Below are 42,717 nucleotides of genomic sequence, written 5' to 3'. Positions count from 1 at the left end.
CCGGCCGGCGGCGGGCGTTACGGTCCCTCGCGGGCCGCCCACCCCCGCCCCTCCCTTGTCCAGGGAGGGGAGAAGAAAGTCACATCGCGCGCATCGCGCTGGCGACGATGCGGCCGTCGAGCATGTCGATGCGCCGCCTCGCCATGTCGGCATGCGCCGGCGAGTGGGTGACCATCACGATCGTCGCGCCGTCGTCGTTGAGCGCGCCCAGAATGTTCATCACCTGCTCGCCATTGGCGGTGTCGAGATTACCGGTCGGTTCGTCCGCCAGGATCAGTTTCGGATCGCCGACGATCGCGCGGGCGATGGCCGCGCGCTGCTGCTGCCCGCCCGACAGCTGGTGCGGGAAATGACGGGCGCGGTGGGCGATGCCGACCTTGTCCATGGCGGCGGCCACCCGCCCCTTCCGGTCGCCCGCATCGCTGCGATAGGCGAGGCCGAGCGCCACATTCTCCTCGATCGTCAGCTCGTCGATCAGGTTGAAGCTCTGAAACACGAAGCCGAGCGTCGATCCCCGGAACTTGGCGAGGTCCTTTTCATCGAGCGCGGCAAGATCGCGCTCACCGAACAGGTACTTGCCGCCGGTCGGGCGATCGACCGTGCCCAGCGTGTTGAGCAAGGTCGACTTGCCGCAGCCCGACGGGCCCATGATCGCGACGAACTCGCCGGCTTCGACATGGAGGTTGATGTCGGCCAGCGCGGTCGTCTCGACCTCGTCGGAGATGTAGCGACGCTGGATATTTTCGAGACGGATCATCGGTCCCCCCTTAGTGTATGTTGATGGTGTCGCCCTTCAGGGTCGACAGATTACTGGTGACGATGCGGTCGCCGGGGTTCAGCCCCGACAGGATCTCGACCACTTCCGGATTGCGGCGACCGATGTTGACGGCGCGGCGCGTGGCATGGGCACCATCGGTGTCGAGGACGAAGGCGAAGGCGCCATTCTCCACCGCCAGCCACCCGCCGACCGGGGCGACGACTGCCTTGGACGCAGCGCCCAGCGTGATGCGGATGTCGATGGTCTGGCCGCGGTTGAGGTTGGCCGGGGTCTGATCGAACGTCAGCTCGACCCGGAACCGCCCGTCCTTCACCGCCGGCAGGACTTTCGACACGGTCAGCGTCGCGCCATCGGCCCGCGCCTTCTGCCCCACCGCGACGCGGCCGAGATAGAATTCGTCGACATCGGCCTCCAGCTTCCACGACCCTTCGCTATCGACCTGCCCCGCCGGGTCGCCGGGCTTGAGCGTCTGGCCGGGTTGCAGCGTGAAGTTGGTCAGCCGCCCGGCGGCGGGTGCGCGGATGGTCAGCGCCGAGAGGCCGCCGCGCACCGCCGCGAGATTGCCGGCGAGCCGCGCCTGTGTATCGGCAAGCCGCGCCCCCTGCGTCGCGGTGATCCGCGCCTCGGTGCTGCTGCCGGCGCGCAGTTGCGCGAGGCGGCGGGCCTGATAGTCGGCCTCGGCGCGATAGCCGGCGACGCCCGCTTCGGACACGATGCCCTTGTCGAACAGCTGCTGGCGAATGGCGAGGTCGCGGCGCGCCTTAATGAGGTCATATTCGGCCTGCACGACCTGCGCCGAGCGGTCGAGCCGGCTGCGCTCGATCCCCAGCCCCTCGCCCGCCACCGCGCCCAGCTGGCTGGCGATCGCCGCCTCGCGTGTCAGCACTTCCAGGCGCAGTTCGGGATTGGCGAGCGTCGCCAGCGGCTGTCCGGCGGCGATCATCGCCCCGTCCTGCACCAGCAGTGTTTCGACCTGCCCGCCCGACAGCACCCCGACCAGCGTCGTCAGCCGCGGGGCGACGACGCCGCGCACCGGCAGGTAATCGTCGAACGCGGCGCGGGTCACCTCGCCGGTCTCGATCCGGTCGGCATCGATATCGGTCGATCCGGCGGCGGGCAGGAACCGCCACAGCGCCACCGCCGCCAGCATCACCGCGACCGCGATCCATAGCGGACGCCGTCGCCACCAGCGGGCGCGGGGGCGCTCGACGCGACGGTCCATCGCCGCGCCGGGGGCCGTCCCCTGCCCCGTTTCCACCCTGCTTGCGCCGTCTGTCGGTTCGGTCATCATGGACACAGTGTCACCGATCCGGGCGGAAAATCCTAAGTGTCTATACCAGAACGATATTCACCCGATGGACGGACAGGCGACCGTCCATGTCCGGACGCACTGTCCGAAAATGGACAGGCGCTAGGCACGTCAAGCGGGCTGGACGTGCTGCTGATCGACGACAATGCCAGCGTCGCCGAATCGATCGCGCTGGCGGTGCGCCTCGGCGGCCACCGCATCGACAGCGCGGCGACGCCGGAGGAGGCACTCTCCCGGCTCGCCGCCGCCCGCTACGACGTGGTCCTGCTCGACATGAACTATGCCGCCGGGCGCACCGACGGCGCGGAGGGGCTGAAGCTGCTGGCGCGCATCCTGTCCGACGATCCGGCGGCAGCTGTCGTCGTCATCACCGCGCATAGCGGCGTACGCATCGCGGTGGAGGCGATGCGCGCGGGCGCCCGCGATTTCATCATGAAGCCGTGGCGCAATGCCGACCTGCTCGCCCGCATCGCCACCGCCGCACGCGCGCAGGTGCCGGTCGCGGCAACACCGCAGCCGACGACGGCCGAACCGGCGCGGCTGTTGGGCGACAGCGCGACGATGGCGACTTTGCGCGATCTGATCCGCCGCATCGGCCCGACCCGGGCCGGGGTGGTGGTGACCGGTCCCGCCGGATCGGGGCGCGGCCTGACCGCCGCCGCACTTCACGCTGCCTCCGCCGATGCCGGGGTGGCGATGCCGGTCATCGACCTGCGCGACGATACGGCATGGAATCAGATTGTCGACACGTCGACGATCCTACTGCGTCACCCCGACCGTCTGGGCGAGGTCGCGCAGGCGCGGCTGCTGGCGCGGCTGCCCGCCGACACCCGCTGCATCGCCATTGCCGACAGCGCGAGCGGCATCCTGCCGGCACTCGCCCGTCGCATCGCTACGGTCGAGATCGCCGTGCCGCCAATCACCACACGCGGCGACGACGCGCTGCTGCTCGCGCGCCATTTCCTGCGGATGGCGGCGGCGCGGCATGGTCGGCCGGTCCCCGCCTTCACCCCCGCTGCCGAGGCGCGGATCGTGCGCGGACCCTGGCCCGATGAGGTACGCGGGCTGGCAGTGGCGATCGAGCGCGCGGTGCTGCTCGGCGACGGTACGATCGACACCGCACTGCTCGCGCCCGAGCCGGTGGCGGTCGTCGCGGCGGACGCGCCGGTGCGCTTCGACCTCGACGAAAACGAACGCGCGGTGATCGAGGCGGCACTGCGCGAACATCGCCACAATGTCAGCCATGCCGCGGCGGCGCTCGGATTGAGCCGCGGCGCGCTGTACCGGCGGATGGCGCGCCATGGGTTGTAGGCCCTGCCCTTCTACCTTCTGCCGTACCCCCGCACAGGCGGCGGTCCAGAGCGACGCGGAATCACGGTTGTGCCTCATCACCCGGGGCCCCCGCCTGCGCGGGGGTACGAACCGCTTGCACGCCCACCCCAGTATCCGGGCAAAGGTCGGCGACCGCCGGCGCATCGCGAAATACCGCCCATGCTGACCCCCGAACGCCGCCGCACGCTCGCAGCACTCGGATCGGGCATCACCCTGACGCTGGGCGGGGCCGGGCTGGTACTGGCGTGGCAGGCGGGCGTTTGGGGATCGCTGCTCGGCACGCTCGGCATCGTCGCCTGGGCATTGGCGCTCGGCTGCTGGATCGCGCTGCGCCGCGTCGCCACCCTCCCCGCCCCGCAAGCTGCGACCGGCGAAATGCTGCCGATCGCGGCGCTGCTTGATCAGGTGCCCGTCCCCCTGCTGCGCATCGACGCGGCGCAGGTCCGCGCGATCAACCGCGCCGCGCGCGCGCTGTTCGTCGCCGACGACCGGCTGACCGCGCCACCACCCGCCCTCACTGATCCCGTCGCGCGGCATCTGCGCCATGCCGGGCGGCGGTGGCGGATCGATGCGGTGACGCTCGGCCCCGACACCCGCCTCGCCGCGCTGATCGACATCGCGGCGGAGGAACATGCCGCACAGGAACGCGCCAGCGACGAGATGATCGACATTCTCGGCCATGAACTGCTCAACGGCCTGTCGCCGATTGTGTCGCTGGCCGACAGCGCGATGACCGCCGCCGCCCGCGGCGACGCGATGCTCGGCGATATTCTTTCTACCCTCGCCCGCCGCGTCGAGGGGTTGGAGGGCTTCACCCGCGCCTATCGCGAGCTTGCACGCCTGCCCGATCCAGTGCCCGGCCCGGTCGCGCTGAGCGAATTGGCCGACGATCTCGCGCGGCTGTTCCGCGGGCCGTTCGGCGAAACGGTGACGCTGACCGTCGCTGCCGAGGGCATGGCGCAGATCGACCATGACCAGATGGTGCAGGCGCTCTGGGCGCTGCTCCAGAACGGCGCCGAAGCCGCACTCGCGGCGGACGCGCCGGCATGGGTCGCGCTGACGCTGCGCGCCGACCATGGTTTCGTGGCGCAGGTGCAGGACAGCGGCTTCGGCATCGCCGCCGCCGATCGCGCACGCATCTTCCGCCCGTTCCACACCGACAAGGCGGGCGGCTCGGGCATCGGCCTGACGCTCGCCCGCCGCATCGCCCGCGCCCATGGCGGCGAACTGACGCTCAACGACACGCACGCGACATGCTTCCGCCTGACGCTACCCGACATGTCGACAGGTCGAGGTGTCGAATGAGCGACAGGTCGAACGGCTATGAGTTGATCGCCGACCGCTTCCTTGCCGTCCGCTCGGACATCGGCGTCGAGGTCGTGCGGGACTGGGCCCGTACCCTGCCTGTCGGTGGGGCGATCCTTGACATCGGCTGCGGCAGTGGCTGGCCGGTCGCGACGACGCTGGCCGAAGCGGGCCACCGCCTCGTCGGGATCGATCCCTCCCCGACCCTGCTTGCCGCCTTCCGCCGCGCCCTACCCGATGCCGAGACCGCCTGCGAAGCCGCCGAGGACAGTCGCTTCTTCGGCCGCCGCTTCGACGGCGCGGTCGCGGTCGGGCTGTTGTTCCTGCTGCCCGAGGCGGCACAGGCGACGCTGATCGCGCGCGTCGGACGGGCGCTGCACGCGGGCGGCGGCTTCCTGTTCACCGCCCCGCGGATCGCTGCGACGTGGCGCGACATGCTGACCGGGCGGGTGTCGCGGTCGCTGGGCAAGGGCGCCTATCGCGCGCTGCTGGCCGGTGCCGGCTTCCATCCCCCTCGGATTATTGCCGATAGCGGCGGAAATGACTGGTTTACGGCAGTTGCCGGGTCGACGGACCGGGCCTAAGGTCGGACGAATTGGTAACGAGGATCGTGATTGTCCGTGGACGGCCGGCAACCAGCGCAGCACCGTCGCGATCGTCCCGCCACGCACCGGCGCATCTGGTCGCGTGGGCCGTCACGCGGTGACCGTCGATGAGCGCGCTGCCCCCCGGTGATATCGATGCGATGCGTGGCAAGCCGCTGCGCCGCACCCTCATCGCGAAACCGGTCGCCGTGCCGGACGCTCCGCCGGTCGACACCACCCGGCGGCTCGCCACCTGTCGCTGCGGCTCGGTCCGTGCCATCTGCACCGGCGCACCGCTGCGCGTGCTGGCCAACCATTCCCCCGACAGCCAACGCCGCAGCGGCAGCGCGTTCGCGGTCGACGCCCGCTTCGCCCAAGACCGCGTGTCGCTGGACGGGCCGACCAGTCGCTGGTCGGCGCTGGAGGGCGACGGCACCCGGACGACCTATCGCTTCTGCGCGACCTGCGGATCGACGCTCGCCTATACTAACGATGCTCGGCCGGGCGAGATCGCGATCCCGGTCGGCGCCTTTGCCGATCCGGCATTTCCGCCGCCCACGGTGTCGGACTGGGAACAGACCCGCCAGCCCTGGGCCGAGATCACCGGCGACACGGTCGAGCATCGCGACTGACGCCGCTATCGACCTGTCGACAGGTCGACGTCAGTGGCCGTAGCGCTTGATCCCGCGCTGGCGCAAGCGGCGGCGCTGGCGGCGACGATAGGCGATAATCGCCCAGGGTATGACGATCAGCGCGACGATACCGATGATCGCATAGGCAAGGAGTTCGCGGGTCAGGTCCATAAGGTTTCTTGCCGTCTCAAACCGACGCTGTCCATGATCGGGATCAGCGATACGGCCACAAATTGGTTCCGGTCGATGCAGCCCTGCGGCGGTGACGCCGACCGACAGGTCGACAGGTCGACATCAATCGCCGATCGGGCTCTCGCCATATTTGCGCAGCACGTCGTTGAACGCTTCGGCCATCAACGCCTGCAGGCTGCGATCCTGTCGCCGCGCCAGCATGTGCATCGCCAGCGACATGTCGGGGGTGAAGAAGCCGGCGATCTGCTTGCGGCCCTGCCGGCTCGCCGGCCCCTTGGCATCGGCGGGGGCGGGTGCCGCCACGGGTGCCGGCGCGGCCGGGACCGGGGCGGGGGCACGGTCGCGCAGATTGGCGAAGGATGGTTTGCGGCTCATCGGCTGCCTTTCCGGAAACGGGGGGCCGGCATGTCGAGCTGTCGACATGTCCACTTGTAGAGTTCGCGAACCTCCTCGGCCGCCTTGCCGGCGGGTTCGCTCTCCATGACGGTGCGCCCCTCGGCACTGGCATGGCGATAGGCGGCACGATCGGGCAACAGCACGGGGCAGGGCGGCGTGCCGAAACTGTCGACCAACTCGCCCGCCTCCTGATACACGCGGGGTGCATTGGGCGGGCCGGCGGTGAACACGACGAACGCCGGGCGGCGCAGCAGCTGCACCAGCTTGGCGGTGGTCTGGATCGCCGACAGGTCGAACGCGCTCGGCCGGCACGGGATCAGCACCAGGTCCGCCACCTCGACCGCGGCGCGCGCCGCGCTGTCGGCATGGGGCGGGGTATCGATCACGATCACCTCCGCCCCTTGCGTACGTGCGGCGGCGATCTTGGCGGACAGGCGGGGCGGGGGGCTGTCGATGACTTCGGGCGGCGCCTCGCCGCGCCACGACGCCCATTGGCTCGCGGTCGCCTGCGGATCGGTATCGACGACCAGCGCGACCCGGCCCGACGCCTGCGCCGCGGCGGCAAGGTGCAACGCCAGCGTCGTCTTCCCCGCGCCGCCCTTCTGGCTGATGATGGCTATCGTCGGCATGTCGGCGCTTCTACGTGTCGACATGCCGACAGGTCAAGCTGTCGGCACGTCGAAACAGGCTGTCCGGGCACCTGTCGTCGACAGGTTGCTGCCACGGGAACCGTGGCGTGCAGGCAAGGCTTGGCGGGGTCGCGATTGGCGGATTTCCGCCAAAGGTCACAAAGGTCACACTTGCCACGTATTTGCGCATTGCGTGGAGCGGCAGTGTCAAAGAGCGGCGGTCGGACAGGGACGGTCGGCGATGCTGGCAGGCATAAGGAGTGTGGGAAAGGTTGGAATGGCCTGTTTTGGTGGTTAGCTTCCGTCCGTCATTTGCGTTCGAAACGGGTGATGCGGGTTCCTGCGAACAAAATCCTCGACCTCTCGCAGACGTTCAGGAAATGGCTCCGCGTTTTGCCAGCGAGTGTGATTGATGAAGCGGAAGCCGGCAAACCAAAGCGCGCGGACTTTGGCCCACTGCTCGCGGTCATCCTTTGCCGGGACTCGGAAGGCACGCCCCATCCAACGAAGATCACCCCCGCATTGTGGGCACTTGACTGTGGTCTCCTGTGGTCGCTTCCATGATTTGCGGCAGTCGAAGCAAGCATGCGGCCAGAGGCATTCGGGACCTCGATGCAACGGTATGGAGACAACTGTAGGCGCCTTGCGCTCGCCAAGTGCACGGCGAAGTTCCATCCGTTCTGACTTGGCGGGGCCGCTGCGCATCATCGATGTATGCGATAGCCGTTCGATGTCCACAACTGGTGATTGCGGACGTTGACAGCTGAATGAAAGAGCCTGACAAAGTGACTGCGAAAAATAGTGCTATGCTGGCGCGGCGGGCGAGGAATACGCATGAGCACGCTTAGCATTTGGTATGCACCGGAAGATGCCGAACATGGCCAACTCATAGCACAGGCGCAAAGTGGAAAGTTCGCCGGTCGCAGTAGCGCGTGGTTCAATCGTTCCGAACTGATGGAGTTCGCAAACCGCTTAGCGACCTATCCCCTACCGTGGGGAATGGTGGTAACCTTGCAGGGAGGCTATTGGAGCGAAGCTGCCGATGACGGGCTAACCCAGATCCACTTGCGCCTCGCTTTTCAGCCGCATGACCGCACGGGGCGCATACGCGTCAGTATCATTCTTGCCGACCCCTATGAGGATACGCAGGCAGATGAACTGGCAAATTCGGCAAACCTCTATTTTCTCACGACCTACAATTGCGTCAGCGCCTTTCGACAGGAGCTGCTGGCGCTGATCAGAGGCGAAAGCGGCGTTGCTCAACTCCAAGGTGGCGAGGAGTAACGAACATCCGCAACTGGGCGGAACGGGACATCCCGACCTGTCATCAATCAGACATGTCGACACCTCGACACATGGCCCTTTCCGTCCTCGCCGAGAAATCCCGCTATCTCTCCCGTTGGGATGCACGCGCAGATCGCGACCGGTCATCGGCACCACCGCCGACCGCAACGCTCACCGCAACAGATTCGCCTTCGCCAGTTCGATCACCTCATCGCCGCGCCCGCTCATGATCGCGCGCAGCGTGTAGAGGCTGAACCCCTTGACCTGTTCCGCCTGTATCTTGGGCGGCATGGCGAGTTCGAGCGTCTCGGTCACCACATCGACCAGCGCCGGGCCGTCATGGGCGAAGGCGGCACGCAGCACGCTCTCCAGCTCGTCCGACCGCGTCACCCGCGCGCCGAAAAAGCCCATCTGCGCCGCGACCGCGCCGAAATCGGGGTTCTTCAGCGCGACATTGGTGTCGATATAACCCGCCGCCTTCTGCTCCATCTCAACGAAGCCCAGTGTCGAATTGTTGAAGACGATGATCTTGATCGGCAGGTTCATCTGCACCGCGGTCAGCATGTCGCCCATCAGCATGGTGAGGCCACCATCACCCGACAGCGACACGATCTGCCGCCCCGGATAGGCCGCCTGCACGCCCAGCGCCTGCGGCATCGCATTCGCCATCGACCCGTGGTTGAACGACCCGATCAGCCGCCGCCGCCCGTTCATCGTCAGGTAGCGCGCCGCCCATACCGCCGGCGTGCCGACGTCGGCGGTGAACACCGCATCCTCGGTCGCGAGCCGGTCGACGACCTTCGCCACGAACTGCGGATGCAGCGGCTTGTCGCCGTCCCGCGCCGTCGCAAGGTCGTCCAGCCCCTCGCGCGCCTTGGCATAATGCGCCCGCGCCTTCGTCAGGAAGGCGTCGGAGCGATCGGGCGCGATCTGCGGGGTCAGCAGCGCCGCCGCCTCGCGCACGTCCCCGACGATGCCAATGTCGATCTGCGCCCGCCGCCCGAGCGCCGAAGGGTCGCGGTCGATCTGCGCGATCTTCGCCTTTTCGGGATAGAAGTTGCGATACGGAAAGTCGGTGCCGAGCATCAGCAGCGTGTCGCACTCCATCATCGCGTGATAGCCCGACGAAAAGCCGATCAGCCCGGTCATGCCGACGTCGTACGGGTTATCCCACTCGATCCATTCCTTGCCACGATAGGCATGGACGATCGGGGCTTTCAGCGCCGCCGCCAGCGCCACGACCTCGCCATGCGCACCGGCGACACCCGCGCCGCAGAGCAAGGTCACCGCCTGCGATCCGTTGAGCAGCTCGGCGAGCCGCGCCATTTCCTGCACCTGCGGCACGACGCGCGGGGGCAGGGGGGTCGCGAAGTCGGCGCGTGCATTCTCCGGCGCCTCCTTCAACGCCACATCGCCGGGGATCACCAGCACCGCCACGCCCTGTTGCCCGATCGCGGTACGTAAGCCGCGGTGGAGCAGTTCGGGCATCTGTTCAGGCGTCTGCACCATTTCGCAGAAATGGCTGCATTCGCGGAACAGCTCGGTCGGGTGCGTCTCCTGAAAGTAGTTCAGCCCGATCTCGCTCGACGGGATATGCGCGGCGATCGCCAGCACCGGCACACGGTTGCGCTGGCAATCGAACAGCCCGTTGATCAGGTGGAGGTTGCCCGGCCCACAGCTGCCCGCGCACACCGCCAGCCTGCCCGTCGCCGCCGCCTCGGCCCCGGCCGAAAACGCCGCGACCTCCTCGTGCCGGACATGCATCCATTCGATCTGACCCGACCGGCGCAGGCTGTCGTTGATCGCGTTCAGGCTGTCACCCGTCACGCCCCATATCCGCTCGACACCCGCCGCGATCAGCGTGTCGGTGATGAGATCGGCGATCTTCATGGCATTTCCCTCGAATGACGTGTCGAGGGGGAAACCAGCGGCGGGCGGTTTGGCTTCGTGCGCGTGGTTGCGCGAATGGCAAGCCGGGTTGCGAGATCGGCCTTACCTCAGCGCACGAGCCGCTTGACCTTCCGACCGATGCGCCGCGTCAGGGACGGCGGCTTGGGCAATATGGGTGGACGGCTGAAGAACGACTTGCGGAGACTGTCCGGAAGGTTCGCTGCCACATCCATCGGCAACAGGTGCTTATCCAGTCCGAACCGGGCGATCATATCGGCGAGCGGGACATTCTTGTCCCGGTGGCTGGCCAGATGACAGACGAAATATTCGTCATGCGCGGCCTTGAAGTGATAGGCGCGCGAATTGAACGCGCTGTGATCGTGGATGAGCATCGCGCCCTTCAGATCCGCTTTCGTCTCGAACAAATAGGTCAGCCGCTCCTGATCGCCGCCCGCGACGAAATGACCGTATTTCTCGCGATCCCACCATGCCTCCACCGTCGGCATCGGCAACCGGATCGCCTCCTCGAACACGGACAATGCCCGTGCGCGATTGCGGATCAGGAACACGCCCGAATTGATATAGGACCATATGCCTTTCAGGTTGACCGGGCTGCGACAGATCACGACGTCGACATTGTCGTCGTCTGGAATGAAGTCCGTGATCGGCTTGTCCAGCTGCATGAAATAGGCGTCGTCATCGACCCACAGGATCCAGTCGCACCGTGTCCGCCGCATCGTCCGGGTAATGACTTCCAGCTTCTGGTCATAGGGGGTGGTCAACGCCAGCGGCGTGATATCGAACAGATAATCGTAACCGTGACGGGTCGCATATACCTGATGATTCACCGGTCCGCTGATTTTCGGATGCGAATGCGACGATAGAACCAATATTTTCACATTGTCGGGTGCGACGAATTTTCCGTCTTGCGGAACGCTATCCATATCTTGCCCACCCGGTTCGTCACTCGCCAATGAATATGCTGATTACGTTACACTATGGCGAATGGCATGATCGGCCGCATATATCGGCTCTTGCGCCGACATATCGGGTATTTGCCATGCAGCAACCACCGTATTTCCGTCTTCATCGCATCCGGGACGATGACAGAATGCAGAAACCGGAATATTATCGTTTATATATAGCAGTTTAACTGACGCTGCACTCAACACTGTTCAGCTGGTAAAGATATCGAACTGCCTCTTTGTAATATAGACGTATTCTTTCCTGTTCGGCGCTTTATTCCGATCATAACGGCTCTACTGCACGGTCGTGTCGACGATTGCCGCCTCGGCCACCCGCCCGCGACGGCGTTCGAGCATCTGGCGTTCGGACACGGAATTGCCGATCGCCGATCGCGTATCGATCCGGTCCTCGACATAACCGAGGGCGACCATGCTGCCGAGCACGACGGCGCCAAACGCACCCGCCACCAGATACCCGTTACGCTTCGTCATGGGGTCCATCCCGATACAGAGGGAAATATCCCGCTGAAAACAGGCGCTGGCCGTTTTGGCTCCCTGCCAGGTCGGATCGACATTCGGCGATTCCAACGGATGTTCGTCATTCCCGCGCAGGCGGAAATCCATAGCCGCTACGGTTTCGGGTGAATTGACGACGTCAGCGCATATGGACTCCCGCCTGCGCGGGAGTGACGATAGGGCATTGGCCGGTCACCGCCGCACGCGGCGGACTGAATGTCGATCCGGCCTAGGCCGCTGGGACGGACGCGAACGCCCCGGCCGCTCAGGCGATCTCCGCCACCGCCGTCCCCGCCTGTCGCTCGAACAGCCGCCGATATTGCCCATCCCCCACCGCCAGCAGCGCATCGTGCGCGCCGTCCTCGACGATCCGCCCGCCGGCGAACACGAGGATGCGGTCGAGCGCGCGGACGGTCGACAGGCGGTGGGCGATGACGATCGCGGTGCGGCCGATCATCAACCGTTCCATCGCCTGCTGGATCGCCGCCTCGCTTTCGGAATCGAGGCTGGAGGTCGCTTCGTCGAGGATCAGGATCGGCGCATCCGCCAGGAACGCGCGCGCGATCGCCACCCGCTGGCGCTCGCCGCCCGACAGCTTGACGCCGCGTTCGCCGACCAGCGTGCGATAACCCTTGGGCAAGGCCATGATGAAGTCATGGGCATTGGCGAGCCGCGCCGCCTGTTCGATCTGCGCCTGCGTCGCGCCCGGGCGGCCATAGCCGATATTTTCGGCCAGCGTGCGGTGGAACAGCACCGGCTCCTGCGGCACGATCGCGACCTGTCGGCGGAGCGACGCCTGCGTCGCGTGCGCCACATCCTGTCCGTCGATCGTCACCTGCCCGGCATCGACGTCGTACAGCCGCTGGATCAGCTTCACGAAGCTGGTCTTGCCCGACCCCGACGGCCCGACCAGCCCGACCCGCTGCCCGGCCGGGATCGTCACCGACAGCGCTTCGTACAGCGGTCGGTCCTGCCCGGCATAGCGGAACGTCACGTCGTCGAACACGATCTCGCCGCCGACGATTTCGATCGGCCGCGCATCGGCACGGTCGGCGACGCCCAGCGGTTCGTCATGGAGCGCGACCAGCTCTTCCATCTCGTTCACCGCGCGCTGCAACTGGTGCACATATTGGCCGATGTCACGCAGATAGCCGTTGAGCACCAGATAGCTGGTAACGACATAGGCCATGTCGCCCGCGCTCGCCCGACCCTGCGCCCATAACCATAATGCCGCGCCGGTCGCGGCGATCCGGATCAGCCACAGCAGCGCCAGCTGCCCCGACCCGGCCCAAGTAAAGGCCAGCCAGGTGCGCAGCGTCCGCCGCCGCCATTTGGCGACGGTCTTTGCCAGCAACGCTTCCTCGCGCGTCTCGCCGCCAAAAGCCTTGACCACCGCATTGGTGCCAATCGCATCGGCCAGCACTCCGCCCATCCGGGTATCCCACTGGTTCGACAGGCGGGCGATCGGCGCCAGTACCCGCGTCGCCAGCAACACGGTCAGCGTGATATACCCGACCGCGCCGACCCCCATCACCAGCCCCAGCAGCGGCCAGTGCAGCGCCAGCAGCACGACCGTGCCGACCAGCACCGTCAGCGAAGGGAGCAGCGACAGCAGCAGCACGTCGTTCAGCGTATCGAGCGCCCACATGCCGCGCGTGATCCGCCGCACCGTCGACCCCGAAAAGGCATTGGCGTGCCAGTCGGTCGACAGCCGCTGGACGCGCGCGAACGCCTCCTGCGTCACGTCGCGCATCATGCCCAGCGTCAGCGGGGTGATCGTCCACCACCCCAGATGGCGCAGCACGACCATCGTGCCACCCAGCGCGGTGATGGCGGCGAACGCGCCCCATGCCGCCGCCGACGCACCGCTGCCGACCGCGTCGATCATCCGCCCGGCATAGAGCGGCACGAACACCTCGGTCAGCGTCGCCAGCAGCATCGCCGCGCCGCACGCCACCGCCAGCCACGGCGTGCGCGCCCAGTGGCGAAAGGTAAAGGCGAGCACCGCGCGCAGCACGGAGGCGCGCGGAAACAGATCCTCGGTATCGTCGTCGGTCATGGCAGTTTCCGCGGCGGGCGCGCGGTCCTTGTAATCAGCAGGGGCAGGTCGGTCGGGGACCGCGGGCGTCAGTGGTGGAGAAGGCCACCGACCCGAAGATCGCCGGGGGCAGGCATGGTGCGATTGGTCATCTTGCCCTCCCTGTCGTGCGTGCTGGACGGGCGACCCATAGCCGATCGGACGTGGAATGGACAGGTCCGGCGGCGGGCGTCGCCCGATCAAGGTGACGAAGGTTACACGTATCGACCCGCCGCCATGTCCGGACCGTTTTCGATGGAAACAATTTTATGCCGTAAAATCATTATCGTATTACGTATCTGCGTACTATTGGCGCAATGGTCGCCGTGGGCGTCGCGATCTGCGTTGGATACGCCCGGACGTTCGGCCATTATCCCGGCACGAAAGCCCTTTTCAGGAGGTATCGTTGGCGGTGGATATCGAAAAGATCCTTGTCGATCGACCGGAAGGACTGTGGAATCGCGACGCGGCCCAGCGCCATTTTTCCGATCTCGGGCGGCGATTGACGCAAAGTCGGCGGATTCACGGAAAAGGACGCGTGCTGGTCGACCTGTCGGGGACACTCGTTCAGCCGCAGGAGGCGTTTTCCTATGTCCAGTCCGATCTGGCCAACATCCTCGCGCCCGCCGACCGGATCGCCTTTGCCGGCGGGGGCATGCTGCTGCGGATGCAGAAGAAGCGCCTGACGCTGCCCGCCGAGACCGGCGTTTTCGAAAAGGTCGAGGATGCCCGGTCATGGCTGGAGCAGGGGTGACGGGGCGTCACCGGACCATCTACCTTACCCGCCGGAAATGAAATGTGCGGACAAAGGGTTCGCCCTTGTCATCGACGGCGGCGGCGGATTCGGTCATTTCGCGGCCGTCGGGGGCGATGGTATAGACCCGGACCGATGCCGGCATCCGGTTGCGCGCGAGGTTCATCACCAGCACGTTCGGCGCGGGCAGCAGGAAGGCGGCGCTGTCGGCCTCGCTCGTCTCGCCCTCGCTGCGCGCGGCGCGGCCGTCGGGGCGATAGGCGGTGGTCATGTGGCGGACGCTGTCGTCCTGCGCGGTGATGTCGACGGTCAGCCGCGACCGCCCCCCGCCGATATCCTCGAACACATAGACGACGCGCCTGGGCGGGGTGCCATAGGTGGCGGGCATCCGCGTCAGATCGAGTTCCCAGCGGCCGAGGAACGGCGATCGGTCAGCAACGGGGGCGGGGGCAGGCCGGGCGACGGCGCTGCCAGGGCCGGCGGCAAGCAGCGCGAGGGGCAACAGGATCGTTCGGCGGTGATACGACATGCGGCGTCTCCTTCGGGTAACGACAGGGCGCGACCGTCCATCCCCGCACGGACGGCGCAGGGTGGTGGACGAGCGGCCTTCGAAAAATTCAGGCGGTTCGCTCGACCTCACGCGACAGGTCGGCGTGCCAGCTCGACACGATCAGCAGGATCGCCAGCTCGACCCCGACGACCGTGCCCATGATCAGCGACTGGCGGACATTCAGGAACAGCGCGCCCATGAACACGATCAGCGTGGTCGACGCCGCCAGCGTCCGCGCCGACCAGCGCAGCGCCCGCGTCCAGTCGCGCTCCAGCATCACCCAGGCGAGCCGGACATGGCCGATGCCGATCGCCAGTTGCAGCAGCGCCAGCACCGGCCCCGCCGACTGGTAGAAGGGCCAGAGCCATTTGGTCGCCATGCCGTCGAGCAGCGCGCCGGCAAGGCCGTGGTTGCCGGGATAGAGATAGGACAGGCCGAAGCCGACGCACGCGATCTGGAGCGCGGCCATCGGCAGCAGGATGCCGATCGCGACCGCATAGCTGGTGAGCAGGAATCGGCCATGGCTGCTGGTCAGCGCCGCCCGCCATGCCGCGATCAGACAGCCAAAGGCGAAGGACAGCGCCTTTCCCTCCGCCGCCGCGGCCAGAGTTTCACCGGCCATCGCCCGCGCCCAGCCTTCGCGCTGTTCGCCCATCGTCGCCGCCGCCAGCGCCAGCATCGCGCGGGCCAGGAAGGTCGTCATGCCATCGCCTCCGTGCCCGATGGCGCGTCATCCGTATCGGCCAGCTCCATCGCCAGCGCGAAACCGCTCGCGGTCAGGCGATAGACATGGCGCGGCGGGCGTCCGGGCTGGGCCGGCGCGCACCACTGCGCCTCGACCAGATGCTGGTCGGTCATGCGCATCAGCAACGGATAGAGCGTGCCCGACGACAGGCCGGTTTCCTTCAGCAGGTCATAGCCATGCCGCCCTTCGCCGCGCTGCTGCGCCAGCGCCGCCAGCACGCGCCGCATCTGTTTCGAGGGTTGCCGGTTCCGTACCATGGACGAAGAACAACATATGTAGATTTAAGAGTCAACCGGCCGGGATCGGCGGGTCCGGCGTGCCGTCACCCCTTGCCCCACATCGCCGATCGCCGCTATGGGCGCCTCATTCGCAAGGACCCGGTGCAATTCCGGGTGGCTATTCCGGCCGCCGATCCGCCGGACAACATCGCACATGACCTGAACGCCTGCGCCCGACGGTGGCGCCATGTGGCTTGATGTGGATTTTCCATGACTTTCGATTCCATTTCCTATCGCCGCCAATGGTTTGGCGGAGCGGCGCAGATCCGCCGCGACATTCTCGCCGGCATCGTCGTCGCGCTGGCGCTGATCCCCGAGGCGATCGGCTTTTCGATCATCGCCGGGGTCGACCCGCGCATCGGCCTCTATGCTTCGGTCGCGATCGCGATCACCATCGCCTGTATCGGCGGGCGGCCGGGCATGATCTCGGCGGCGACCGCGGCGGTCGCGGTGCTGGTCGGGCCGCTGGTCCGCGATCACGGCGTCGAATATCTCTTCGCCGCCACCATCCTGATGGGGCTGATCCAGATCGCCGCCGGGCTGCTGCGGCTCGACCGGGTGATGCAGTTCGTGTCGCGGTCGGTCATCACCGGCTTCGTCAACGCGCTCGCCATCCTGATCTTCCTGGCGCAGCTGCCGCAGCTGATCGGCGTGACGTGGCACAGCTATGCGCTGATCGCGGGGGGCCTTGCCATCATCTACCTGTTGCCGCGGGTGACGCGGGCGGTGCCGTCGCCGTTGGTCGCCATTCTGGTCCTGAGCGTCATCAGCATCGCGCTGAACCTGCCGGTCAACACCGTCGGCGATATGGGGAAGCTGCCGGAAGGGTTGCCGAGCTTCGCATGGCCGCAGGTGCCGCTGACGCTCGACACGCTGCGGATCATCCTGCCCTATGCCCTCACCATGGCGGCGGTCGGCCTACTTGAATCGCTGCTGACCGCGCAGATCGTCGACGACATGACCGATAGCGACAGCGACAAGCGGCAGGAATGTGCGGGCCAGGGCGGCGCCAACATCGTCGCCGCGCTGTTCGGCGGGATGGGCGGCTGCGCGATGATCGGGCAGTCGGTCATCAACGTGACCTCAGGGGGGCGCGGGCGGCTGTCGACCTTCGTCGCCGGGGTGTTCCTGTTGTTTCTGCTCGCCGTTCTGGGGCCATGGGTCGGGCGGGTGCCGATGCCGGCGCTGGTCGCGGTCATGATCATGGTGTCGATCGGCACGTTCAGCTGGAACTCGCTCGCCAATCTGCGCCGTCACCCGCCGACCTCGTCGATCGTGATGCTGGTCACGGTCGCGGTCGTCGTCGCGACGCGCGACCTGTCGCTGGGGGTGCTCGCCGGGGTGTTGCTGTCGGGGGTGTTCTTTGCCGGGAAGGTGCAGCGGATGTTCGCGGTCGAGCGGATCGTCGGGGATGGTGGCGTCACCTACCGCGTTACGGGTCAGATCTTCTTCGCCTCGGTCGATCGCTTCCGCCGCGCCTTCGCCGTGGAGGGGGCGGTGCCGGTGACGATCGATGTCGCCGCGGCGCATTTCTGGGACATTTCGGGCGTCGACGCGCTCGACAAGATCATCGCCCGGCTGCGTCGCGATGGGGCCGAGGTGACGGTGGCCGGCTATAACCGCGCCAGCGCTGATCTGGTCGACCGCTTTGCGCTGCACGACAAGACCGGGGTCGAGCTGGGCATCGTGCCGCATTGATCCGAAAGCCGTCGCCCCAGCGAAGGCTGACCAAGGATCGATACGGCCGAGTAGAACCGTTCGTGCTGAGTAGGGGCTGAGCTTGTCGAAGACCCGTATCGAAGCACCCTTGGCGGTCCTTCGATACGCCATTTCGACAAGCTCAATGGCTACTCAGGACGAACGGTTTCGCCTTATGCCGCCATAGTTCGCGCCCCGCCCCCCATCACATCGCCTGCTGCTCCCGGTTCAGGCTGCGCCCGGGCTGGGTCGCGGCCGGTGCCGGTGCCCCCGCAGGGGTGGTACGGACATCGGCCGGCACCTCGACGAAGGGCAGGTTCAGCGTCGCGCTGGTCATCCGCCGGATCTGGTTGGTGAAGGCCGGATCGTCGTTGAGCGTGCGGCCATAGGACGGGATCATCGCCTCGATCTTCGGCGTCCAGATGCTGGCAAGCCGTTGCGGGAACGCCTTTTTCAGCACCTCGAGCATGATCGCCGGCGAAGTCGAGGCACCCGGCGACGCGCCGAGCAGCGCGGCGATCGTCCCCTGCTTGTCGGTCACGATCTCGGTCCCGAACTGCAGTACCGGACCCTTTTTCGGGTCGCGCTTGATGACCTGCACCCGCTGTCCGGCGGTGATGAGCTTCCAGTCGCCCTGCTTGGCGTTCGGGAAATATTTGACCAGCTCGGCCTGGCGATCCTTGTCGGTCAGCATCGCCTGTTTGACCAGATATTCGACCAGTTCGGCATTTTCGGCGCCGACCGCCATCATCGGTCCGACATTGTCCTTGTAGACGCTGTTGAACAGGTCGCGCCACGATCCGTTCTTCAGGAACTTGGTGCTTTGCAGCGCGAAGGGGCCGAACAGGATCACCGATTTCCCGTCGAGCTTGCGCGCGTCGAGGTGCGGCACCGACATCGGCGGCGATCCGGCCTCCGCCTTGCCATAGACCTTGACGTCGTGGCGCGCGGTCAGCGCCGGCGTTTCGAAGGCGAGGAACTGGCCGCCGACGGGGAAGCCGCCATAATCCTTCGCCTCCGGGATGCCCGACATCTGCAACAGCTTCAGCGACGCGCCGCCCGCGCCGATGAACACGAAGCGCGCGCGGACGGTGCGGTCCTTGTTCGTCGCCAGATCGCGCACCGTCACGTTCCAGATGCCGTCGGCGCCGCGATGGAGGCCGCGAACCTCATGGCGCAGTTCGAGGTCGAAATTGGGGTTTTTGGTCAGTGCCGCGGCCAGTTGGCGGGTGATGACGCCCCAGTTCACGTCGGTGCCGATCGGCATATAGGTGGCGGCGACCTTCTGGTTCGGGTCGCGGCCTTCCATCACCAGCGGCGCCCAGGCGCGGATCTTCGCCGGGTCCTGGGTATATTCCATGCCGTAGAAGAGCGGGTTCTTGACCAGCGCCGCCTGCCGCTTGCGCAGATAGTCGATATTGGCGTCGCCCCAGACGAAGCTCATATGCGGCGTCGGGTTGATGAAGCCGTTCGGCCCGCCCAGACGCCCGGTCTTCACCTCATGCGCCCAGAATTGGCGGGCGACCTCGAACTGTTCGGCGATCTGGACCGCCTTGGTCGTGTCGATGCTGCCATCGGGGTTTTCAGGGGTGTAGTTCAGTTCGGCAAAGCCCGAATGGCCGGTGCCGGCATTATTCCACCCGTTCGAGCTCTCCTCGGCGACATTGCCGAGCCGTTCGAACATCGCCACCCGCCAATTCGGCTCCAGTTCCTGGAGATAGGTGGCGAGCGTCACGCTCATCACCCCGCCGCCGATCACCACCATGTCGAGCGGGCGGTCGTTGTCAGGCGCAGGGCCGGCGGGCGAGGCCATCGGCCGGAACAGGAAGGCGATTGCGGCGAGCAGCAGCACGGCAATGATGCCGAGCGCGATCTTGGTCTTGCGCCACCGGCGCGGGCGCGGCGGGGAGGCAGTGGGAGCTTGCATGGAACGGATCCGTTGGAAGATGAGCGCGCGGGAACGCCGTGTTCGGTTCGAACCGCGCCGGAAAATCCTCTTGTTATACGCGTTATACGAACGGGCGATCCGGCGCAAATCCGCCGGTTCCAGGCAATATTATGTAATATTGGGCCACCCACGGCTCCGCCTGCTCTCGCTGGAGAGCATCGCGCCGGCATGGCCGGTGCGTCCTTTGGTTTCGATACTCGGTGGTGGTCGATTGGGATTTTGACATTGCTGTGTTGCTAGGCCGTCAGGCTGGGACGCCGTTGGCCGGCGAGGCCGACGACATTTGTCGTCTGATCAAATGACTTTGGGAGCGGTTGCGGATCACAATGAGACTCGCATGCGGCGCGATCGATCGCCGCGCCGAGCGAGGCGAGCACCCGGCCAAGCGCACCACCCAGCGTGACCTCGGCGAGTTCCCTACAGCTAAGCGTCGCGCGCATCGCCGCCAGCTCGGCCGCCGCCTGCGCCTGATGCGCCGCCATGTCGTCGGGTAGCGGTGCGGGGCGGAAGCGGCGCGGCAGGAAGCGCAGCAGGGCGCCGGGCAGCAGCGCGCGATAGATGTTCGACGTCTGGCGATAACGCGGCCCCGCGCCCTGATTGCGGCAAAAGCGCCGCTGACGGGCGAGGAACCCCGCCGCCTCCAGCGCCGCCAGCGCGCGCGCCACCGTCGCCCGGCCGAGCGCGGTCGCCCGGGCCAGATGGTCATAGGTCGGGAACACCCGTCCGCCGTTCAGCCGGGCGAGGGTACATATCTCCTCGAACACCCGCACTGCACCGGCGGTCAGGCCGCACAGCACCGTCTCGGCTGCGGTCAGCGCACGCCCCTCGGCCCGTGCCGCACGGCGCCGGGCGCGGCCGGCATCGAGCGCGGCGCGCGCCATGCGCAGCAGCCGGTCGGTCTCGCCCTTGGCCGGCACCGCGAAGAAACTGTCCTCGACCGTCCCCGCCTCGACGCTGCCACGCCGCACCGGTGCGCCAGTGCGGTGCACGCCACCACTGCGTGGTCGTGTGCCATGGCCCGGATCGGCCATGCGCGCGATCGCTTGCGCCAGGATGAGCGCCATCATCGTCCCCTTTGTCCGGGGCCGTGACAAACATGCAAAAAAGGGGCGTGGCGCGAAACGCGCGTCCTTGAACCGACAAGCGATCGAAGGTATTGGAGAAGGCCTGCTAGAGCCGGTTCGACGTTTGGCGACGTCGCTCCAAAACCTGGGACGCCCGGCCTTCGTGCCGGGCTTTCCTTTATGTGGTCACGGCCAATTCCCTTGTCTTCCGGCCCGGTGCCGGTTTCCGCGACCTTTGCAGATCAAATCCAACATCGGAAGCGTTCCCGGTTCGTGCTTTCGAGTAGGAAAGCGGGAATTACGTTCGATTCGGCGCAAATCGCCCGACACGATTCGTGCTTTCGGATAGCAATATGGCGGTACGTTCGTGCTTTCGGGTAGGAAATACCCGGCCGCATTCGTGCTTTCGGATAGGAATTAGGCGGCGTTGGCGTCCGCCGATTCGGTTTCGCCCGAATCACCCGCTTCGTCACTGCCGAGCGCGCGGGGACGGCGGGTCAGCACCACCTGCACCGGGGTCGCGCGCCGCCCGCGCCGGGGCGCCTCACCCTCGGGCGCTTCCTGCTCAATCAGCTCCAACCGATAGTCGGGGATACTGTCTGCTGCTGCTATCTGCTTCAAAGCATTACGGAAATTGGCGAGCGGGTTTTGATAGCCGATCTGCAGGCGAAAGGTCGCGAGGTCGGTTTCCAACCGCTCCTCGCCGCTCGATCGCGCCACTTCATAGATACGCCGCTCGATCGGCCCTAGCTGGAAATAGGCGGCGGCATAGTCGAGCACATGCCGGTCGAGCAGGATCGCGCGGAACAGCCAGTCGCATAGCCGCACCTTGACCGCCTTCAGCCGCCGCTCGCCGCCCCGCGTGCGCGAATAATGCAGCTTGGCTTCGGACAGCCACGAGAAGAAGCCTTCCTCGCCTTCGCCGCCCGCCTCGATATTGGTCTTGATCTGCGTACCCTGCAGTCGCTCCAGCGCTTCCGACAGTCGTCCGTACGACCGCGCCGAGTGATTGGCCCCGGTCACCGTGAACAGATCATGCGCGGTAAAGACGAAGTCCTGCGTCACCGTCTCGCCGATCTCGATCTTCGCCAGCATCAGGCTGGCGATATACAGCACGATCTCCTTGTCATAGATCGTCGCGACGCCGCTGGCTGACGGCCGTACTTCGATCGATATGGCATTTGCCTGATAAGTCAGCGGTTTCATCCACGCATTCTTGGCCAGCGCAAAGAACGGAAACGCCATCAACGACCGCTCGCCGCGGATTTCGGCGGTCAGCGGACTGTCGAGCCGGAACAGATCGCCCTGCGGACGGGCTGGGGGCTTGGCGGGCGTACGCGGGGAAGGGGGCTTGCGGGTCATGGGGCTATTCTACTCGAAAGCACGAAGATGCGACGGGAAACCGGGCCCACCCGAACGCCGACACTGGCGGTGATCGCGCCCATTCGTGCTTTCGAGTAGGAAATGGTCGGACGGCACGTCGCCCGCCCGGCCGGGATCACCGGCGCGGACGCCCGGCGGTACGCGCCTGATCGCCGGCAACGGCGAAGGGCGAGGTCGCATTGGCCTGCGGGTCGTAATAGCGGTCGATGCGGTTGCGGATGCGCGACTGGACCCGGTTCTGGATCCGGCCGTTGATCCGCCCCATCGGCTCGATCCCGGCCTCGGCGGCGACGTCCTCGCGCGTCTGGCGCTGCCCGGTCTGCCCGGCGGCCGACCGCGCGGTCTCGCCCTGGCGGGTTTCCGGCAGAGGCTGCTGGACCGGCGCGACCTGGTCCTGCGCGTCGTCCGGATAGCGATCCTGCGCCATGACAGGCGGATTTTCCACCGCTATCAATAGGAGCGCAGTTGCCACAAAAATCATAATCCGCTTTCGTTTGGGGTAGGTCGCTCAGCGATCCGAACAATGGCAACATGTCGTCGATGGCAGCACTAGGCTACAGCATCAATAAGAATAGTGGAAGTTTAGGCTTTGCCTTCGGCTTTCTCGTTTGGGTCCGGACGCAATAACCATCTTTTGTTCCATGCCGGATGGCGATTTACGGTCCAGTAAGGAGGCGGTGAGATGTGGGATTTTTCCGGTTTCCGATGCCCAATGGGAGCGGATCGCTCCGCTTTTGCCGACCGACGTGCAGGGCAACGCACGGATGGATGATCGCCATGTACTGAGCGGGATCGTACATGCGGTGTGCAGGGCGCTGGCGGACGGCGCGGAGGTGCATGGGTCGAAGAAGACGCTGCACAGCGCTTCGTGCGCTGCGCCGAGCGCGGTGTTTGGACAGATGTCTTCAGCACGCTGGCAGGCGCTGGACCGGCTGTTGATCGACAGCAGTTGCATCAACACCCACGCTGCGCAGGCGGTGGAAAGGGGACCTTGGCCCATGGCATCGGCCGCACCAAAGGCGGTCGAAGCACCAAGGTCGATGCCGTCTGCGACGCCAAGGGCCATCATGCCTGCCAACGCCAGAAAACGCGCACGACCGCAAGGTCGCCAAGACCTGCATCGCTGCATCGCCACCAGCTGCCGAACTCGTCGCCGACAAGGGATACGATAGTCAGGTTTTGCCCGAATAGCTCGATGAACGCGGCATCAGGCGTTATCCTGCCGCGTCGCAACCGCAAGGTCCCGTACGCCTACGACCGCAACATCGAGAACTTCATGACAGCCGTCGCATTGGCTGCACCAGTCATATGGTGGCTATGCGTTTGAACCCTGGTTCGAATCAGACGAAGAAACGGGGGTCGCGTCAGCACCACCAAATGCCGGGATCGAGGACCTAGCTGACTCTTTTTGCAATCACGAATTTTGGTCACGCTTGTATAAATGTTCGTTTTCCACCACGCCCTTTGCAAACACCTTTCGGACAGCCATGCGCGCTGTCGCGTCTGCGCGTAACACCACATCGCGAAGCTTCTGTTCGGGCCGACCACGAAAGGAAGTGACATGAAAAGTGTCGTCATGCTTCAATGCTTCGTCAGCAAAATAGTAATTTGATATGCAGCAGCGGAATCCGTTAACCTTGATCGGGCTGACCGAATGCCAAGACTGATTATGCGTTGCCATAACTGCCAAACGATTAAATCGGCTATGGATTACGGTTTGCTCCTGCTCAACACCGCCAGGCCAAACCTCCAGATTGCCTCCGTTTTCTTCCTTCCAGTCCGGCGTCACATAATATAGCAGATTAAGAACTCGCCAGCGGTCACGGTCCTTATCATGGGAATTATCCAAGTGCGGGTTAAGGTACTGATCCTTTCCCATCATCGATATACCACCAGCATACAGGTGACTATCAGGATAGGCGGATTTCATATCACATATATTTTTTACTATTTCAACTACGCGCTCATCCTGAAAAGCATAAACAGTTTCTTCAAGGATAGCGTCGTAGTTGTTCATTTGTGCCGCAATGTATTTATATTCACGCAGCGTCTTCTTCAACTTCATGGTTTCTGGCTTGGGAAACTGGGCATGGATTGCGCGTGCCAATGCTTCCGGCAACAGATCGTCGATATAGAAATAGCCAATGCCGACACGCGATGCCGCATACTGGGCGGCCATTCGCTCCTTCTCGGCCGTCATGCGCGCGACGATCATGTCTGCAATTTCTTTGCGATTTGTCATCGTTTTCCCGTGGAACACCTGCGATTGCAGATCCACTACGAAATCCGTGGCATCGATGCAATCCAACGATATCGCGGCCGAACCAATAGAAACCTCTAGCAAGACCTCTATAATGGTGAAATGTTGCCAGTAGGGCAAGCTTCTGATAGCGGCATCCCGCAATGCCCAACCGCCTCTCAAGATGCCGGCTATCGCTTGGGAAAGACGCAGCAAACAGGCATTATAGAGGCGGCGCTTGGCGTCAGCGAAGGCCAGAAGGAGCATCCGGCGCCTTGACGATTTGGGAGCTAGCGCAATTGCCCGCAGCCTTCTGAAATAGCGCATTACCAAGCAAGAAACGCCCCCCGTCGACTGCCCACCGCAGCAACTGCAAATTGTGAGGATATAGTGCCAACCATCGTTCTCTCCGGCGTCAACCTGGTCAGCGGGGGCACACTTAAGATCCTGCAGGATTGCGCCGAAACTGTACGGCAAAAACTACCTGACTGGCGAGTTGTTGCAATTGTCAACAATGCTGATGTAATCAATACTCCGATGGTAGAGACCATATGCTTGCCAGAAGCCAAAAAATCTTGGCTAAAAAGAATCTATACCGAATATTTCGGAATGAAGAAGCTTTCCAAGCAGCTTAATGCGGATATATGGCTTTCTATGCATGATTTGAGCCCAGTGGTAAGCGCTGGCTCTCAATTTGTTTACTGCCATCATCCTGATTGTTTTTACCGTTTTTCTATAAAAGAAATTTATAGCGAACCAAAACTCCTCATATTTAGTGCAGTATATTCTTTATTCTACAGAATAAATATACATGCCAATCGGGCAGTTATAGTTCAGCAGCAATGGTTGCGCCAAGAATTCGAAAAACGATACGGCGTTCGGAATGTCGTTGTTGCTCACCCAGTGCCTGAGACATTCCCTTTATCAAGCCCCCCCGCCAGTCCACTCAATACATTCGTCTATCCATCCCTGCCTCGTGGCTTCAAGAACTTTGAACTCATTGGTGAAGCAGCACTGTTACTAGACCGAGAACCTAGCTGGCGTGGGGAAATTATATGGACAATTGACCCGGGCGAAAGCCGACTGACGCGACAACTTTATAAATCTTATGGAGCTTCCCGTAGTATTAAATTCGTTGGCTTGCAGGATCGTGCTGCCATGAACAAACTGTACGAGAAGATGGACTGCCTGTTGTTTCCGTCGCGGTTGGAAACATGGGGCCTGCCGATCAGCGAAACCAAGAGCTTGGGCAAGCCAATGATCGTTGCCGATCTGCCGTATGCTCATGAAACGGTTGGCAGCTATGATAAGGTGCAGTTCGTTAATTCTGCTGATCCGCGCCAGTTGGCGGACATAATGCTGGAGAAACATTTAAACGGATGGTCCTCTGTATCGGTTCAAGCGGATGCGATTCCTGGACCGTTCGCTGATAATTGGCCAGAACTCGTCGACATGATTGTCTCGATTCACGAAAAGCGAAACCGCTCCATTTCAGCGGGAACCACTATTCCGCTTCAATCTTACAAACATCAGCAGTGATTGCGATGAAATTCGATAAGTCACGTACGTTTAGAGAAACCCATTATTCGCCTAACAAAAAAGGCGGCGCGATGGCTTTCTGTGCGATGGTTTCGGTGATTGCGTTGCCATCGACCCTACGTTTCGCCTTAGACGCATCGTCAGGCATATCCGGACTGTTGTCAGCCTGTCTTTTTGTAATCGGCGCAGGTGTTTTCGGCTTCTATCGAATAAATGGTGGGCGCTATTTGAATGTGACGCTGGCAGCGATAATCCTTTTTACGTTCACCGTCGTCCTGCAGGGCACCATCGCGTCGCTGACCGTCTCGGGCGATTTGTTGCGCGGGATCAGTTCGCTTGGGGCGGTGGGGATCGTGATCGTGACCGCATATCTGATACGTACCATTTTGATCCAGACTCCGTCGGCAGCACTTGATCGGGTCATAACGATCATCTCCAGCGGCTTTGTCTTCATCGCGATTGTTGCGATTGCAGGCGTGCAGCCGATCCAGTCTGATTACGTCAAACCCGTTTTCCCCTTTGCAGAGCCGTCGCATTTTGCGCTCAGCTTCACACCGTTCCTGATTTATCAGTGCGTGCGTTCGTCCTTGCCGATGCGGATTGGGTGGCTGGTCATCGCGCTCGCTATCGCCGTTCTGCTCGAAAGCCTGTCGCTGGTCGTTGCCGTTGGCGTGGCCGCCGCTTGCTGCCTGCCGCCGGCAATTCTCGGCGCCGGGCTAGTCGCAGTCAGTGCCGTTGCCGGATATCTGGACATCAGCTATTATACCGATCGTCTAGATTTCTCGAGTAACACAACCAACATTTCTACTCTGGTCTATATTCAAGGGTATGAACTGACCCAAGCGGCGCTGGAACGAACTGGCGGTTGGGGAATCGGCTTTCAGCAGCTGGGTATTGTGCCACTCAACGTGCCGACCAGCGACCTAATCTACCGGCTCATCCAAGATGACGCGAACCTACGTGACGGCGGTTTGACGGCGGCCAAGCTGATAGCTGAACTAGGTATCTTCGGCATCGCTCTCGTCGCAACCTACCTGTATCTGGCGATCCGTGCCGGACTCGGATTGCGGGCACTGGCGAACGGCAAACGGAGGGGCACCGCGCACGAACTGTTTGCCCTAGCGGTAATCACTGCACCGCTGATCGAGGTTTTCGTGCGCGGCATAGGCTATTTCAGCGGAACATTGCTCCTGATGATGGCTGGCTTGCTGATGGCGAGCGAAGGGCAATATCTCGCTCGCCGACGACCTGCTGCAAAGGACGCTCCGTGAAGGTGTCAAGGCGCCAAGCGATGTTCGGGCTGTCCGGGATAGCCGCCGGAGCGGGCGCGATCATTCCTGCCGGCAAAAACGTCGAACAGCAAAGGGTGGACGATACAGAGGACCCCCTGCAACGCCGCTACGACGCACTTGCCACGGCGGGCGGCGGAACACTGGAGCTGCCAGTGGGCACGCATCGGGTGTCGCTGAACATGCATTCGCGGAAAGTGCACTTGCGCGGGGCAGGCCGGGACGCAACCATCCTGATGCCCCGCGATCCGGCGCTTCCGATCTTAAGTCAGCGATATAGCATTGCCAGCTGGGATGCGGTGACGATCGCCGACCTAACGCTGCGCGGCAAAAACGCTGGGATAGGGCTAGGCTATGGCACAGTCGAGGGCGACCAATTTGGCGGCACCAGAGTATGCAACGTCAAATTCACTGGTTTCGAAAAATCCATTAGCCGTCCAACCGGCAATATAGGCTTGTACTTGGAAGATTGTCAGTTCGAGGATGCGGATTATCACCTTTGGGGACATAGTTTCCGTGGCAAAGACGATACCATCATGCACAGCGGTGTCCTTAGCGTACGACGCTGCCACTTTCAGGATGCACGAAAAGCAGTGCTGTACGTCGACAGCCCAGTTATTGGATCTGGTCAGATCGTCTTCGATGAATGTATCTTCGAGAATAATCCCGGTTTTGTCTTTGTCTTCGTTCGTTTTGAAAGCCGCGATGGCGTACCGGGCGTAAGTATTCGGTCGTGTTGGAATGAAGCAAATGGAACTGGTGGTATAGAAAACGCACTGGTACTAGCTGGCAAACGCCAGATGCCTGCCTTCCTGTTTGCTGATCGTGTGGGCACAATCGACTTTCACGACACGCCGCTAGGCAAGATAATACTGTTAGGCGATACCAGCATTACCACCCGATCCTGTGCCCTTGATCTGTTCGCGGTAGAACATGCCGATGCCGCAGCGGCAATCGTCCATTACGACGCTCGAATTTTTGGCGGACAAGTGGTTCCTGGCGTTACGCGCAGCCTAGCCAACGCAAATCAGAGAAATTCGGGTCCGGGTGGAGCGATTTTCCAGTTACCGCACCGTATAGGCGTCGTTCACCCTCAGATTGACGAAGCATATGCTGTCAGCACCTGCCATGATCCGATCGTTGCTGATGGCAAACGCCGGTTGGCGACGCACAGCGTGGTCGATGCTATCCTGCCGGGTAGCATGGTCAGTCAGCAGATGGAGTTCGAGACGGGCGACGGCGTCTATCTGGGACCGATACAAGTTCCGCGGGCGGCATGGATCGCCTGGACGCTCGCATATCGCAAGGTGGCAGGAGGCGCGCCCACCTTGTCCATCAATGGCCGGATGGGCGTATCCGTTAACGCACCCTTGGACGCGACGGAGTGGACGACGATCGGGGGTGTGGCCTTTGTTGATCGGCCGCTAGACCAAATCGGCTTCTTACTTCAGGCGACGACACGCGCATCGCTGCGGATTGGTGGCTACCAATTGATATGTTTCCGCACAAGACAAGCGGCAACGGAAATGCTCAACGACCAACTGTTCCGTGAACCACAAGCGGGCCCGCGCTAGCCGGGCCCCATCACTAAACACATACCAGGACGCAGTAAAATGAACCCGGTTAAGGGCACCCTTTCGATCGTCAGTCACGGTCACGCCGCGTTGATCTACAACCTTCTCGATGATCTTGCTGGTCAGACCGGAATCACCGAATGGCTGATAATAGTGACGATCAACATTCCCGAAGAATTTAAACCATTAGATGGGTTAAACTTGCGGCTCGTGCGTAATGACGTGCCAAAGGGTTTTGCCGCCAATCACAATACCGCTGCCGTCATGGCGGAGGGCAAATTGTTCCTGATTATCAATCCAGATATTCGCTTGGCGCAGAGTGACACGCTGGAACGCATCGCTGCGGCCGATTGGAATGGACCGTCACCTGCTCTGCGCGCTCCCGTCGTGGTTGCGCCCAATGGTGCCATTGAAGATTCGGTGCGCGCCAACCTTTCAGCACCCAACCTCCTGCGTCGCATGCTGCACCGCATCCCGGGATGGGAGGCCAACCCCGACGGCGCGGGCTTTTTCTGGCTTGCGGGCATGTTCCTGATCGCGCCGCTGGCGACGTTCCGCGCGATAGGCGGCTTTGACGAGCGCTTCCGTATGTACTGCGAGGACTATGATTTGTCCGCACGCTGGCAGGTGCAGGGGGGGCGGGCCGAGGTGCTACACGACGTCCGGGTGATACATGATGCGCGGCGCGACAGTCATGGATCTTGGCGACACCTGCGTTGGCACATCCGCAGCTTGGTGCGCGTATGGCGATCCCGGGTGTTCTGGCGGATCGTCGTCAGACGATACCCTTAAGCTATTTCCGTTGACTGCTGCCTGTTCTCTGGACCGCTTTGCGCTAGGAATCGTGGAAAAGGGCAGCCAGAGCAGAACTGACCTGCTGCCGGTTTCTTGGACCGCTTTAAGCTGGAAAACTCCAGTTATGAAAGAGGGCCAAGGAAGCGGAGTGAGCGATGAAGAGATCGAAGTTTTCGGAGGCGCAGATCGCCTTCGTGCTGAAACAGGCGGAGGATGGCACGAGCATCGGCGAGGTGTGTCGGAAAACGGGGATCAGCGAGGCGACGTTCTACGCGTGGCGCAAGAAGTATGCGGGTCTGATGCCGTCGGAGATGCGGCGGCTGCGCCGGCTCGAGGAGGAGAACGCCAAGCTGAAGCGGTTGGTCGCTGACCTGAGCCTCGACAAGGCGATGTTGCAGGATGAGGCCGTTTGACGATCAATCCGGGGAATTGATCGTAGGCCGAATGGGTCGCGAAAGCTCTGAGGCCTGAACGGCGCCGGCAACTCGTCGACGCCGTCAAGAGCACATGCAGGTCAGCATCAGGCGGGCCTGCGGGGTGCTCCGGGCGGAGCGGTCGAGCTACCACTATCGTGGGCGCCGTGCCGATCAGGCCGACCTGAAGAAAAGGATGAAGGAGGTTGCCGAGACGCGGGTGCGTTACGGCTATCGCCGCATCCATGTGCTACTCCGGCGTGAAGGCTGGGACGTGAACGCGAAGCGGGTATACCGGCTTTACAAGGAAATGGGGCTGCAGCTGCGGCACAAACCGCCGAAGCGCCGGGTGAAAGCGAAGTTGAGGGAAGGCCGCTGCGCGGCGTCTTGTTCGAATGAGGTGTGGGCCATGGACTTCGTCCATGACCAGCTCGCGACGGGGCCGAAGCTGCGCATCCTGACGGTTGTAGACACCTTCAGCCGGTTCTCGCCGGCGGTGGTGCCGCGGTTCAGCTTCCGGGCGCCGGACGTCGTGGAGGTGCTCGAACGGGTGTGCAGCGAGGTGGGCTATCCGGCGTCGATCCGGGTCGACCAAGGCAGCGAGCTCATCTCGCGCGAGCTACACCTGTGGGCGTACACCCGCAACGTCACGCTCGACTTCAGCCGCCCTGGCAAACCGACCGACAACGCATTCATCGAGTCCTTCAACGGCAGGTTCCGCGCGGAATGCCTGAATCAGCACTGGTTCATGAGCCTCGGCGACGCAGTGCGAAAATGCGAGGCTTGGCGTAGAGACTACAACGAGGTGCGGCCACATAGCGCCATCGGCAACAAGACGCCGATATCGCTGGTGAATCGGTCAGCGGCACATGGCCCGCCGCTGCCGGCAGATGCTGGATGACGGCCAGCCAAGTGGTCTAAGAACGGGTAGCGGCTCAACCCACCCCGGGCTCCAGTTATAACTGATAGAGTTTTGGGGAGCACGTCAATTAGGTTTGGCTCCTTAGTGGCGCGCAACCTTCTTTATATATAGAGTGACCGGCTTCTCAAAATACATAAAAGAGAGAATGGAGGCCGCACAGGCAGACACAAAAGCAAATACCGCTGAAGCAATTAGGCTAAGAGTGTTATCGAACAGGCCCAGCTTGATGCAAATTTTGGTTGCAGCGATAATGACGAATGGATGGAGCAAGTAGAGCGAATAGCTTGCTCCGCCAAGCAGTTGGAGCATTTTTCCTCGATATTGCGGGAGTGACAACGCACCTGATAAAATGGCCATCGCACTGAGCCCGCCCCACCATGCCCGCTCACCACCGGGCCATAGCCAGAACCTGCCTATCAAGACGGAAAAACCTCCCAGCAAACACGCTATCGCTAGCGGTGTGGAGAGCCGCCTACCTTTGACATATGCGATACCGATCCAGGCCCCAATCACAAATTCAATCATAATCGGACGAGTAAGGAAAAACGATACGGTAGATAATGGAGCAACAAAGACACCAGCAATGATTAGAACTGCAATTACCGAAGTAAGCAAAGTCACCCTATATATACTATTTTTCAAAATCATCGCTGCTGAAAAAATAGCATAAAAAAACATCTCGTAATTTAACGTCCATCCTAAAAATAATACTGGTTGAATTTCCCCACTTTCCTTTACATAAGGAACAAACAGCAGCGATCGAAACAGATCGAATAGAGAAGCGGTTGTCGATTTCAACAAGTCGGGTGCAACCAATGCGATTACGAAAACCGCCAGTGTTAGTGTCCAATAGAGCGGAACGATCCTCAGGAGCCGATCCCTGAAAAAACGAAGCGGCGATAGCGCTCTGCCATCAGTCGCATAGACAATCACGAACCCACTAATGACGAAGAATAAATCGACGCCCGAGGTGCCAAAAGCAAGATGCTCCCGTCCAATGCCACTAGCAATGAGCATCGCATCGAGATGAGTTAAGACAACCAACGATGCTGCCAAGGCTCGCAAGGTCTGAACATTGTAGATCATGGATCTTGCAATCCTATGTAAAACCTTGGCGCAGACAGCACCATCATAAAATCGAGTAATGAAGATATATTTCACCGTACTATAACAAGGCCGCCTATCTACGTTCACCACCGCAGAACGCATGACCCCGAACCAAAATAGAAATAGATCAAGTGCGCTGACGCCGCCGACCCATTTCCGGTTCAAATATGTATTTGCATTGATCCATCCTAGAATCTTACAAAAATATCAAATACATGATTCTATGCACTTACGAGATCCGCAGAATTGGCGGAATCAGCAAGTCATTCATAGCCAGTGTATTTTGAGCGGTAAGGTTCATGAAGGACGAAAAAGCAGCATACTCCCTGCTTATCGGGCGGGACGTAGCTGAATCCTGTCGATCTGACCTTGAACACCCGAAACATCCTCAGACGGTCTAGCAATCAACGTTAGATTTTGCACCGGACATCCTGGCGGTAGGGTAATGCTCCCCGAAAACCGACCATTCCCGTCGGTTGAGTTAGGCAGGACGAAGCGTCCGAACGTGCGTCCGTCACTGCATTCAAGCGTCCAGTAAGGCCGTGATCGCTCTGCCTGATCAATACCCGTGCTATGCCCCTCGATCACATAATCGCCAGGCAATAGCATCTGTGTCTGCCGTAACAGCGGCCCGCCAATACCCGGCGAAGTGGCAAAATCGAAAACTCCCTTACCGTTTTTGCTGCGCTGGATAGAAGTAGATGTTCCCGCAGACTCAACAATATTCCAGTCGAATGGTGCCGGAGTGACGAGGCTTATTTGAAATTCGGCATCGCGTGAAGTGTCTCGGCTGACATTGGGCGAGTAGCTTCGGTAATAGCTCCACGCAAGATCGGCATCTCCGGCCGATAACAAACGGCTAATAAGGCCGCTGCGTGACCAATCAGGAATAGCTACCCTTGCTTTGTCCAGTAGTGTGTACAGGTTGGCGACGGAGCGTGGGTCGGGTGCGTTGCCTGCTGCAAAGCTGATGAATGAGTCCGCCCATATCGGATGCGTTGCCAGCGTTCGTGCTAGATTGACCCGGATAGACGGATCGGTAATTGCCGAAGCTAGGATAGGAAATAACAGGTCGGGTGCGCTTCGCGAAGTACGGAGGGCGATATCGTAGTGATGCAGCGCGCCGACGGTATCACCCCGCGCCACCGCGTCCTCGATCGCCCACAGGCGGGTGCGCAGGTCACGACGTGAAAGTCGTTCGCTACGGATGAAAAACTGCCGTGCCGAAACGGTGTCACCACGGATCTGGGCGTTCAAACCAAGGGTTGCCAAGGCCGCGACCGCAGTTGGATCCTGACGCAGCGCGGCACGTGCCAGCATATCCGAACGGGTGCGCTCGGTTGAAGTGGCCTCCGGACCCGATTGCAGTTCCGACAGCAACGCTGTGATCCGCCCGTCCCCTGCCGATATGGCATGCGCCCGTTCGGGTGAGGTCGCTCGTATGGCATAAGCCAATGATTGGGTAACAGCGCCATAGCAACACCATGCTGTCCCAACCGCCAACAGGATACGAACAACCCATTCCGCCGGTGCTCGCCGGGACAGGTAGCCGAGCGCCGCCATTAGTCCTGCTCCGCTTTCACCGTGGCGGCACGGTCGCGCCCATAACCATAGCCATACTCATAGCCGCTGCCGTATTGCGCCTTGCGGGCCTCGAACTTGGTCAGCACTCCACCGACAATATGGGCATTGGCACTGGCGAGCCGGGCAAGCGCCGTTTTGACTAGGCTGGAGCGAATACCATGCGATTCTACGGCGTAGATAACGGCTTCAACCTTGCTGGCAATCAACGGCGCATCGGCCAGTCCCATCACCGGAGGAGAATCGATGACCACATGGTCATAGGTTTCCAGCAATCGGTCGAGTAGCACCGACAAGCGATTGCCGGTCAGCAGCTCGGCCGCATTCGGCGGAATGGGACCCGCGGACATTGCGACAAAACCCAGATCGTCCATTCGAAACAACAGTGATTCAAGCTCCTCCTGCCCAGCGAGGAAATTGCTTAGACCCCGATCATGATCGACGCCTCCCAGATGATGGACGGACGGTGAGCGCATATCGCCGTCAACCAGAATTACCTTGCGCTGTGCTCGCGCAAGCGTGGTCGCCAGGGCAAGAGCCGTAGTAGACTTGCCTTCCGCAGGGCGGGTCGACGTTACCGATAGCGAACGCGGCACGCCATGCTCGGTCGTAAAGGCAAGATTGGTCTGCACAGCCAGATAGGCATCGACCAAGTCGGATTTCCGATCGATGAGCGCTTCCTTTGGAGTCTGGCCCGTCACCTTGGGGACCGAGCCAAGCAGAGGCAGGCCCAGACGACGTTCGATCTCTGCAGGATCGGCAATTGCCTCATCAATCTGTTCGAGCGCGAAAGCAAGAATCGCACCAAGCCCCAGCCCGGCTAGCAGGGCGATCGCCAGATTGATAAGCAGGCGTGGCGATGACGGGCGTTGCGGGACGTCAGCGGGATCGACCACCGATACGTTGTTGACACCTACGCCACCTGCGACACCGATTTCCTTGAACCGTTGGAGCAGCCCTTCATAAAGGGCACGGTTCGTATCTACCTCCTGCTGGAATATATTGTACTGAATACTGCGACGACGCAGATCAAGGTAGCTGGCCTTCAACTGCTCGACCCGGCCCTGCAAACCACGTTCGCGTTCTACTGCGCTGCGGTAGTCAGCCGCAAGCGAACCCGACACACGACGTTCCTCTCCAGCGATACTGCGATCGATCTGATCGATCTGCGATTGCACCGCCCGCGCCGCGGGATATTCTGGTTCGAACTGGGTCATCAGCCGCTGATATTCGGCGGACAGTTCCGCGCGGCGCTGGCGTAATGTGTTGATCGCCTGGTTACGCAATGCCTCGGTCGACGCGCCGGCACGCCCGACTTCGCGGTAACGGGCCTCGACAGCGATGCGTTCGGCTGTCGCTTGGGACAATGCTCCATTCAGTGCGGCAAGATCGTCTGCGACGATCGAACGTTCCGTAGTGCTGCCACTCGCGCCCTGTTGCGCGGGAAGGTTGATAATCCGCTCCTGCGACGCATAGGAAACAAGCTGACGCTGTGAGTCATCCAATCGCTCCTTCTGCTGCGCCAACTGACGCTGCAGAAGATCACGACCATAGGATGTAGCCTGAACCTTGCGTTCGAGATTGACCTGAATGAAGTTATCCGACCACGCATTGGCAACCTTTGCCGAGAAATCGGCATCGGGGCTGGTGAATCGGATATCGACAAGACGTGATAGTCGAGTTGGCGTGATCTGAAGATTCTTACGTAGTATCTCTCCCGCCACGCGCTGACGGACCGCCCGTCCGGCGGCCGGATAGCGGCCGTTGACCCGCTGGAACGCCAGCTCGTCGCTTGCCATACCGAAGCGCTCGTAGAATTTGGGATCGTCGACGAGACGCAGTTGGGTTGCAACCCGTTCCGATAATGAACGCGATTGTAGCAACCCATATTGGGTCTGATAGAATTCTTGGTCAGCAACGCTGGTTTCGCGTTCAACCCCCTGAAAATTAGTAACTTGGCTTGCTTCGCGCGATATTTCTATGGTCGCGGTCGCAGTGTACTTCGGCGTCATCAGCAAGGTAACGATCAGTCCGGACAAGACACACGCCGCCACGGTGCCAAGAATGACGTACCGCCAACGCATCGCTATACGCAGATATTCGCGTACAGCCGGAATGCCCTCCGCCGTAGATGCCGTGCCCGCAACCATCATGGAGCCGGACGGGTTCGGTGAAACCAAGTTCATGTCGAGAAGGGCCTTATTGCAGGACCGCGATCAGCGGAGCTGCGAGTAGCGGGGACACAGAAACAAAATCACGGAACAGGCGTCGCTGCGGTGAATCTCCGACGATGACGACGTCGTTTGCATAGACCGGTGGGTCGTCATAAGCACCGCGCCGAATAGCATCGATATTGTACAAGCCAGCCATACGCTGACTGCCCACGGTACGCAGGATGACAACGTCGTCCTGCCGTGCAAATTCGGACAAACCCCGCGCGGATGCAATGACGCGCAGCAACGTCATCTGGTTTGTGACCGGGTACAGGCCCGGCTCCGCAACTTGTCCGTCAATGGTCACGACCTGGCTGACCGAGCTTTTTATATTGACTGTCACCTCAGGGTTTCGAACATAACGCGCACGCAGGGCTGCTTCGATCAATTGCGCCAGTTCGTCCGCGGTCCGACCGCGGGCATCGATCGTCCCGGCCAGCGGCATGGCGATACGGCCACTCGCATCCACCTGCATCTCACGGCTCAGATCGGGAATATTGAACACGTCGACTTGGATTGTGTCGAGTGGCCCAATCAACGCCGGGCGATCCGCTGCAGTCAGATCTCCGCGATCTGGCGCGGGCAGGATGGCAGTGCCATTCACGACGGTCAGTCGCTCAGTCGACGTGAGCTGCTGACGGCCGGCGCATCCTGCAAGGGCTCCCGCAATCAGGAAAGCAATACAAAGCTTGCGCATGCGCTTGGATAATCCACGATCGATAGGAAGTCGGCAGCCTATAGTTGCTGCCTTTGGCTAGGTAAAGCTGGCGGTCAGGCAAGGCGGTCGACGCGTGCCGCCGTTTTGGCTCGGAAATCGGCAGAAGCGTTCAACCACGATGCGGCGATGACGATCACGGCCATCATCATAGGCGTACGAGCCGGATAATCCAACATGCTGGCCATGAAGATCAGCAGCAACAGCGCCGATCCCAACCGTGCCGTCGCATAGCTTGTGTCGCCGCGCCAGGCACGAATACTGGCAATTAGCCACCATCCGATCGCCGCCGCGAGCAACAGCACGCCGGGAAGGCCGCCGTCCAGCGCGATTTCGAGAAAATCATTATGAGCGTGATTGAAATAGGTCGGCTTCAGCAATTCAAACGGTTCGTGCATGCGGAACATAGGGTCGAACCCACCAAATCCTGATCCGGCCGGAAAATAGAGGGACACCATCGCAAGCACTGTCGGCAAGCCACGCGTTCGCATATCCTCCGCCCGGTCCAGCGCAAATGCGCGGTCAATCGAAACCGCCCGATCCGCAGCGACCAGCAATAGTATGAATATCGCAATCAATGCGACCACTCCAACTAGTATCGCCGGGAACATCCAGCGTGGAGCGTGACGCAACATCCGTCGAATACCATTACGGGCCATGAACAGCCCGATACCGATGCCCGGAACACCAACCAATATGCCGGCACGCGAACCACTGGCCAATATCGTCATTGCAAACAGGATGAGAAGGCCAAGCGCGATCGGAATTCGCCAACCAGGTCGACTGTTACCGAACGCCCATGTCGGTGCGATCAGGCAACCCAATGCCAGAAACAACGCAAAATGATTGCGGTTAGCAAACATGCCGGCGACCTGCCCTGGCGTGTCGTTGATGAACGGGTTGGCAAAACCGGCTCCGGAAAATTGCAGCAATCCGATGATCATGGAAAAAGCGGCCAGGCCGAGCAGAATGCCGGGCAGCCAGGCTCGTTCACGCGGTTCCATACCAGCCAGAAACAACAGAACGGCGAATGGCACGATCAACGATGACGCCGCATTCCATGCAGCGCCAGGTACGATCGCCAACGGCCGCCAAGACAGTGGATCGATGATACCGCCTAAGTTCGCGCGGCCCGGAAGCATCTGCCAGACACTTGGCGGTAGCGGCACGAGTTGCACAAGGACCAACACGAACGCGGCGAGCAGCAACATCGCGACGGGACGCACCTGACGCATATCCGGCGGTGATCCGAACAAAATGCAGAGGATCACGAGAAGCCATGTGGTACCACGCACCACGACCTGCCCCATGGCGTCCGCACGCGATGCCCCCCCCATCAACATCAGGACGAGCAGAAGCGCGCATAGCAGGAAAAAAGAAAGGCTGAGATTGGCCCAACGGCCGGATCGACGATGCGTGGACATACTGGCTGACGTGTAGTGTCCAAAGCGGATTGGCACAATGCGACTGCGTTGCATGGTGCCTCGGGCGGCGCCACCCTTCAATTTGTTGAACGGGCGCTCGATCTGGTCCCGCCGGCAGTATCCGAGCCGCTCAGGATCGGCCAGCATCCTGACCTCGGCAGCCAGTCCGCCATTCGGGTGGCCGCCTCTTTCCCTGGTACTTCCACCGATTACAAAGCGTCTTGCAAGACCGTAGGCACCGGGAGCATCTCGGCAGCGCAGCCTATTGCGGTTTACGAAACCAATAGTGCCTAATATATTCTTCGGTTATCCACCAGCGGCCTACCACTATTGTTCGGCCTAATCGGATTTATCCGCTTATCCCGCTCCACCAAGAGCGATAGCATATTACATAATCCCGGCATCATCCTTAATATAGAACAGGATAGCAGCGCCTTTATATTAAAATAACTTAATACTATTCAGGTATATTCCAACGAACAATTCATATAGCCGCATTGGGCAATTTAATAATAATGCCCGTATCGGTAATATACTGCTGCAACCTGTCATATGCGACCCCTATATCTGGAAGGTTGCCAAATTGTTGCGCACGCCCTCCAGGCCCGGGCGATGCAAGCCGGTTTGCAATTCGCTTCCCTTGTAGGCCAAGTTCGCGAACAATCTGCAATCCGACTGCAGGAAGTCCGATCCCGCCCGATGCCGTACGCGCGCAACGCAGCGACTGGATGATCCGGTCGCGCTGCCTACGATGCCGTAACAACGACACGGCATAGAGATAGGCAAGGTTGGGCGACAGGTCGGAACGATCAAGTCGGTCGGCTGCCTGTTTCAGCGAATAGGCCCACACGATGTAGGGTGCGTAATATTCCGGGATCAGCGGATCCCACCGCAAGTCGCTGAAAGCGGCGGTGTGGGGATGCTGGGTCAGCGACGTCATGTCGGTTCCCGCCGCGCCTGTGCCGGCCGTACTTGCCGGCGATCCACCCGGCAGGGAAAAGGGATAGTCTACCTGCCAGACATTGCGAGCAAGTCCGCTCAGCATCGCCGCGCTGGAAATATCGGGCGTGACGCCACTGAAAAGCGTTCCGAACCGGTCGCGCACCCGGTCGATTAACGCCCGCGATGCCAATCCATGATAGACGCGGGGCATCGCGCCCAGTCCTTGGCCCAAATTGTGCAAAGCGTCGCGCAGCGCCGCGATCGGATCAATCCGTCGCGCCTCACCGGTGAACGGATGCACGAAGAGCTTGCTGGCATAGCCATCGCCATAAAAACGCGAGCGGATACCAGGCCAGAAATAATTGGCGATGAAGGATTTTCCGTAGCTGACGACCGCATCCACATCGTGACGATCCGCCCAGCGCACGATTTGCTCGAGACCTGGTCCGACGCAGTCGTCGTCACCCAGAAACATCACGTATCGTCCATGTGCGCGGGCCAGCGCGAATTCGAAATGCGAAACGACATCCATCGGACGTCCCGGCCGTACATATTCGACATTCGCCGGCAGCATGTCGCGTAGACTTTCGTCCGTACTCGTATCGCTGACGATGACCTGCGCATCAGACAGTATCTCGACGATCTTTCGCACAGCGATCGCGGCATAAATCTGTCGGTTGTGCGAAGGAATGACGATAGAGAGCAAAGTCACTGGATAGTCCCAAAAGAAGGTTCGCGGACAGCAGTACGACGCGACCATATGTAAAACACGACAGCAGCCGCTATCATCCCGAGTACCGATCCGATCGTCATCGGCAGTAACAATCGCACGACATCGGACACGATTGTACCGATCAAACGGGTGGCCGCCCAATAGCCAACCGCCACCACGACTGTCGGTATCGTATAGGCGATGATCAGGACTCGGACGAGCGGCCTGCCGCCGGGGAGACAAGTCATGCGAACCCACAATCCAGCGAAACCCGCCGCATAAAAGGCGAAATAGCTCCATGCCAGTCCGGTCAGGTCATCCCGCGATGCGAATATGACCGCCGCGACCAGAACGCTGACTCCACAAACCAAGGACAGCCGAGCCAGATAGTCGTTGTCCCCTGCAGCGATCAGATAGGTAGTGGGATAATAACCTGTCCCGGACAGCGCCCCCGCCGCCAGCAAGATGGGAGCAACTTCCATGACACGCGCCGCCTTGGTAGCATCATGCATCCACAAATTCAGCCAATCCGCCATTTGGAACATTAGACCAAGTGATGGTCCAATAACCATGCACATCAACACCAGCTGAAATATTAACGCTAGGCGGTGCTCGACCAGTCTATCACCAGCATGTCGCGCATGTGCTACACGGGGAGCGAAATAACTGTTTATTGGCCCCGACAAGACCGCCACCGGCACGAGAGCATAGGTCGTCGCCAGAAAATATGTTCCAGCGCTTTCTAGCGAAATGAACCCACTAACGATCGTCTTATCCAGATTGACCGCAGCAGCGGACGCCAGCGTATATACTGTAAGCGGCACGCATCGACGCAAAAGATCCAGCACTGCATCGCGGTGCAACAACGGCTCCCGTCCGATCAGCGGACCACATTGTCGTTCGACAAGCCAGCGCACGGCCGCAAAATGAATAACCGCTACGCCGAGCTGCACCTGGAGAAAGGCGGAAAAGGTCGGGGAATAGCGCAACACCGCCACTGTGGCGGCACCGCGCACTACGGCACCGATCACGGCCGTCGCCGCACTCATCCGATAGAGACCAAGCGAATTGAGACTTAGTTGCGCCACGTTCGTCACGATCAGTGCCAGGATCAGCAACGCGATCATCGCTACGTTTGCCCCCACCGATAGGGACCATGGCGATGCCGCACCCGCCAACATCGGTATCATCAGCGCAATGGCAGCGACACACGAGGCCAGTATCAACAATATCGCCTCGGCCCGTCGACGCATCCATACTACAGCAGTCAGGGCAATAGCGTTTCCTCGCGCGATCGCTGTGTCACGACTAATAAGCGTTGCAAGCCCAAGATCGGATACGAGGAAGAATGCCTGTAACGACAAAACGACTGCAACTGAACCAAATACGTCATCACCCAACAAGCGACTAAACTGTGGAATGAAAACAAAAGTAACCAGTATACCCCCGATCCTTCCCGCAAATAGCGAGAAGAAATCGGCCAGCGCGCCGATCCCCGAAACAGCAGGGTTGCGCAAGATTGACATGGTTATACTGATCCTTCGGCAAATTTGCGATCAGTTACCAAGCTCAGACTGCACATAGGAAAGCGTTAGAAGCAACTGCTTAGTTTCCTCTACATTCAATCGCTCGGTATTGTGCGACGTGTAATCGTCTACTTGGTTCATTTCCTGAGACCCTTCGGAAATGAACAGTTCGTAGTTAAGATCGCGATTGTCCGCCGGCACGCGCCAATACCGGCCCATATCATCGGCCTTGGCCATTTCTTCACGGGAAACTAGTGTTTCATACAGTTTTTCGCCGTGGCGAGTACCCAGAATGCCAGTGTTCAACGGCACACCAAACAACTCGCTGATTGCGATCGACAATGTTTCGATAGTGCAGGCGGGCGCCTTCTGGACGAAAATATCGCCCTGCTGACCGTTCTGGAATGCGTGCAGAACCAGATCAACCGAATCTTCAAGCGACATCATGAAACGGGTCATAGCAGGATCGGTGATCATCATCGGCTGACCGCTCTTCAACTTTTCGATGAACAGCGGGATGACCGACCCACGCGACGCCATAACGTTTCCGTAACGTGTCGCGCACAATACCGGACCATCAGGGCCCAGCACCCTGGCGTGCGACACTAGCACCTTTTCCGCCATAGCCTTGGAGATGCCCATGGCGTTGATGGGATAAACCGCCTTATCAGTGCTCAGCAGGACAACTCGCTTCACACGATTTTCAATCGCCGCGCGGATGACGTTGTCAGTGCCGTTCACATTGGTGCGCACCGCTTCCATCGGGTAGAATTCGCACGATGGCACTTGCTTCAATGCCGCGGCGTGGAACACATAGTCAACGCCACGCATCGCCGTATTGATCGACTGCGGATCGCGCGTATCGCCAATGACGAACTTCACCTTGGAACTTTTCAACGCGATCCGAAGATCTTCCTGCTTCTTCTCGTCGCGCGAGAAAACAATGATCTGGCGCACTCCCGTTTCGATGAAACGGCTGAGCACGGTGGTACCGAACGATCCGGTTCCACCGGTGATCATCAGCGTCTTGCCGTCGAGCATATTCTGTTCCCCTTGCTGTATTTCCACAGCATCTATTCGATAGATTCATGATGCGTTTCCGCCCTGGTATCAGGCGGATCGTTACCGTCCCATAGCATCTGCGCGAACCACGTCCACGATCCGAGCCAGATCATCCTGAGATAACCACCAACCTGCCGGAAGCGCGAACATCTCGCGCTCCATGAGATCGGTACCTGGCAGATTGCGCGTGATCGCGCCGAAACCGCTATACCGGTCATTGCGCTGATGCAGGCGAGAGCATTGGACACCGGCAGCCTTCAACCGGTTCATCAATGCATCGCGGCGCTGGCTGCGTACCAGCGCCACCCAAAAGACATTGCTCGCGCCCGGCACCTCTTCCACGAACTGCAGGTCG

At 61.5% G+C, this 42,717-nt stretch carries 38 protein-coding genes, 1 pseudogene and 1 other annotated feature (1 of these 40 cut by a window edge); of the genes and pseudogenes, 12 read left to right on the top strand and 27 right to left on the bottom strand.

The features are described 5' to 3' along the window. Window positions 1-79: 79 nt before the first annotated feature. Window positions 80-757 carry an ABC transporter ATP-binding protein gene (locus ASE59_RS10000; protein ID WP_056455647.1) on the bottom strand — a complete coding sequence of 226 codons (678 nt, stop codon included), beginning with the start codon at window positions 755-757 and terminating at the stop codon, window positions 80-82. A gap of 10 nt (window positions 758-767) precedes the next feature. Further along, a complete protein-coding gene (locus ASE59_RS09995) occupies window positions 768-2,066 on the bottom strand; it encodes an efflux RND transporter periplasmic adaptor subunit (protein WP_235515715.1) in 1,299 nt (432 codons plus the stop codon). A 147-nt stretch (window positions 2,067-2,213) separates the two neighbouring features. Between ASE59_RS09995 and ASE59_RS09990 the strand changes: the two genes are divergently transcribed. From ASE59_RS09990 to ASE59_RS09975, 4 genes are all read left to right on the top strand, one after another. Next, window positions 2,214-3,398, top strand: coding sequence for a sigma-54-dependent transcriptional regulator (locus tag ASE59_RS09990; protein ID WP_235515714.1), 1,185 nt, complete (start codon window positions 2,214-2,216; stop codon window positions 3,396-3,398). Window positions 3,399-3,578: 180 nt separating this feature from the next. After that, entirely contained in the window at window positions 3,579-4,724 is a 1,146-nt protein-coding gene (locus tag ASE59_RS09985; RefSeq protein WP_082458208.1) for a sensor histidine kinase, read from the top strand. Beyond that, the gene (locus ASE59_RS09980) at window positions 4,721-5,308 is read left to right on the top strand and encodes a class I SAM-dependent methyltransferase (RefSeq protein WP_056455645.1); all 588 of its coding nucleotides are present in this window, start codon (window positions 4,721-4,723) and stop codon (window positions 5,306-5,308) included. The genes ASE59_RS09985 and ASE59_RS09980 overlap by 4 nt, the downstream gene beginning before the upstream one ends. 128 nt (window positions 5,309-5,436) lie before the next feature. After that, window positions 5,437-5,940, top strand: coding sequence for a GFA family protein (locus ASE59_RS09975; protein ID WP_235515713.1), 504 nt, complete (start codon window positions 5,437-5,439; stop codon window positions 5,938-5,940). Between the two features lie 30 nt (window positions 5,941-5,970). Here the strand turns inward: ASE59_RS09975 and ASE59_RS20355 are convergent, their stop codons facing one another. The 3 genes from ASE59_RS20355 to parA form a co-directional block, all read right to left on the bottom strand. Further along, on the bottom strand, window positions 5,971-6,111 hold the full coding sequence (locus tag ASE59_RS20355) for a hypothetical protein (protein ID WP_200913223.1): 141 nt from the start codon (window positions 6,109-6,111) through the stop codon (window positions 5,971-5,973). A 123-nt stretch (window positions 6,112-6,234) separates the two neighbouring features. Then, window positions 6,235-6,507, bottom strand: coding sequence for a ribbon-helix-helix domain-containing protein (locus ASE59_RS09970; protein ID WP_056455643.1), 273 nt, complete (start codon window positions 6,505-6,507; stop codon window positions 6,235-6,237). Beyond that, on the bottom strand, window positions 6,504-7,157 hold the full coding sequence (parA, locus tag ASE59_RS09965) for a ParA family partition ATPase (protein ID WP_056455641.1): 654 nt from the start codon (window positions 7,155-7,157) through the stop codon (window positions 6,504-6,506). The genes ASE59_RS09970 and parA overlap by 4 nt, the downstream gene beginning before the upstream one ends. Window positions 7,158-7,991: 834 nt before the next feature. Between parA and ASE59_RS09960 the strand changes: the two genes are divergently transcribed. Beyond that, window positions 7,992-8,441, top strand: a complete 450-nt coding sequence (locus tag ASE59_RS09960) for a hypothetical protein (RefSeq protein ID WP_056455639.1) — start codon at window positions 7,992-7,994, stop codon at window positions 8,439-8,441. 171 nt (window positions 8,442-8,612) lie between these two features. Here the strand turns inward: ASE59_RS09960 and poxB are convergent, their stop codons facing one another. The 4 genes from poxB to ASE59_RS09940 form a co-directional block, all read right to left on the bottom strand. After that, window positions 8,613-10,331: a ubiquinone-dependent pyruvate dehydrogenase gene (gene poxB, locus ASE59_RS09955; protein ID WP_056455637.1), complete on the bottom strand. Its 1,719-nt coding sequence runs from the start codon at window positions 10,329-10,331 to the stop codon at window positions 8,613-8,615. Between the two features lie 107 nt (window positions 10,332-10,438). After that, window positions 10,439-11,179: a hypothetical protein gene (locus tag ASE59_RS09950; protein ID WP_162235293.1), complete on the bottom strand. Its 741-nt coding sequence runs from the start codon at window positions 11,177-11,179 to the stop codon at window positions 10,439-10,441. A 411-nt stretch (window positions 11,180-11,590) separates the two neighbouring features. Continuing rightward, complete coding sequence (locus ASE59_RS19775) at window positions 11,591-11,788, bottom strand: hypothetical protein (protein ID WP_156360003.1); 198 nt, start codon at window positions 11,786-11,788, stop codon at window positions 11,591-11,593. 289 nt (window positions 11,789-12,077) lie between these two features. Continuing rightward, window positions 12,078-13,871: an ABC transporter ATP-binding protein gene (locus ASE59_RS09940; protein WP_056455631.1), complete on the bottom strand. Its 1,794-nt coding sequence runs from the start codon at window positions 13,869-13,871 to the stop codon at window positions 12,078-12,080. A gap of 556 nt (window positions 13,872-14,427) precedes the next feature. Here ASE59_RS09940 and ASE59_RS20085 point away from each other — a divergent pair. Next, window positions 14,428-14,643, top strand: a complete 216-nt coding sequence (locus tag ASE59_RS20085; protein ID WP_162235292.1) for a hypothetical protein — start codon at window positions 14,428-14,430, stop codon at window positions 14,641-14,643. Window positions 14,644-14,662: 19 nt separating this feature from the next. Here the strand turns inward: ASE59_RS20085 and ASE59_RS09930 are convergent, their stop codons facing one another. The 3 genes from ASE59_RS09930 to ASE59_RS09920 all read right to left on the bottom strand — a co-directional run bounded on the left by ASE59_RS09930 (window position 14,663) and on the right by ASE59_RS09920 (window position 16,195). Further along, window positions 14,663-15,172: a hypothetical protein gene (locus ASE59_RS09930; protein ID WP_235515712.1), complete on the bottom strand. Its 510-nt coding sequence runs from the start codon at window positions 15,170-15,172 to the stop codon at window positions 14,663-14,665. Window positions 15,173-15,260: 88 nt separating this feature from the next. Beyond that, window positions 15,261-15,896: a hypothetical protein gene (locus ASE59_RS09925; RefSeq protein ID WP_056455626.1), complete on the bottom strand. Its 636-nt coding sequence runs from the start codon at window positions 15,894-15,896 to the stop codon at window positions 15,261-15,263. Next, a complete protein-coding gene (locus tag ASE59_RS09920; RefSeq protein WP_056455624.1) occupies window positions 15,893-16,195 on the bottom strand; it encodes a PadR family transcriptional regulator in 303 nt (100 codons plus the stop codon). Before ASE59_RS09920 ends, ASE59_RS09925 begins: the two co-directional genes overlap by 4 nt. A gap of 113 nt (window positions 16,196-16,308) precedes the next feature. Continuing rightward, window positions 16,309-16,364, top strand: a sequence feature (sul1 is cis-regulatory element that is thought to sense ions involved in sulfur or methionine metabolism; They are found in Alphaproteobacteria). Between the two features lie 62 nt (window positions 16,365-16,426). On the opposite strand from ASE59_RS09920, the gene ASE59_RS09915 reads away from it, so the two are divergent. After that, window positions 16,427-17,914: a SulP family inorganic anion transporter gene (locus ASE59_RS09915; protein ID WP_056455622.1), complete on the top strand. Its 1,488-nt coding sequence runs from the start codon at window positions 16,427-16,429 to the stop codon at window positions 17,912-17,914. A 205-nt stretch (window positions 17,915-18,119) separates the two neighbouring features. Here the strand turns inward: ASE59_RS09915 and mqo are convergent, their stop codons facing one another. The 6 genes from mqo to ASE59_RS09890 form a co-directional block, all read right to left on the bottom strand. After that, window positions 18,120-19,841: a malate dehydrogenase (quinone) gene (gene mqo / locus ASE59_RS09910; RefSeq protein WP_056455621.1), complete on the bottom strand. Its 1,722-nt coding sequence runs from the start codon at window positions 19,839-19,841 to the stop codon at window positions 18,120-18,122. 257 nt (window positions 19,842-20,098) lie between these two features. Beyond that, window positions 20,099-20,926, bottom strand: coding sequence for a helix-turn-helix domain-containing protein (locus ASE59_RS09905; RefSeq protein ID WP_235515711.1), 828 nt, complete (start codon window positions 20,924-20,926; stop codon window positions 20,099-20,101). Window positions 20,927-21,343: 417 nt separating this feature from the next. Then, window positions 21,344-22,288 (bottom strand): replication initiator protein A, encoded by a 945-nt coding sequence (locus ASE59_RS09900; RefSeq protein ID WP_056455617.1) that lies wholly within the window; start codon window positions 22,286-22,288, stop codon window positions 21,344-21,346. Between the two features lie 136 nt (window positions 22,289-22,424). Next, window positions 22,425-22,754, bottom strand: coding sequence for a hypothetical protein (locus ASE59_RS09895; protein WP_156360001.1), 330 nt, complete (start codon window positions 22,752-22,754; stop codon window positions 22,425-22,427). A 117-nt stretch (window positions 22,755-22,871) separates the two neighbouring features. Further along, on the bottom strand, window positions 22,872-23,378 hold the full coding sequence (locus ASE59_RS20080) for a hypothetical protein (protein WP_162235291.1): 507 nt from the start codon (window positions 23,376-23,378) through the stop codon (window positions 22,872-22,874). Window positions 23,379-23,723: 345 nt separating this feature from the next. After that, the gene (locus ASE59_RS09890) at window positions 23,724-24,815 is read right to left on the bottom strand and encodes a 2OG-Fe(II) oxygenase (protein WP_200913221.1); all 1,092 of its coding nucleotides are present in this window, start codon (window positions 24,813-24,815) and stop codon (window positions 23,724-23,726) included. Window positions 24,816-24,938: 123 nt separating this feature from the next. Between ASE59_RS09890 and ASE59_RS19150 the strand changes: the two genes are divergently transcribed. From ASE59_RS19150 to ASE59_RS09860, 5 genes and pseudogenes are all read left to right on the top strand, one after another. Beyond that, the gene (locus ASE59_RS19150; protein WP_156360000.1) at window positions 24,939-26,087 is read left to right on the top strand and encodes a glycosyltransferase; all 1,149 of its coding nucleotides are present in this window, start codon (window positions 24,939-24,941) and stop codon (window positions 26,085-26,087) included. Window positions 26,088-26,092: 5 nt separating this feature from the next. After that, window positions 26,093-27,358, top strand: coding sequence for a hypothetical protein (locus ASE59_RS09880; protein WP_156359999.1), 1,266 nt, complete (start codon window positions 26,093-26,095; stop codon window positions 27,356-27,358). Window positions 27,359-27,378: 20 nt separating this feature from the next. Further along, a complete protein-coding gene (locus tag ASE59_RS19765; protein ID WP_156359998.1) occupies window positions 27,379-28,950 on the top strand; it encodes a hypothetical protein in 1,572 nt (523 codons plus the stop codon). Between the two features lie 39 nt (window positions 28,951-28,989). Beyond that, window positions 28,990-29,742 carry a glycosyltransferase family 2 protein gene (locus ASE59_RS09870; RefSeq protein ID WP_056455607.1) on the top strand — a complete coding sequence of 251 codons (753 nt, stop codon included), beginning with the start codon at window positions 28,990-28,992 and terminating at the stop codon, window positions 29,740-29,742. A 158-nt stretch (window positions 29,743-29,900) separates the two neighbouring features. Continuing rightward, window positions 29,901-31,059 (top strand): annotated as a pseudogene (locus tag ASE59_RS09860) (IS3 family transposase). A gap of 102 nt (window positions 31,060-31,161) precedes the next feature. Here ASE59_RS09860 and ASE59_RS19145 read toward each other — a convergent pair. From ASE59_RS19145 to ASE59_RS09820, 9 genes are all read right to left on the bottom strand, one after another. Continuing rightward, window positions 31,162-32,241 carry an acyltransferase family protein gene (locus tag ASE59_RS19145; protein WP_162235290.1) on the bottom strand — a complete coding sequence of 360 codons (1,080 nt, stop codon included), beginning with the start codon at window positions 32,239-32,241 and terminating at the stop codon, window positions 31,162-31,164. Between the two features lie 276 nt (window positions 32,242-32,517). Next, complete coding sequence (locus ASE59_RS19760) at window positions 32,518-33,750, bottom strand: hypothetical protein (protein ID WP_156359996.1); 1,233 nt, start codon at window positions 33,748-33,750, stop codon at window positions 32,518-32,520. Then, a complete protein-coding gene (locus tag ASE59_RS09850) occupies window positions 33,750-35,954 on the bottom strand; it encodes a GumC family protein (RefSeq protein ID WP_056455600.1) in 2,205 nt (734 codons plus the stop codon). The genes ASE59_RS19760 and ASE59_RS09850 overlap by 1 nt, the downstream gene beginning before the upstream one ends. Window positions 35,955-35,967: 13 nt before the next feature. After that, window positions 35,968-36,678: a polysaccharide biosynthesis/export family protein gene (locus ASE59_RS09845; RefSeq protein WP_156359995.1), complete on the bottom strand. Its 711-nt coding sequence runs from the start codon at window positions 36,676-36,678 to the stop codon at window positions 35,968-35,970. 74 nt (window positions 36,679-36,752) lie between these two features. Continuing rightward, window positions 36,753-38,267: an O-antigen ligase family protein gene (locus tag ASE59_RS09840; RefSeq protein ID WP_082458203.1), complete on the bottom strand. Its 1,515-nt coding sequence runs from the start codon at window positions 38,265-38,267 to the stop codon at window positions 36,753-36,755. A gap of 337 nt (window positions 38,268-38,604) precedes the next feature. Continuing rightward, window positions 38,605-39,768 (bottom strand): glycosyltransferase, encoded by a 1,164-nt coding sequence (locus ASE59_RS09835; protein WP_056455596.1) that lies wholly within the window; start codon window positions 39,766-39,768, stop codon window positions 38,605-38,607. A gap of 2 nt (window positions 39,769-39,770) precedes the next feature. Beyond that, on the bottom strand, window positions 39,771-41,300 hold the full coding sequence (locus tag ASE59_RS09830; RefSeq protein ID WP_056455594.1) for a lipopolysaccharide biosynthesis protein: 1,530 nt from the start codon (window positions 41,298-41,300) through the stop codon (window positions 39,771-39,773). Between the two features lie 30 nt (window positions 41,301-41,330). Further along, window positions 41,331-42,341: a polysaccharide biosynthesis protein gene (locus ASE59_RS09825; RefSeq protein ID WP_056455592.1), complete on the bottom strand. Its 1,011-nt coding sequence runs from the start codon at window positions 42,339-42,341 to the stop codon at window positions 41,331-41,333. 81 nt (window positions 42,342-42,422) lie between these two features. Next, window positions 42,423-42,717 carry the end of a DegT/DnrJ/EryC1/StrS family aminotransferase gene (locus tag ASE59_RS09820; RefSeq protein ID WP_082458201.1) on the bottom strand. The gene runs 818 nt beyond the window's last position, so only the last 295 of its 1,113 coding nucleotides appear in the window; its start codon lies off the right edge, out of view — the gene reads right to left on this strand; the stop codon is at window positions 42,423-42,425.

The organism is Sphingomonas sp. Leaf10 (assembly GCF_001421245.1).
GTDB lineage: Bacteria > Pseudomonadota > Alphaproteobacteria > Sphingomonadales > Sphingomonadaceae > Sphingomonas.
This window is presented reverse-complemented; position numbering and strand designations above follow the sequence as displayed.

Coding starts and splice junctions, on each gene's coding strand:
- ASE59_RS09825 (WP_056455592.1), bottom strand. CDS start 42,341: ATGCTCGACGGCAAGACGCTGATGATCACCGGTGGAACCGGATCGTTC.
- mqo (WP_056455621.1), bottom strand. CDS start 19,841: ATGCAAGCTCCCACTGCCTCCCCGCCGCGCCCGCGCCGGTGGCGCAAG.
- ASE59_RS09960 (WP_056455639.1), top strand. CDS start 7,992: ATGAGCACGCTTAGCATTTGGTATGCACCGGAAGATGCCGAACATGGC.
- ASE59_RS20355 (WP_200913223.1), bottom strand. CDS start 6,111: ATGGACCTGACCCGCGAACTCCTTGCCTATGCGATCATCGGTATCGTC.
- ASE59_RS10000 (WP_056455647.1), bottom strand. CDS start 757: ATGATCCGTCTCGAAAATATCCAGCGTCGCTACATCTCCGACGAGGTC.
- ASE59_RS09940 (WP_056455631.1), bottom strand. CDS start 13,871: ATGACCGACGACGATACCGAGGATCTGTTTCCGCGCGCCTCCGTGCTG.
- ASE59_RS09880 (WP_156359999.1), top strand. CDS start 26,093: ATGAAATTCGATAAGTCACGTACGTTTAGAGAAACCCATTATTCGCCT.
- ASE59_RS19775 (WP_156360003.1), bottom strand. CDS start 11,788: ATGACGAAGCGTAACGGGTATCTGGTGGCGGGTGCGTTTGGCGCCGTC.
- poxB (WP_056455637.1), bottom strand. CDS start 10,331: ATGAAGATCGCCGATCTCATCACCGACACGCTGATCGCGGCGGGTGTC.
- ASE59_RS09900 (WP_056455617.1), bottom strand. CDS start 22,288: ATGACCCGCAAGCCCCCTTCCCCGCGTACGCCCGCCAAGCCCCCAGCC.
- ASE59_RS09980 (WP_056455645.1), top strand. CDS start 4,721: ATGAGCGACAGGTCGAACGGCTATGAGTTGATCGCCGACCGCTTCCTT.
- ASE59_RS09840 (WP_082458203.1), bottom strand. CDS start 38,267: ATGCTGGCCGATCCTGAGCGGCTCGGATACTGCCGGCGGGACCAGATC.
- ASE59_RS09845 (WP_156359995.1), bottom strand. CDS start 36,678: ATGCGCAAGCTTTGTATTGCTTTCCTGATTGCGGGAGCCCTTGCAGGA.
- ASE59_RS09905 (WP_235515711.1), bottom strand. CDS start 20,926: ATGGCGCTCATCCTGGCGCAAGCGATCGCGCGCATGGCCGATCCGGGC.
- ASE59_RS09890 (WP_200913221.1), bottom strand. CDS start 24,815: ATGCTCCTTCTGGCCTTCGCTGACGCCAAGCGCCGCCTCTATAATGCC.
- ASE59_RS09925 (WP_056455626.1), bottom strand. CDS start 15,896: ATGACGACCTTCCTGGCCCGCGCGATGCTGGCGCTGGCGGCGGCGACG.
- ASE59_RS20080 (WP_162235291.1), bottom strand. CDS start 23,378: ATGATGGCCCTTGGCGTCGCAGACGGCATCGACCTTGGTGCTTCGACC.
- ASE59_RS09930 (WP_235515712.1), bottom strand. CDS start 15,172: ATGTCGTATCACCGCCGAACGATCCTGTTGCCCCTCGCGCTGCTTGCC.
- ASE59_RS09830 (WP_056455594.1), bottom strand. CDS start 41,300: ATGTCAATCTTGCGCAACCCTGCTGTTTCGGGGATCGGCGCGCTGGCC.
- ASE59_RS09975 (WP_235515713.1), top strand. CDS start 5,437: ATGAGCGCGCTGCCCCCCGGTGATATCGATGCGATGCGTGGCAAGCCG.
- ASE59_RS09970 (WP_056455643.1), bottom strand. CDS start 6,507: ATGAGCCGCAAACCATCCTTCGCCAATCTGCGCGACCGTGCCCCCGCC.
- ASE59_RS09995 (WP_235515715.1), bottom strand. CDS start 2,066: ATGACCGAACCGACAGACGGCGCAAGCAGGGTGGAAACGGGGCAGGGG.
- ASE59_RS09850 (WP_056455600.1), bottom strand. CDS start 35,954: ATGAACTTGGTTTCACCGAACCCGTCCGGCTCCATGATGGTTGCGGGC.
- parA (WP_056455641.1), bottom strand. CDS start 7,157: ATGCCGACGATAGCCATCATCAGCCAGAAGGGCGGCGCGGGGAAGACG.
- ASE59_RS09985 (WP_082458208.1), top strand. CDS start 3,579: ATGCTGACCCCCGAACGCCGCCGCACGCTCGCAGCACTCGGATCGGGC.
- ASE59_RS09915 (WP_056455622.1), top strand. CDS start 16,427: ATGACTTTCGATTCCATTTCCTATCGCCGCCAATGGTTTGGCGGAGCG.
- ASE59_RS09920 (WP_056455624.1), bottom strand. CDS start 16,195: ATGGTACGGAACCGGCAACCCTCGAAACAGATGCGGCGCGTGCTGGCG.
- ASE59_RS19760 (WP_156359996.1), bottom strand. CDS start 33,750: ATGGCGGCGCTCGGCTACCTGTCCCGGCGAGCACCGGCGGAATGGGTT.
- ASE59_RS19765 (WP_156359998.1), top strand. CDS start 27,379: ATGTTCGGGCTGTCCGGGATAGCCGCCGGAGCGGGCGCGATCATTCCT.
- ASE59_RS09870 (WP_056455607.1), top strand. CDS start 28,990: ATGAACCCGGTTAAGGGCACCCTTTCGATCGTCAGTCACGGTCACGCC.